We start from the raw sequence: 57,057 nt of genomic DNA, 5'->3' as shown, positions 1-57,057 counted from the left end.
GCGAGGTGCACCCGGGCGCCGGCCGTCCGGGCCTCGCCGATGATGTCGGCGTAACGCTCCGCCGCCTCGACGGTCGTGAACAGTTCGACGAGCGTGGACCCGTACGCCGCCGCCTCCCGCACCGCCTGCGGCCCCTCCGCGAGGAACAGCCGCTCCTTCCCCCGGAAGTTCCGCTTGGCCAGCCGCCGGGCGGCGGAGACGCGGGGGGATCGGGGGGAGATCAGCTCGGGGCTGACGGAGGGCATGACGGTCACCTTGGAGTTCTGGAATTCACGGATACAGCAGAACCCGCAGGCCGCCTGGGCCTGCGGGTCCCTTCAGTCACGTCGGCCTGGAGCCGAGGAGCGTCACGCCGCCTTGGGAGCGTTGACGTCGCTCGGCAGCGCCTTCTGCGCCACCTCGACCAGCGCCGCGAAGGCGCCCGCGTCGTTGACGGCCAGCTCGGCCAGGATCTTGCGGTCGACCTCGACGTTCGCGGCCTTCAGACCCTGGATGAAGCGGTTGTACGTGATGCCGTTGGCGCGGGCAGCGGCGTTGATGCGCTGGATCCACAGCTGGCGGAAGTCACCCTTGCGCTTCTTGCGGTCGTTGTAGTTGTAGACCAGCGAGTGGGTGACCTGCTCCTTGGCCTTGCGGTACAGGCGCGAACGCTGACCGCGGTAGCCGGAAGCCTGCTCGAGGATCGCCCGGCGCTTCTTGTGGGCGTTGACTGCCCGCTTGACGCGTGCCACTTGTTAACTCCTTGTAGCGGGGCCGTGGTTGGACTCACACGACCCGGTATCGATTGGGTCCCGGTCAGAGATCAGGCGCGAGAGAGAACCGCGCGCCCGATGTCACTTGCCGAGAAGCTTCTTGATCTTCTTGGCGTCGCCCGGGGCCATCTCGGCGTTGCCGGTGAGGCGACGCGTCAGACGGGACGACTTGTGCTCGAGCAGGTGGCGCTTGCCGGCGCGCTCACGGAGCACCTTGCCGGAGCCGGTGACCTTGAAGCGCTTGCTGGCACCGCTGTGCGACTTGTTCTTCGGCATAGCGCCGTTCTCTCCTCGTAGATGGCGTTCCGGTGCCCGGTCGTGAAACCGGGCACGGTGGAACGTCGCTCTTGTATCGGTTACGTCCTGGGGACTGGCGTCCCCCGGGATCACGCCTCGGCTGAAGCCTCGGCAGGGACCTCGGTCTCCACGGCGTTCTCGGAGTCCGCGGCGTTCTGCGACTTGCCGGGGTTGGCCTTCGCTTCTGCCTTGCGGGCTTCCTGCGCCTGGCGGGCCTCGGCCATCGCCTCGGTCTTCTTCTTGTGCGGACCGAGAACCATGATCATGTTCCGGCCGTCCTGCTTCGGGTTCGACTCGACGAAACCGAGGTCCTGGACGTCCTCCGCGAGACGCTGCAGCAGTCGGTAGCCCAGCTCGGGCCGGGACTGCTCGCGACCACGGAACATGATCGTGATCTTGACCTTGTCGCCCTGCTTGAGGAACCGGACGACGTGACCCTTCTTGGTGTCATAGTCGTGCGGGTCGATCTTCGGCCGGAGCTTCATCTCCTTGATGACCGTGTGCGCCTGGTTCTTGCGCGCCTCACGGGCCTTCATGGCCGACTCGTACTTGAACTTCCCGTAGTCCATGAGCTTGCACACGGGCGGACGGGCGTTCGCCGCGACCTCGACCAGGTCCAGGTCGTACTCCTGCGCAAGCTCCAGGGCCTTGGCCAGCGGGACGATGCCCACCTGCTCGCCACTGGGACCGACAAGTCGCACCTCGGGAACGCGAATCCGGTCGTTGATGCGGGGCTCGGCGCTGATGGATCCTCCTCGGTTAGCACCACGCGACCGTCTGGCGGACAGCCACGTACGTCTGTTTTCGTAAGACCTAACCGCGCCGAAGCACAAAAAATGCCCCGGACGATCACAGGCGGGGCTCCAAGCACTACCGGAGCACCGCCGCGATGACCGCGGGGCGCGATTTCGGGCGACTCCATCGTCCGTACGGAACGATGGTGGCCGCCTGACCGGGTGACCCGCCGTCCCGGAGGACAGTCAGGTGGGAGATCGGAGCCTCCACTTGTGGGCCGGTCCCTGATGATTCTCGGTGGTGCTCATGGGTGTCCGGCCGGTCGTCACACCAGGTTAGCAGCTACCCGGGGGTGGTGCTAATCCACGTACGCCGGGGCCTATCGTGTGGGACATGAGTGACACCCCCGCTGAATCCCCCGAGTCTCCCGACTTCGACGAGATGACCCGCGACATCGCCGAGGTCCCCGCCGTCGAGGTGATCGTGACGGTCGCCGTCAACCTGATGAGCGCCGCCGCGGTGAAGCTCGGGCTGACCGAGGAGGGTGACAAGTACAAGGACCTGGACGAGGCCCGCAAGCTGGTCACCGCCCTCGCCGGACTGCTGGACGCGAGCACGACCGAGATCAGCTCCTTCCACGCAGCCCCGCTGCGCGACGGCCTGAAGTCGCTCCAGCTGGCCTTCCGCGAGGCGTCGATCGTCCCGGACGAGCCGGGTCAGGGGCCGGGCGAGAAGTACACCGGCCCCGTCTACGGCTAGGTCACCCGCGGAGGTACAGGGGCTCGCCCGGTGGCGTCGCCTCGGTCGGCAGCAGTGCCAGGTCGAGGCCGCGCACCAGGCGGGCCCTCAGTGTTTCGTCGGCGGCGAGGCGCTCGGCCACCGCCCGCGCGGCCCGGGCCGGGGGCACGGCCGGATCCAGTACGAGGGCGAGGGTGCCGTCGGCCTGACCGGGGCCGAGGTGGGCGCGCACGACCGCGGGCTCGGCGGCGACGGCGGCGCGGACGGCCGCCACGACGGCCGGGTCGGTGAGCGGGTCCGTTGTCGTACGGCCCTCGGCGAGCGCGAGCAGCGCGCGCCCCGTCAGCTCGTACGGCACCGGTCCGGCCAGGTCCAGCACGATCGTGTCCGCCTTCTCGTGCGCCGCCGCCTGGAGGGCCTGGTGCAGGGGTACGGCGACGGGGCGGGCCGCCGGGTCCCAGCGGGCGAGGGCGTCGGTGGACGTGAAGGCGGGCAGGGCGGTGCGGGCGCCGGCCTTCAGGGTGGGTACGGCCATGTCGCTGGTCTTCTCGCGGCGCAGCCCGTTCTCGTCCTCCTCGACCTCGCCGAGCACGGCCACGACGGGGACGAGCAGCCGGGCGTCCTTGAGCGCCGCCAGGACGGGGCCCTCGGCGGTGCGGTCCTCGGCCCAGGCGGCGAGCGCGGCGCTCAGCCGGGGGTCGGCGGAGCCGTCGTCCTCGGAGAAGGGAGAGTCGGGGATGTTCTTGTTCGCCACGGTCACCGACCCTATCCGGGGGACGCCGCCGCGCTCGTGCGGCCCCGGGTACGTGGAAGGCGTCGGTCTCGGCGAGCGAGGAGGCTTCGGTGGAACCTGTGGCGCGGCCGGCCGTGGACCACGACGAGCCGCCGGCGGCGGCCATGGAGGCGGTGGAGGTCCCGGACGGCGCCGAGGTGGCGGTGGCCGTGCTGGACGCGGAGTCGGGTGCGAGCGCCTCGTACGGCGACGGCAGGTTCGACACGGCGAGCATCGTGAAGGTCGACATCCTGGCGGCGCTGCTGCTCCGGGCGCAGGACGAGGGGCGGCGGCTGACGGCGGTGGAGAAGTCGTACGCGACCGCGATGATCGAGCACAGCGACAACGCCTCCGCGTCGGCGCTGTGGCGGACGATCGGGCAGGCGGACGGGCTCGATGCCGCGAACGAGCGCTTCGGGCTCACGCGGACCGAGGGCGGCGACGGGACGCTCTGGGGGCTGACGCAGACCACGGCCGTCGATCAACTCAGGTTGTTGCGATAGGTGTTCGGAGAGGACTCGGAGCTGGACGAGGCTTCGCGGACGTATCTGCGAAGGCTCATGGGGCAGGTGGCGGAGGGGCAGCGGTGGGGGGTGTCGGCGGCGGCCGACGGCTCCGGGTGGGCGCTGAAGAACGGCTGGCTGCCGCGTACGGCGACCGGGCTGTGGGTCGTCAACAGCGTCGGGCGGGTGACGGTCGACGGCCGCGGCTACCTGGTGGCCGCGCTGTCGAAGGGCAACGCGACCTGGGCGGCGGGGATCTCGCTGGTCGAGGGCGCCGCGGTCGCGGCGGTCGCGGCGGTCGCGGCGGTCGCGGCGGTCGCGGCGGTCGCGGCGGCGTCGGTGTCCGCCACGGCATCGTCGCAGCCGCCGGGTCCAGGCATCCCGGGTCAGAAGTCGTAGCGTTCGCGGCGGCCGCGCAGCACCACGACCGCCGAGATCAGCAGGACGCCACCGGCGCCGCCCGTGAGCACGGCGGTCCAACTCGTCGCGTCGTCGTCCGACGCGGCGGCGTCCGGACCCGGGCCGAAGTACTTCTCGCCGTACGCCGCCGGCTTCAGGTCGCCGGGCTTGATGCGGGCGGCTTCCTTGATGGCGGCCGCGGGATCGATGAAGCCGTAGCCGCGGGAGTCGTCGCGGCCGTCGGCGGGGGCGTCGCGGGCCGTGTCCTCCAGGAGCTTCTTGATCTGGGCCGGGGTCAGGCCGGGGTGGGCGGCCTTGATGAGGGCCACCGCTCCGGAGACGAAGGCGGCCGCGGCGCTGGTGCCCCAGCCCTCGTAGTACTTGTGGTCGGGGTCGGCGATGACGACGTCGACGCCGGGGGCGCTGACCGTGGCGTACCAGCGGCGGGTGGAGAAGGAGGCGCGGGTGCCGAAGCGGTCGACGGCGGTCGCGGCGATCACGCCGGGGTAGGCGGCCGGGTAGGAGATGCGGTCGCCCTTCTCGCCGCCGTTGCCGGCCGAGGCGACGACGACGGCGCCCTTCCTCAGGGCGTACTGGACGGCCTCGTCCTCGCCGGCCTCGGGGTGGGCGGACTTGGAGTCGTCGCCGAGGGAGAGGTTGATGACGTCGGCGCCGTGGTCGGCGGCCCAGCGGATGCCTTCGGCGAGGGCGTTGCCACGGGTGCTGCGGGCCTTGGCGCGGGCGGGGTCGCCGTCCTCGAGGATGACGCGCACGGGGAGGATCTTGGCCTCCGGGGCGACGCCCATCACGCCGTCGCCGTTGCCGGCGCCGTGTCCGTGGCCGGCGATGATGCCGGCCATCGCGGTGCCGTGCCGGGCCCAGACTCGGTCACCGCGCTCGGCCCCGAAGCCGACCATGTCCTTGCCGTCGAGGACGTTGCCGGCGAGATCGGGGTGGTCGGCGTCGACGCCGGTGTCGAGGACGGCGACGGTGACGCCCTCACCCTTGGTGGTCTGCCACGCCTCCTGGGTGTGCATGGCGCTCAGGGCCCACTGCCGGGCGCGTATCGAGTCGGCGTGCGCGACGGTGGGCGGCAGGAGGGCGAGACAGGCGCCGAGGAGGACGGCGAGGGGGCCGGTCCGTCGGTGCATGAGGCTGCCGGTGTTCATGACGACTGCTCCGTGGACGGGCCGACGTTCTTGCGCAGGGCGCGTTCGACGCGGTCGGCGAGGCCCCGCGCCTCGTGGCCGAGGCCGGCCTGGGCGACGGCCGCGGTGGCGCCGGACCGCATGGCCTCCTCGGCGGGCTCGGGGTCGTCGACGGTGCGGTCGTCGGCCCAGCCGGAGACGGCGTAGACGACGACGGGGGCGTCGGTGAGGACGGAGACGGTCCAGGAGGCGCGCTGTCCGTCGCCGAATCCGGCGGCCAGGGTGGCCTTGGGGGCGTACGGGCGGGGCATGAGGTCGGTGCGGCGGTCGAGGCCCTCTTTGGTGAACCGGGAGTCGAACGAGCGCATGGCGGCCGCGTCGGCCTCGGTGAACAGCAGGCCGACGGTGGTGACGTAGCTCTGGGTGGCGTCGATGTAGGTGGCGCGCAGGAGGCGCTGGCAGCCGACAGGGGCGAGGGCCTTGCGCAGCAGCGGGTCGAAGGCGTCGGCACAGCCGGTGTCCGGGGCGACGGCGATCCGCGTCCAGGTCCGGTCGGCGCCACCGGGTCCGGCGCCCTTTCCGCTCACCGTGGGCGGGAACAGCTTGTCGACGGGGGCGCTGTGCCACAGGCCGCCGGCTGCGGCGAAGGTGTCCCGCGCGCCGCCGTCGCCCGGTTCCCCGACCAGCCAGCTGCCGGTCACGGCACCGCCGATGAGCCCGAGCCCGAGCACCACACAGGCGGCGGCGACCGCGATCCGGGGCCGGAACCGCACCCCGAGGGGGCGCGGTCGCACCTGCTCGTCGTATCCCTCGGGCTCCCCGAACCACACGACGGGCCGTCCGGCGCCCGGGGTCCCGCCCGGCGCCATGGGGGCGCTCCAGGAGAGGGAGGGGTCCGGGGTGAACGGCGCCGAGCCGTGACCGTTCGGGGACTGCTCCGTGGCGCGGGAGGGTCCGGTGGGCCGGGCGGCGGGGTCGCCGGGTGGGGAACTGGGACGGGTCGTCGGCTGCGCCGGCATGGCGGTGGCGCCCTGGGCGGGTCCGGTGCTCGGCCGGGGCGACGGCTCCTTGGGGACCGGGGGGACCGGACGGAGCCGGAAGGTGGTCTCGGCGGCGGTCTCGGCAGGGGCGCCCGTGCGGCGCGGCGTCGCGGGCCGCACGGCCGGGCGGGGCGGTATGCCGCCGGGCGCGGCCTGTCCGGCGCTCTCCTGCCGCAACGATCCGCCACCTTCCCTGCGCCCGGCGTCGTCGGCCGCCCGCCCGGCCGCGGGCGGCACGTCGGGGAAGCGGGCCGAGGCCCGGGGCGGGGGCGGGGCGGCGAGGGGCGGAGTGGGAGACGGGGACGACGAGGACGAGGACGAGGGGGCACCGGAGCCGCCGCCTGCGCCCGCGGACCCGGCGGCGTGGGCGCCGTCGGAGGCGGCGCCACTGCTCCTCGGTGACGGCACGGCACCCGAGCCGTCCGCGCCCGGGGAGCCGGCCCAGGCACGCGGATCACGGGGGCCGGCGGCGAGGCCGTTCGATTCCGGGGGCGCGGCCGCCCTGCCACGTACGGACGGACGACCGGCCGAGCCGGGCCTCACGCCGACACCACCACGCACCGCCCCCTCGGACACCGAGCCCGCCCCACCGTGCCCCGATCCCTCGGGCGCCGAGGCCGTACCAGTACCACCGAATACCAGCCCTCCGGGCGCCGGGCCCGTTCCCCCACGTACCGATCCTCCGGGCGCCGAGCCCGAGCCACCACGCACCGACCCTCCAGGCACCGACCCCGCACCACCACGCACCGATCCCCCGGGCACCGAGCCCGTACCGCCAGGCACCGATCCCTCCGGCATGGAGCCCGGCCGACTCCCGACACCGCCAGGCATCGAGCCCTCCGTTCGCGAGCCCTCGGCGGGCAGCCGCATGGCCTGGGTGCCCCGGGCGTCCGCCGCCTCACCGTGGGTGGCGGGCGGCCTCGGCGGCTCCGTCGGCACGGGTGGGGTCGTGGGGCTGGGCGGGACGGCGGGCGGTGGGGGCGTGGTCGGGCGTGGGGGAACGGGGGCGCGGCGCGCTTCCGTGCTCATGCACCCCCCGTTTCCTCATGTCCGGGCCCGTGCTCGTACGCGGGCCGTCGTTGCGTGGTCCGTCTGCCCGGCCCGGCGCGGACTCCTCCGCCCAGGCACGCATACCCGCACGGGTGGAGTGTCATCCCGGCGCGGCGAACCGGCCGAGGGCGTTCCACACATGCGTGCGCGTCACTCTACGGGTTGATCCCGGGCGAACGGGAACCAGTCCACGCCCCCGTGTGCATCTGCCCGGAACATCCCCCTACCCTGCGGTAATCCTGCATGGCAGGCTTCGTTCATGACTGCGCGCGCCGCCGACCGGGCCCGTTACGACCGGGCCACCGCCCATCTCGACGCCCCACTCGCGATCGTGGACCTGGACGCCTTCGACGCCAACGCGGACGACCTGGTCCGCCGCGCCGGCGGCAAGCCGATCCGCCTCGCCAGCAAGTCCGTCCGCTGCCGGGCCCTGCTGGAGCGGGTGCTCGCGAAGGACGGGTTCGCGGGCATCATGTCCTTCACCCTCGCCGAGTCCCTGTGGCTGGCGCGCTCCGGGTTCGACGACGTCCTGCTCGCCTATCCGTCCGCCGACCGTGCCGGGTTCGCCGAGCTCACCGGTGATCCGAAGCTCGCCTCCGCCGTGACCGTGATGATCGACGATCCGGCGCAGCTCCGGTTCATCGACGACGCCCGGGACGGGGGCCGCGAAGTGGTGCGCGTCTGCCTGGAGTTGGACACCTCGCTGAAACTGCTGGGCGGGCGCGTGCGCGTCGGCGCCCGGCGCTCGCCCCTGCACTCCCCCGCCCAGGTCGCCGACATGGCCCGTGTCGTCGCCCGGCGGCCGGGATTCGAGGTCGTGGGGATCATGGCGTACGAGGGACACATCGCCGGTGTCGGGGACGCCGTGCCGGGGCGGCCGCTGCGGTCGCGTGCCGTGCGGCTGATGCAGGCCACCGCGCGCCGCGAACTCGCGGAGCGGCGGGCCGAGGTGGTGCGGGCCGTGCGCGCGGTCGTGCCGGGGCTGGAGTTCGTCAACGGCGGCGGGACGGGCAGTGTGCAGCACACGGCCGCCGAGGACTGCGTCACCGAGATCGGGGCCGGGTCGGGGCTGTATGTGCCGCGGCTGTTCGACAACTACACGTCCTTCAGCGGGCGTCCGGCCGCGCTGTTCGCCCAGCCGGTCGTGCGGCGGCCGGGGGTCGGGGTGGTGACCGTGCTCGGCGGCGGGTATCCCGCCTCGGGTGCGGCCGGGCCGGACCGGCTGCCGGTGCCGTACCTGCCGGAGGGGTTGCGGTACGACCCCCAGGAGGGGCCCGGCGAGGTGCAGACGCCGCTGCTCGGTTCCCCCGCCGACGATCTGCTCATCGGCGACAAGGTGTGGTTCCGGCACGCCAAGGCGGGTGAGCTGTGCGAGCGGTTCGAGACGCTGCACCTCGTCGAGGGCGACTCGGTGACGGCGACCGTGCCGACGTACCGGGGCGAGGGCCACACGTTCCTGTAGCTCAGGCGACGGAAACCGGACGCCTTGGGCGAGGCGGTCCGTGTCGGCCGTCGGCGGCCCGTCCTCCCGCGTCGAAGACGTGGCGGACGATGAGACGGTGACCGGCGCTCCGGTGCCGACGCGGGACGGGCAGGCGAGGAACTGGACGTGACCGCCCGGTCCCTTCGCCGTCCTGACCCGCCGGCGCACGAAGCAGCCGGCGCGGCCCGCCACCGGGACCGGGCCGGACTCCGCGACCTGGTGGGACTCCATACCGCCGAAGGGCGGCCCTACAGAGGCGTGACGTACGCCCCTGAGATTCCGCCGTCGACCAGGAAGTCGGTGGCGTTCACGAAGGAGGAGTCGTCGCTGGCCAGGAAGGCGACGGCGGCGGCGATCTCTTCGGCCTCGGCGAACCGGCCGACCGGGATGTGGACCAGGCGACGGGCGGCGCGCTCGGGGTCCTTGGCGAACAGCTCCTGGAGGAGGGGGGTGTTGACCGGGCCGGGGCACAGGGCGTTGACCCGGATGCCGTCGCGGGCGAACTGCACGCCCAGTTCCCGGGACATGGCCAGGACTCCGCCCTTGGAGGCCGTGTACGAGATCTGCGAGGTCGCCGCGCCCATGCGGGCCACGAAGGACGCCGTGTTGATGATGGAGCCCTTGCCCTGCTGCCGCATGTAGGGGATGGCGGCCTTGCAGCACAGGTAGACGGAGGTGAGGTTGACCTCCTGGACGCGCTTCCACGCCTCCAGGCCGGTTTCCAGGATGGAGTCGTCGTCGGGCGGCGAGATGCCGGCGTTGTTGAAGGCGATGTCGACGCTGCCGTAGGTGTCGTACGCCGTCCTGAACAGCGTCTCGACCTGCTCGGGGTCGGTGACGTCGACCTTCACGAAGATCCCGCCGACCTCCTCGGCGGCCGCCTTGCCGCGCTGCTCGTCGACGTCGCCGCAGACGACGTGGGCGCCCTCGGAGGCGAGGCGGCGGGCGGTGGCGAGGCCGATGCCGCTGCCGGCTCCGGTGATGACAGCCGTGCGGCCCACCAGGCGACGGCAGATGATTCCCTCGGTGTTGTCGGTCATGAGCGGCTCAGGCCTCCGTGCTGATGAAGACGTTCTTGGTTTCGGTGAAGGCGGTCAGGGCGTCCGGGCCCAGCTCGCGGCCGATGCCGGACTGCTTGAAGCCGCCGAAGGGGGTCCAGTAGCGGACGCTTGAGTGGGAGTTGACGGACAGGTTGCCGGCCCGGACCGCCTGGGAGACGCGCAGGGCGCGGCCGACGTCACGGGTCCAGATGGAGCCGGAGAGGCCGTAGTCGGTTGCGTTGGCGAGGGCCACGGCCTCCGCCTCGTCCTCGAAGGGGAGGACGACGGCCACGGGTCCGAAGACCTCCTCGACGGCCACGCGCGCGTGCGGGTCGACGCCGGTGAGGACGGTGGGCGGGAACCAGAAGCCGGGGCCCTCGGGAGCCTTGCCTCGGATGGCGTCCGCGTCCGCGTCGACGTACGAACGCACCCGTTCCAGTTGGGCCTTGGAGATCAGCGGGCCCATCTGCGTCCGCTCGTCGGCCGGGTCGCCGACCAGGACCGACTCGATCGCGGGAGCGAGGAGGTCGAGGAAGCGGTCGTAGGCGGAGCGCTGGACGAGGATGCGGGTGCGGGCGCAGCAGTCCTGGCCGGAGTTGTCGAGGAAGGACATGGGGGCGGCTGCCGCGGCGGCTTCGAGGTCGGCGTCGGCGAAGACGATGTTGGGGCTCTTGCCGCCGAGTTCGAGGGTGACGCGCTTCAGGAGCGCCGAGCCCTTGGCCAGCACCTGCTTGCCCACGACCGTCGACCCGGTGAAGACGATCTTCGCGACGCCCGGGTGCTCGACGAGGGCGTTGCCCGCGACGGGCCCATGGCCGGGCAGCACCTGGAACAGGCCCTGCGGGAGTCCGGCCTCCAGGGCGAGTTCGGCGAGCCGCAGGGCGGTCAGGGGGGTCGTCTCGGCGGGCTTGAGGAGGACCGCGTTGCCCGCCGCGAGCGCCGGGGCGGTGCCCCAGGCCGCGATCGGCATCGGGAAGTTCCAGGGGGCGATGACGCCGACGACGCCGAGGGGTTCGAGGATCGTCACGTCCAGGCCGCCGGGCACGGGGATCTGCCGGCCGGTCAGCCGCTCCACTCCCCCGGCCGCGTAGTCGAGCAGATCGCGGACGTTGCCCGCCTCCCAGCGGGCGTTGCCGACGGTGTGACCGGCCTCCCGGACCTCCAACTCGGCCAGCTCATCGAGGTGTTCGTCCACCTTCACGGCGAAGCGGCGCAGCAGCCGGGCGCGTTCGCCGGGCGCGAGGGCGGCCCACCCGGACTGGGCCTTCGTGGCCCGTACGACGGCGGCGTCCACGTCGGCGGCGGTGGCGGCCGGGATGGTGGCGACGATCTCCTCGGTGGCGGGGTTCAGTACGTCCAGGACGTGCGGTACGTGCTCGGAAGACAACAAGGGCCTCACATGCGTTCGAAGGAGCGGCGCAGCTCCCAGTCGGTCACCGCGGCGTCGAAGGCGTCCAGCTCGACGCGCGCCATGTTGCGGTAGTGGGCGACGACCTCGTCGCCGAAGGCGGCCTTGGCGATCGGGCTGTTCTCCCACAGTTCGGCGGCCTCGCGCAGCGTCGTGGGGACGTGCGGGAAGCCGGCGGTGTAGGCGTTGCCGGGACAGGGCTCGGGCAGCTCCAGTTTCTGCTCGATGCCGTGCAGGCCGGCCGCGACCAGTCCGGCGACGGCGAGGTGCGGGTTGACGTCGCCGCCGGGGAGCCGGTTCTCGAAGCGCAGGGAGCGGCCGTGGCCGACGACGCGCAGGGCGCAGGTGCGGTTGTCGTGGCCCCAGGCGACGGCGGTCGGGGCGAAGGAGCCCGGCTGGAACCGCTTGTAGGAGTTGATGTTGGGGGCGTAGAGGAGGGAGAAGTCACGCAGCGCGGCCAGCTGCCCGGCGAGGAAGTGCCGCATGACCTGCGACATGCCGCCTTCGCCGTCCCCGGCCATGGCGTTGCCGCCGTCGGCGTCGGCGAGGGAGAGGTGGATGTGGCAGGAGTTGCCCTCGCGCTCGTTGTACTTGGCCATGAAGGTGATCGAGACGCCCTCCTGGGCGGCGATCTCCTTGGCGCCGGTCTTGTAGATGGCGTGCTGGTCGCAGGTGACCAGGGCCTCGTCGTACCTGAAGACGATCTCGTGCTGGCCGGGGTTGCACTCGCCCTTGGCGGACTCGACGATGAGGCCGGCGGCCGCCATCTCGTTGCGGATGCGGCGCAGCAGGGGCTCGATACGGCCGGTGCCGAGGACGGAGTAGTCGATGTTGTACTGGTTGGCGGGGGTGAGACCCCGGTAGTTGGCGTCCCAGGCCTGCTCGTAGGTGTCCTTGAAGACGATGAACTCCAGTTCCGTGCCGACGTTGGCCGAGTAACCGTGCTCGGCGAGGCGCTCCAGCTGGCGGCGCAGGATCTGGCGGGGCGCGGCGGCCACCGGTGAGCCGTCGTTCCAGGCGAGGTCGGCGACCAGCATGGCCGTACCGGCGTTCCAGGGGACGCGGCGGAGCGTGGTCAGGTCCGGGTGCATGGCGAAGTCGCCGTAGCCGCGGTCCCAGGAGGACATGGCGTAGCCGTCGACGGTGTTCATGTCGGTGTCGACGGCGAGGAGGTAGTTGCAGCCCTCGGTGCCGTGCCGGAGGACCTCGTCGAGGAAGAACCGGGCGGCGAACCGCTTGCCCTGGAGCCGCCCTTGCATATCGGGGAAGGCCAGGACGACAGTGTCGATCTCACCGCCGGCGACGAGGGCGTGCAGCTCCTCGACGCTCAGCGGGGGTGTGCGGTCTGCCACGGGAGAGCCTCCTTGGGCCACTTCGGTCAGCCGGGAGCCATAAGGTATTGCCCAGGACCATTGATTGGGAAGGGGGTCCGGCCACATGTCGCAGGCAGGCACGGAGCACGGGGCGCCCGGGGCCGACGACCGGCTGACGTCGGTGCTGCGGCCGGTGCGGGCGGGCAACGGTTTCGAGGAGGCGCTGGAGCAGATCCTCCAGGTCGTCCGGCTCGGCCTGGTGCCGGGTGGGGAGCGGTTGCCGGCGGAGCGCGAGCTGGCCGACCGGCTGGGGATCAGCCGGGTGACGCTGCGCGAGGTGCTGAAGGTGCTCCAGGACCAGGGTCTGGTGGAGTCGCGGCGCGGGCGCTACGGCGGCACGTTCGTGCTGCCGCGCCCCGAGACGCCGGGCGAGGAGGAGCTGCGCCGCCGCCTGAAGGACATCGACGTCGAGGACACGCTGCGCTTCCGCGAGGTGCTGGAGGTGGGCGCGGCCGGGCTGTGCGCGGCGCACGGGCTGGACGACGACCAGGCCGACCGGTTGCGCGAGGCCCTGGCACGCACGCACGACGCCCCGCTCGCCGAGTACCGCCGCCTGGACACGCTGCTGCACCTGACGCTCGCCGAGCTGTCCGGCTCCCCCACGCTCACCGCCCAGTACGCGGCCGTCCGCGCGACCGTCAACGACCTGCTCGACTGCATCCCGCTCCTGGTACGCAACCTGGAGCACTCCCAGCGGCAGCACACCGCCCTGGTGGAGGCCGTGATCGAGGGCAACGCCGAGTGCGCGCGGGAGATCATGCGTGAGCACTGCGGGGGCACGGCGGCGTTGCTGCGCGGTTTCCTCGGCTGAGGGTGCCAAAGCCCTGCGGGGGGCAGGATTTACGGGCGATTAACGCACGGGTATTGCCTTCCGGCGGCCCGCACCGCAAAGGTATGCATCCACTCCATTGAACCGGGGGCGCGGTCGACCCCACCGCGCCCGGACGGTTCCGTGTCCGCCGCCCCGTGGGGAGCCGTGCCCATGTCCCAGGAATCCACCAGCACACCCGCCGCCGGAGAGGCGGACGACTACCTGGAGCGCAGAGCGCTCCGCCGCGGCAGCGCCGGCTGGGTGCTGCTGACCGGCCTCGGTGTCGCCTACGTCGTCTCCGGCGACTACTCCGGCTGGAACTTCGGCCTGGCCGAGGGCGGCTTCGGGGGCCTGGCGATCGCCATGGTGCTCATGGGCGCGATGTACGCGTGCATGGTCTTCGCCCTCGCCGAGCTGTCCTCGATCCTGCCGACGGCGGGCGGCGGCTACGGCTTCGCCCGCCGGGCGCTCGGCCCCTGGGGCGGCTTCCTGACCGGTACGGCGATCCTCATCGAGTACGTCCTCGCGCCCGCCGCCATCGTCATCTTCATCGGCGACTACGTCGAGTCGCTGGGCCTGTTCGGCCTGGAGTCCGGCTGGCCGATGTACCTGGTCTGCTTCGCGGTCTTCCTCGGCATCCACCTGTGGGGCGTCGGCGAGGCGCTGCGCTTCAGCTTCGTCGTCACCGGCATCGCGGTGGCCGCCCTGGTCGTGTTCGCGCTGGCGGCGCTGCCCGACTTCTCCTTCGGCTCGCTGGACGACATCCCGGTCGACCCGTCGGCGGCCGGGTCGAGTTCCTGGCTGCCGTTCGGCCTGCTCGGCATCTGGGCGGCGTTCCCCTTCGGGATGTGGTTCTTCCTGGGCGTCGAGGGCGTGCCGCTGGCCGCCGAGGAGACCAAGGAGCCGGCCCGCACGCTGCCGAAGGCGATCCGCTGGTCGATGGGCATTCTGGTGGTGCTGGCGGTGGTCACGTTCGTCGCGGCGGCCGGGACGCGCGGTTCGGCCGCGATCCAGGAGGCGGGCAACCCGCTGGTGGAGGCACTCCAGCCGGACGGCGAGGCGACGACCCTGAGCCGGATCGTGAACTACGCGGGCCTCGCGGGTCTCGTGGCGTCGTTCTTCTCCCTGATCTACGCGGGCTCGCGCCAGTTGTTCGCCCTGTCCCGAGCGGGCTACCTGCCCCGCTTCCTGTCCCTCACCAGCCGCCGCAAGGCGCCGTACCTGGGCCTGCTCGTACCCGGCACGATCGGCTTCCTGCTGGCGGCGGCGTCGGGCGACGGTGCCCGCATGCTGAACATCGCGGTCTTCGGCGCGACCATCTCCTACGCGCTGATGTCCCTCTCCCACATCGTCCTGCGCCGCCGCGAGCCGGAGCTGCCGCGGCCGTACCGTACGCCCGGCGGGGTGCTGACCTCCTCCGTCGCCCTGGTGCTGGCCTGTGCGGCGCTGGTGGCGACGTTCCTGGTGGATGTGACGGCGGCGTTCATCGCGCTCGCGGTGTACGTCGTGGCCCTCGCCTACTTCGGCCTGTACAGCCGTAAGCGGCTGGTGGCGAAGGCGCCGGAGGAGGAGTTCGCGGCGCTGGCGGCGGCCGAGGCAGAGTTGGCACGGGACTGAGGTGTCGAGTGTGAGGGAGTTGCTGTGACCAGGCCGTTGATCGGGGTCAGCACCTATCTGGAGTCCGGTGCGCGCTGGGGCGTGTGGGAGCTGGACGCCGCGCTGCTGCCCGCCGGCTACCCCCGGCTGGTGCAGCGGGCCGGCGGCCTGGCCGCGATGCTTCCGCCGGACGACCCGGCGCACGCGGCGGCGGCCGTGGCCCGGCTGGACGGGCTGGTCATCGCGGGCGGCCCGGACGTCGAGCCGGTCCGCTACGGCGCGCGGCGCGAGCCGCGGACCGGGCCGCCGGCACGGGAGCGGGACGCGTGGGAGCTGGCCCTGATCGAGGCGGCGCTCGCGGCGCGGGTGCCGCTGCTCGGCATCTGCCGTGGCATGCAACTGCTGAACGTCGCCCTGGGCGGCACGCTCGTCCAGCACATCGACGGGCACGCGGAGCAGGTGGGCGTCTTCGGCGACCACACCGTCAAGCCGGTGCCGGGCAGTCTGTACGCCGGTGTGGTGCCGGAGGAGACGTCGGTGCCGACGTATCACCATCAGGCCGTGGACCGCCTCGGCGAGGGACTCGCCCCGTCGGCGTACGCGGCGGACGGGACGGTGGAGGCGGTGGAACTGCCGTCGTCCGCGGGCTGGGTGCTGGGGGTGCAGTGGCATCCGGAGATGGGGGAGGATCTGCGGGTGATGCGGGGGTTGGTGCGGGCCGCGGGTGGTTGAGGGCGGCGGTGGCGAGGCGGGGCGAGGCACTACCCCCGCGTCAGCGACAGCAGGTCCCTGGCCGGGCCCACCGGCCGGTGCCCCGTCGGCCACACCGCCCGCAGATCCCGCGCCAGCGACACGCCGGCCACCGGCACGCTCACCAGACGCCGCATCGACAGTTCCTCACCGACGGCGAGTTCGCTCAGCACCGCCGGCCCCGCTCCGCTCACCGCGGCCGCCTTCACCGCCGTCGTCGACGACAGCTCGATCAGCGGACGGGCCAGCCCGCCCAGCGCCGCGTCGAGGACCTGACGGGTCCCCGAGCCCTCCTCGCGCAGGATCAGCGGCGTGGCCGCCAGTTCCGGGGCCTCCAGCGGGCTGCGGCGACGGGACCAGGCGTGGCCCGGCGCCGTCACCACGATCAGGTTGTCGTGGGCGATGACGACCGAGTCCAGCCCCGTCGGGACCGTCAGCCCCTCCACGAACCCGAGGTCCGCCTCGTCCGCCAGCAGCCGCTCCGCCACCGCCGCGGAGTTCCCGGCGAGCAGCGACACCGCCGTGTCGGGGCGCTGGGCCCGCAGTGCGAGGAGCCAGCCCGGCAGCAGGTACTCCGCGATCGTCATGCTCGCCGCCACCCGCAGCCGCGAGTCACGCCGGTCCCGCAGGGCCTGCGCACCCGCGTCGAAGGCCTCCGCGGCCTCCACGATGCGCCGCGCCCAGTCCGTCACCAGCGCCCCGGCGTCCGTGAGCCGCGAACCCCGCGGTGACCGGTCCACCAGCGCCACCCCGAGCTGACGCTCCATCGACCGGATCCGGCTGCTCGCGGCCGGCTGGGTGATCCCCAGCTCACGCGCCGCCCCGCCGAGACTGCCGAGCCGCGCCACCGCGAGCAGCAGCTCCAGCGCGCCGAGATCCGGGACCCGATGCGCCAGCGCTCCCACCCGAAACTGCCCCTCCGCCGCCTCTGTCATAAGCCCAGTTTATGTGGCCATAGAGGCAAACTCCCTGGTGGGGCCGAGGACCCTCGGCCACGCTGCGGACATGGTCACCGCCGTCCGTCATCTCGGACCCCACTGGTACGCCTCCGTCATGGGCACCGCCGCCGTCGCCACCGCCGGATCCGTACTGCCGGTCCACGTCCCCGGCCTGCGCACCGTCTGCACGGCCGTCTGGGCGCTCTCCCTCGCCCTTCTCGTCGCCCTGCTCGGCGCCCGCGCCCTGCACTGGACCCACCACCGTGACCAGGCCCGCGCCCACCTCCTCGACCCGGCGACGGCGCCCTTCTACGGCTGCCTGTCCATGGCCCTGTCGGCGGTCGGCGGCGGTGCCGTGACCGTCGGCCGGGACTGGATCGGCACCGGGGCGGCGGTCGCGCTCGACGCCGTGCTGTTCGGCGCCGGTACGGTCGTCGGGCTGGCGGCCGCCGTCGCCGTCCCGTACCTCATGGCCGTACGCCATCGCACGGAACCGTCCCAGGCCACGCCCGTATGGCTGCTGCCGCTCGTCGCACCCATGGTGTCCGCCGCCCTCGGCCCGCTCCTGGTACCGCATCTGCCGCCCGGGCAGGCGCAGGAGACGCTGCTCCTGGCCTGCGTGGCGATGTTCGGCCTCAGCCTGCTCGCCACGCTGCTGATGCTGCCGCTGGTCTTCGCCCGCCTGGTCACCGGCGGGCCGCTGCCCCTCGCCCTCACCCCGACCCTGTTCCTGGTGCTGGGTCCGCTCGGGCAGTCCACCACCGCCGTCGGCGCGTTCGCGGACGCCGCTGCGGGCGTGGTGCCGGCCCCGTACAGCGAGGGCTTCGGCGTTCTCGCCGTCCTCTACGGCGTGCCCGTCATGGGCTTCGCGCTGCTGTGGTTCGGACTCGCCACCGCGCACGTCCTGCGCGCCCGCCGGCACGGCATGGGATTCGCGATGACGTGGTGGGCCTTCACCTTCCCGGTCGGCACCTGTGTCACCGGCGCCGCGGCACTGGCCCGGCACACCGGGCTGGTCGTCTACGACTGGCTCACGATCGGCCTGTACGGCGTCCTGGCCGGCGCCTGGGCCACCGCCGCGGCCTGCACCGCCCGCGGGCTCCTCAACGGCGCCCTGCTCGCAGCGCCCCACACACCACCATCCCCGGCCCCTCGCCCAACGACGGCCCGTACCACGTCAGGCGCCGCGCGCTGACCAGCACGCCGGACAGACCGGAAGACGCCTCCGGACCATCAACGGCCGCAAAACAGCACGGCTAGCCGAGGAGAACGACGACCCCCAGGCCCGCAACCAACAAACCCGCAGCTCACGGAGGGGACACCACACCCCCGCAGACTCCTCAACGGCGCCCCGCTCGCAGCGCCCCACACACCACCCCCGGCGCCTCGCCCAACGACGGGCCGTACCACGTCAGGTGCCGCCCGCTGACCAGCACGCAGGGCAAGCCGGGGAACGCCTCGGGGCCGTCGTCGGCCGTGAAGCGGTACGGCTCGTCGGGGAGGAGGACGACGTCCGGGGACGCGGCCCGCAGGGTGTCCAGGGGGATGCGCGGGTAGCGGTCCTCGTGTGTGGCGTACAGGTGGTCCACGCCGAGGCGGGTCAGGACGTCGCCCGCGAAGGTGTCGCGGCCCAGGACCATCCAGGGGCGCCGCCAGATCGGCACCACGGCGGTCGTACGGCGTTCCGGGGCCGGCAGTGACGTCCAGGTCCGCTCCGCCTCGTCCAGCCAGCGAGGGCGGGCCGTGACACCGCAGGCGTCCAGCACGCGCGTCAGCTCGCGGAAGGCCTGGGGGACGTTCCGCACCTCGGTCACCAGGACCTCGACGCCGGCCGCGCGGAGGGCCGCGAGGTCGGGCTCGCGGTTCTCCTCCTCGTTGGCGATCACCAGGTCGGGGGCGAGGGCGAGGATCTGCTCGACGTCGGGGTTCTTGGTGCCGCCGACACGGGTGACGTCGAGGCCGGGCGGGTGGCTGCACCAGTCGGTGGCGCCGATCAGGACGCCCGGCGCCGAGGCAGCGACGGTCTCCGTCAGGGACGGCACCAGGGAGACGACGCGCATCAGCGCCCCGGCCGGTCCCGGACCGCCTCGATGTGCTCCGCCACCGCGACGACGATCACCCGGGTGTCCGGCACGGTCGCGCGCCAGCGGTGGCGCACCCCGCCGGTGAGGTACAGGGTGTCACCGCGGCCCAGCCGGTACGCGCGGCCCTCCGCCTCGATCTCCACAGCGCCGTCGGCGACGTACATCAACTGGTCGTTGCGGTACTGGAATTCACGGCCCGCGTCATGGTCGCCGGTGAACTCCGAGGCATGCATCTGATGGTGACCGCGCACCAGGGAGCGGGTCCGTGGCTCCGGCGCCAGTTCGGTGGTGTCGGCGCGTACGACATCGACGCTGCACGCCGGGTCGGCGGCCGCGAGGAGTTCGACGGCGGTCGTACGCAAGGCGTCGGCGACCTTCTCGAGGGAGCTGCGGCTGGGGCGTGCCCGGTCGTTCTCGACCTGGCTCAGGAAGGGCACCGACAGGCCGCTGCGCTCGGCCACCACGGCGAGGGTGAGGTCCAGCGCGCGACGGCGGCGCCGCACGGCCGCGCCCACGCGGAGGGGCTGTTCTTTGTGGTCACCCATCGCTCCGGCTCCCTCCTGCGCTCGTCGGGCCACGGTCCTCGCGCCCGTCGCCGAGCGCGCACCTTCTGTTGAGTTCTCTGCACCCTACGCATGTTCGGCAAACCGTTTCATGCGCCCGTCACATCGACGGCACATCGGGGGGAGTACGACCCATCGGTTCGCGCCAGCGGATCGGCGCCCCGCGCCCCCCGAGTTCCCCGGAGCCGCCCCTGACTCCCGTTCAGCACCACAGAACCGTTGTTCTGTTCCCCGCGCCGGACGCCGCCCGTTCCCCCTCGTCGCCTCTCGGCCGGACGGCCTGGTCACAGGGGTCTTCGGGGGCTGTGTGCCGGGTCATGAAGGCGGGCTCGGCGGCGGGGAGTTGGTCCGGCCGCGCTCTGGGGGCGAGGTAGCGCTGCGTGGTTGGCCGGATCCTTTTCGTAGTATGCCGGGTGACTGTGCGGACACACCACGAGGGGTGGGCCCCGCCCGTACGTGAGGGGAGAACGTACGGCGTGACCCACCCCTCGGGCGGCGGTCCGGGCCCGTCAGGTCACCCGGCCGCCTGGTCCTTGTGCTCCGATCCGGCGACCGGGGCCCACTTGTCCAGCAGGCCCGGGTTCCGCTTGAGCCAGGCGCGCACGGCGTCCTGCTCCTTGCCCTTGCCGGCCTTGGTGATCTGCGACTCCAGGCCGGTGAGCTGCTTCTCGGTCATGGAGAAGTTCTTCAGCCACTCGCCGACCTCGGGGTGGTCCTCGGCGAAGCCCTTGCGGGCGAGGGTGTGCACCCCGTCGCCCTTGCCCCAGGCGCCCTTGGGGTCCTTGAGCTTCTTCAGGTCGTAGTCGCTGTACGCCCAGTGCGGTGACCAGAGCGTGACGACGACCGGCTCCTTCTTGGCGTACGCGCGCTCGAGCTCGGCCAGCATCGCGGGCGTCGAGCCGTCCACCACGTCGTACGTGCCCTCCAGGCCGTACTTCTTCAGCACCGTGTCCTTGAGCAGGCCCATCATTCCGGCGCTCGGCTCGATGCCGATGATCTTGCCCTTGAACTCGGCGGCGTTGCCCTTGAGGTCCTCCAGGGAGTCGACGCCCTTCACGTACGACGGGACGGAGAGTTCCAGGGAGGTGGGGCCGTACCAGGAGCCGAGGTCGTCGAGCTGCTTGCCGTACTTCTTCCAGTACTCGGCGTGGGTGGTGGGCAGCCAGGCGTCCGTCTGGAAGTCGATCTGGCCGGTGGCGACGCCGGTGTAGAGCGGGCCCGCGGAGTACTGGGTGGCGGTGACCTGAAAGCCGCGCCGCTCCAGCAGTTCCTTCCACAGGTACGTGGAGGCGATGCCCTCGTCCCACGGGATGTAGCCGAGCTTGATCTCCTTGCCCTTGCCGACGTTCGTGGCGGAGGCCTCGGCGGTGCCGGCGGAGGGGCCGAAGACGCCGAGGCCACCCGCGACGAGGGCCAGGACGGCCACGCCGGCGACCGCGACCACGGGGCGGGGGCGGTGGTTCCAGACCTTGACCCCGCCCGCGGCGCGGGCCTTGGCGGAGGCGCGGCGGCCGAGCGGGGAGATCTGGGCGCCGAGCGCGCCGGTGATGCGGTCCAGGTAGATGGCGAGGACGACGATGCCGACGCCCGCCTCGAAGCCGAAGCCGATGTCGAGCCGGCCGATGGCCTCGTTGACCGCGCCGCCGAGGCCGCCGGTGCCGACCATGCCGGCGATGACGACCATCGACAGGCTCAGCATGATGACCTGGTTGATGCCGGCCATGATCGTCGGCAGGGCGAGCGGCAACTGGACCCGCAGCAGGGTGTCGCGGGGCGTGGTGCCGAAGGCTTCGGCGGCCTCGACCAGCTCGGCGTCGACCTGGCGGATGCCGAGCTCGGTCATGCGCACGCCGGGGGCGAGCGCGAAGATCAGGGTGGCGATGACGCCGGCGGCGGTGCCCAGGCCGAAGAAGAGGATGGCCGGGATCAGCAGCACCATCGACGGCATCGTCTGGAGCAGGTCCAGGACGGGCCGCAGGGCCGCGCCGACCGTCTTCGAGCGGGCCGCCCAGATGCCCAGCGGGATCGAGACCACCAGCGCGATGGCGGTCGCGACGAGCACCAGAGCCAGCGTCGACATGGCCCGGTCCCACAGGTCGAGCGAGTCGACGAGCGCGAAGCCGCCGAAGGCGAGGACACCCGCGAGCAGGCCACGCAGCCACCAGGCGAGTACGGCGAGGATGCCGGCGAGGACCAGGGGGGCCGGGGCGGTCAGGACGGCGTTGACGACGTCGTACATGCCCTCCACGACCGCCTTGATCGCGTCGAACAGCCAGCCCATGTGGGTGACGAGCCAGTCCACGCCGGAGTCGACCCGGTCGCCGAGACGGAGCCTAGGCATGGGCGATCACCTTCCCGTCCGGGTGGTCGCAGGGCGTCGGGTCGGCCGTCTCGTCGCCGAGGAAGCCGATCAGCCGCTGCCGCGGCACGACCCCGATGACCCTGTTCGCCTCGTCGACCACCGAGACGCGGTGGGACAGCCGGGCGCTCATCGCGCACAGTTCCACGAACGTCGTCTCGCGCGTCGCGGTCTCGCAGGCGCAGAGCGGAGCGTCGCCGGTGACCGAGGTGTCCATGAGCGCGCCCGCGGTCAGCACGCGGGAGCGGTCGACGTCCTGGATGAAGGAGGCGACGTAGTCGTCGGCGGGGCGGATGAGGATGTCCTCCGCCGAACCGGTCTGGACGATACGGCCGTCACGCATGACGGCGACGCGGTCGCCCAGGCGCATGGCCTCGTTGAGGTCGTGGGTGATGAAGACGATGGTCTTCTTCAGGGTGCGCTGGAGTTCGAGCAGCTGGTCCTGCATGTCGCGGCGGATCAGCGGGTCGAGCGCGCTGAAGGACTCGTCCATGAGCAGCAGGTCGGCATCGGTGGCGAGGGCGCGGGCGAGGCCCACGCGCTGCTGCATGCCGCCGGACAGCTCGTCCGGCCAGGACTTCTCCCAGCCGCCCAGACCGCACAGCTCCAGGGCCGCGGCGGCGCGCTTGTCGCGCTCGGCGCGGGGCACGCCCTGGACGGCGAGGCCGTAGGCGGCGTTCTCCAGGACGCTGCGGTGCGGGAACAGCGCGAAGTGCTGGAAGACCATGCTGATCTTCTTGGCGCGGACCTCGCGCAGCTCGCGGTCGCTCAGCGCGGTCAGGTCCTGGCCGTCGAAGCGGACCTGGCCCGCGGTCGGCTCCAGCAGACCGTTGAGCATGCGCAACAAGGTGGACTTGCCGGAACCGGACAGGCCCATGACGACGAAGATCTGGCCCGGTTCCACCGTGAAGGAGGCGTCGATCACGGCGGCGGTGGTGCCGTCGGCGCGCAGCTCCTCCCGGTCGGCTCCTTGGCGGAGCCGTGCGACGGCCTCGTCCGGTCGTCTGCCGAACACCTTGTACAGGTGTGCGGCCTCAAGCCTGGATGACACGGGTACCTCTTGTCTCGACGGCAAAGGAAGGGAGTGACGGGCAGCGGCTGAATGCGCAACCGGCGTCACTCCGAGGACGCGCCTGCCCTGGTCTTGCGGCCACAAACGCACAAGTGGTCCAGGCCACAGGCAGGCCGCTGTCAGTGCCGTACGGCATGATGCGTGGCGTGACCGGACGACTGATGCTCCTCGACACCGCCTCGCTCTACTTCCGCGCCTACTTCGGCGTCCCGGACTCCGTGAAGGCCCCGGACGGCACGCCGGTGAACGCCGTGCGCGGGCTCCTCGACTTCATCGACCGCCTGGTCAAGGATCACCGCCCGGACCAGCTGGTGGCCTGCATGGACGCCGACTGGCGGCCCCAGTGGCGGGTCGAGCTGATCCCCTCCTACAAGGCCCACCGCGTCGCCGAGGAGCACGAGGTCGGGCCGGACGAGGAAGAGGTGCCGGACACGCTGTCGCCGCAGGTGCCGGTGATCGAGGCCGTGCTCGACGCGCTCGGCATCGCGCGCGTGGGGGTCGAGGGGTACGAGGCGGACGACGTGATCGGCACGTTCACCGCACGGGCGAAGGGCCCGGTCGACATCGTCACCGGCGACCGCGACCTGTACCAGCTGGTGGACGACGCGCGCGGGGTACGGGTGCTGTATCCGCTCAAGGGCGTGGGCACCCTCCAGCTCACCGACGAGGCATGGCTGCGCGAGAAGTACGGCGTCGACGGGCGCGGGTACGCGGATCTGGCGCTGCTGCGCGGCGACCCGAGCGACGGCCTGCCGGGCGTGCCCGGCATCGGCGAGAAGACGGCCGCGAAGCTGCTGGCCGAGTTCGGTGACCTGGCCGGGATCATGGCGGCGGTCGACGACCCCAAGGCGAAGCTGACGCCGGCGCAGCGCAAGCGGCTGGACGAGTCGCGGCCGTATCTCGCTGTGGCTCCGACGGTGGTGCGGGTCGCGGCCGACGTCCCGCTGCCGGACGTCGACATCGCCGTGCCGCGCGCACCGCGCGATTCGGCGGCGCTGGACGAGCTGGCGGTGCGCTGGGGGCTGGGCGGGTCGCTGCAGCGGCTGCTCGCGACACTGGGCGCCTGACTGAGCGCCTGACGATGCCGGGCACGAAGGGGTGCCCCGACCGAGTGCATGGGGCTCGTGGTGCGGGGAATTCGTCTCTGCGTGCGCGACATGCACCGTTTCATGAACGAGTCATTGCGGCATTCGCCGGGGGGAGATGCTAACTTAGGTAAACCTAAGCTTGGAACGAGGGAGGCCAGTGATGGCGCTACGCCCTGCCCGCAAGCCGCGGAAGCCCTACTCCGCGCAGGTCATCCGTACCGAACGGCTGACCCCGCACATGCAGCGTGTGGTGCTGGGCGGTGACGGACTCGTCGACTTCGCGGCGGACACCTGCACGGACCACTACGTGAAGATCCTGTTCCCCCCCGAGGGCGTGAGCTACCCCGAGCCGTTCGACCTGGAGCGCATCCGTGCGGAGCTGCCGCGCGAGCAGTGGCCGGTGACGCGGACGTACACGGTGCGGGCCTGGGACCCCGAGCATCGTGAGCTGACCCTCGACTTCGTGCTGCACGGTGACGAGGGCCTGGCCGGCCCGTGGGCGATGCGCGCCCAGCCGGGCGAGGTCGTGCGGTTCATCGGCCCGGGCGGCGCCTACGCCCCCGACCCGGACGCCGACTGGCATCTGCTCGTCGGCGACGAGAGCGCGCTGCCCGCGATCGCCCGCTCCCTCGAGTCACTGCCGGCGGGCGCCAGGGTGCACGCGTTCGTGGAGGTGGCCGGGCCCGAGGAGGAGCAGAAGATCGACTCCGATGTGGAGGTCGTCTGGCTGCACCGCGGCTCGCGTCCCGTCGGCGAGGCCCTCGTCGAGGCCGTACGCTCGCTGGACTTCCCCGAGGGCCGGATGCACGCCTTCGTGCACGGCGAGGCGCACTTCGTGAAGCAGCTGCGCCATCTGCTGCGGGTCGAGCACGGCGTGCCCCGGGAGGACCTGTCGATCTCCGGCTACTGGCGGCGCGGCCACAACGAGGACGGCTGGCAGGCTTCCAAGGGGGAGTGGAACGCGCGGATCGAGGCCGAGGAGGCCGCGGGAGCCGCACCGGCCGCGTAGCCCTGCCGGCCGGGCGGGGCGGGTCGTATGGCCGTCCGAAGGGTCGGCACCGGTGAAGGCGCTTCCCCTTCGCCGGTGGGCAGCCGACGTACTTTTCCAGCCTGTCCCGGGTCATGCGCGTCCTGACGACCAACTCCCCGGCGTGCGGCATGTCGTGGCCGCCGGGGTCGAAGGCCCGCCTCGGCAACGCACTGCTTTCCCAGCCGCCGCGAACGCGCAGCGTCGGTGTGAGACCGCGCGTGCGGCGGCAACCGAGTCCGCCCCACGCGCCCGGGTGCACGCCCTTTCCGACGGCCGGAAACCATCGCATGGTGCGGAGTAGGGCTATCAGGGAGGGCTGACGGCATGAGAGGTGTCGTACCCGGTCCGTGGGGGGTGGTGTGCGGATGCCCGCGACGGTCGGCGGTGCGCTGTGCCGGGACGGCGCCTTCCACCAGCTCCATCCGCTTGAACAGTTGACGAAACCCATAGGGGCACTGGAAGGTGGAGTTGATCCACGACCGCGTCGCCGACGCCGTGGTCGTGGCGGTGGTGACCACCGGTGGTGACCACCGGTTGTCTGCGCCGTCCGGCGGTCGCCTCGAAGGCCACGGCCGACGGCACCACCCAGCACGCGTTTGACGAAGCCCCGCTCCACCGGTTCCGTCAGCAGGCCCCCCGTGCACGAGTCAGCCACGCCGCGGTCGGGGCGTATGGAGCACAGCGCGAAGTTCTTGGACTCGGTCGGCTCTGTTACTCGGGGGTGGTGCTTCGTATCCTCTGACGATCAACCCCAGGCCAGGCAGCGACGACGACGCGACCTCCTGGGCCAATAAGCATGCTGAGGCAGAAACTGGGAGAGAGTCATGCCCCAGAACGTCACCATACAATTACCCATTCCGCCCCGGCTGAACCCCGGGTTGGCAGCCGCCAGGGAACGAAATCTGGAATGGATGCGCCAGCAGAAACTGGTGTTGGGACACAGGGCAGCCCGTCGCTACGTATTCTCGGCAGTGGCGGACTTGGCCGCGTACAGCTATCCGGATGTCGAAGGTGACGATCTCGACCTGGCCTTCGACACCATGGGCTGGTTCTTCCTCTTCGACGATCTGTTTGATGTCCCCGAGGGGCGCAGAGCCGAAGAAGCCGTCGACGTGTGCCAGCAGCTCATCGCACTCATCACCCACCCTTCGCCGCACCGAGCCGACCACGATGCGCCTCTGGTGGGCGCCTTCGCGGACATCTGGCGTCGAGCCAGGACGGGCATGTCGGAGGAATGGCAGCTACGGGCCGCCCACAACTGGGTGGACTACCTGACGGGAAACCTCACCGAGGAAATCGACCGTCACACATGGGTCCCCCAGGACTTCACCACCCGGATGAGGATCGGGCACCGCACCCTGGGGCTGATTCCCTCGCTCGACCTGGCCGAAAGAGTGGGCCACTTCGAGATCCCGCAGATCATCTGGCACAGCAGCCATCTGGAATCGATGCGACGAGCGGCTGTCGATGCCGTCAAACTCATCAACGAGGTGATGTCCCTGGAGAACGACGACGCACGGGGAGACCCCAACCTGGTGCACTGCCTCATGAGGCAGCGCGACTGCTCCCGGCAGGAAGCCATCCAGCTGGCCGTCACCCTCGTCCAGACAGCGGTCAGCCAGCTCTTTGAGCAGGTGAGACGGTTGCCCCTGTTCTGCTCCCGGCTCGGGCTCACGAGCACGGAGTCCGAGAAGGTGCAACGCTATGCGGACGCCATGTTCACGTGGATACGCGGCAGCTACGACTGGAGCCGCAACAACGGCCGTTATTCCCCACGCACCGCCAGCGCCCTGAGCCCGAATGTGACCGGCCAACTCCACCCCACAAACCTCACACCGGTGTCTCCGTAGCGTCCATCGCCGCTGCTTAAGCTTGGTCCTGATGAGACGCCGTAGTCCGCCCCCGCCCTCTCCCCTGCCGCAGCGCGCCGGGGTGGACCCGGTGCGCGTGCGGTTGCCGGCGAAGGAGGCGTGGCAGACCGTGCGGGACCATCTCGTGGCGCGGCTCGCGCCCGGGGCCGGGGTGATCGACGAGATGCTCGACGCGGGACTGATCGTGGACGCCGCCGGGCGCCCGGTGACACGGGACAGGGCGTACGTGCCGGGGATGTACGTGTGGTTCCACCGGGAGCTGCCCGACGAGGAGCCGGTGCCGTTCGCGGTCGACGTCGTCCACCGGGACGAGCACGTGGTGGTGGCCGACAAGCCGCACTTCCTGGCCACCACGCCCCGCGGCAGCCATGTCGCCGAGACGGTCCTGGCACGGCTGCGGCGCGAGCTGGGCATCCCGACGCTGAGCGCGGCGCACCGGCTGGACCGGCTGACGGCCGGGCTGGTGCTGTTCACCGTGCGGCCCGAGGAGCGCGGCGCCTACCAGTCGCTGTTCCGCGACCGGCGGGTGGCGAAGGAGTACGAGGCGGTGGCCCCGTACGACTCCGCCCTGGACCTGCCGCGTACCGTGCGCAGCCGCATCGTCAAGGAGCGCGGGGTACTGGCGGCCCGCGAGGTCGAGGGCGAGCCCAACGCCGTCAGCCGGATCGAGTTGCTGGAGCACCGGGACGGGCGTGCCCGGTACCGGTTGACACCGCGTACCGGGCAGACACACCAGCTGAGGGTGCACATGAACGCCTTGGGAGTGCCGATCCTCGGCGATCCCCTCTATCCGGTGGTGACCGGCCCCGTGGCGGCCGGTGACTTCCGGCGTCCGCTCCAACTGCTGGCGCGGACGCTGGAGTTCACCGACCCGATCTCGGGACGCGAGCACCGGTTCGTCAGCCCGCGGGTGCTGGGGGCCTGGCCGTCGTACGACGACTGGGCGGCCGGGTAGCCCCGGGTGCCCGGCCGGCTCAGTCGCCGCGCCACCAGCACAGCAGGCGCCGGAACACCCCGGGCCGACGGGCCGGTTCGGGCGTCGGCGTCTCAGCGGCGGGCGGAGCGGCGGGCGCCGGCGCCGCCGTCCGCAGCTCCGGCGTGCTGACCTGCCAACTGCTGGGAGGCTGCGAGGCCAGCGGGTGCGCGGGCCGCGCCATGACGTCCTGCTTGGGCTTGGGCGCGAACTTCACCGGCAGTTCCACCAGGTGCCGGTTCGAGATGGATGCCCGCCAGCGCAGCTCGTCCTCCTCGCAGGCGAGTTGGACGTCGGGCAGGCGGGTCAGCAGCGCGTCGACACCGACCTCGGCGATGGCACGGCCGATGTCCTGCCCCGGGCACTCGTGGGGGCCGCCGCCGAAGGCGAGGTGGGAGCGGTTGCCCTGCATGTTGGCCTCTAGGTCGGGCCGGACGCGCGGGTCGACGTTGCCCGGCGCGATGCCGAGGATGAGGGCGTCGCCCTTGCGAATGCGCTGGCCGCCCAGCTCGGTGTCCTGCTTGGCGACGTAAGGAAGGACGGTGCTGAACGGCGGCTCGTCCCACAGGGACTGCTCGACCGCCTCGGGCACTGTCATCTGGCCACCGTTGAGCTGGGCGCGGAACCTCGGGTCGGTGAGCACCACCCGCAGCACGTTGGCGATCAGGTTGGCGGTGGCCTCGTACGCGGCGACCAGGATGATGCGCAGGTGCTGGCCGACCTCGTCGTCGGTGAGCCGCGCCGGGTGGTTGATCAGGTGGCTGGTGAAGTCGTCCTTGGGTGCGGCCCGGCGGCGGGCGGTGAGCCGCATCAGGACGTCCATGAGGTACGCGTTGCTGGTGATGGCGGTCTCGGTGCCCTTGGGCATGTCGCGAGCGGCCTGCACGATCTGGTCATTGTACTCCTCGGGCATCCCGAGGATCTCGCACATCACCACCATCGGCAGATGCTCGGCGAACTGGCTGACCAGCTCGGCCCTGCCCTCCTCGCAGAACTTGTTGACGAGGTGCTGCGTCGCGCGGTTGATGTAGCGGCGGATGCCGCGGTGGTCGATGGTCGCCATGGCGCCGGTGACCGCGCCGCGCAGCCGCAGGTGCTCGTCGCCCTCGGCGTGACTGCAGATGGGCTGCCAGGCGAAGTGCGGCATGAGCGGGTGATCGGGCTTGACCGTGCCGTCCTGCAGGGCGGACCACAACCGGGTGTCACGGCAGAACTGGGAGGGGCTGCGCACCATGTGCAGGTTCTCGGCGTGGCCGAGCACCATCCAGATCGGCACGTCGTCGTGCAGCAGCACGGGAGCCACGGCGCCGTGCTCGGCGCGGAGCTTCTCGTACAGGGCTCCCAGGTCCTCCGCCTCGGGGCCGTACAGCCGGCGCAGTCCACCGGGGCCGATGCCGTGCGCGGGGCAGCCGGGGGGCGGGGTGGCCGTGGGCTCGTCCGCACCGGTCGAAAAGAGAGATTCAGGCGTCACGATGGTCGCTCCGAAGCTGAGGTGATTCCGGTGTACAGGAGGTGATGGGGTCCCCCGGTTCGGACGGTTCAGCGAAGCCGCGAACGCGGGGGAGGTCATGCGCGGGAGGTGAGCAGGCCGTACGGCTCGGCGGCGGGGTGGGGCGGCCGTACGGCTCGACCGGTGCGTGGCTCACGCGTGGGCCTTCGCCGTCGCCAGCGCATGCAGGAAGTGCATCAGGGTCATCAGGACGTCACGGCTGGAGGCCCGGCGGCGCGCGTCACACTCGATGATGGGGATCTCCTCGGGCAGGTCGAGTGCCGTCCGGAGTTCGGAGACGGGGTACCGGGGCGCGTCCGGGAAGGTGTTGACGGCCACCACGAAGGGCACCCCGCACTCCTCCAGTCGCCCGATGACGTCGAAGCTGACCTCGAGGCGGCGGGTGTCGACCAGCACGACCGCGCCCAGCGCACCCTCGAACAACCCGTTCCACAGGAACCAGAAGCGCTCCTGGCCAGGGGTGCCGAAGAGGTAGAGCACGAGCTGTTCGGTGATGCTGATGCGGCCGAAGTCCATCGCGACGGTGGTGGCCGTCTTGGAGTCCGAGCCGAAGTTGTCGTCGACGCCGATACCGGCCTGCGTCATGGTCTCTTCGGTGGTCAGCGGTTTGATCTCGCTGACCGAGCCGACCATGGTCGTCTTGCCGACGCCGAAGCCGCCCACGATCACGATCTTGACCGCGGCCTCGGCCGTGTGCGGCAACTGGTCCTCGGTCCGCGGACCGGGGATGATGTCAGAGCCTTTGAAGTCCATGCATCACCGCTTCGAGAATTGAACGGTCGGCGACGGCCTGGCGCACGATCGGGGCGCGCGCCGTCACCAGTCCGGCCGCCAGCATGTCGGTGAGCACGACCGTCATCATGCTGAACGGCAGGTTGAGATAGGCCGAGAGCTCGACCACGGACAGTGGGGTCGTACACAGCCGGAGCAGCGCCGATTGTTCCGGCGTGGCGGAAGGCGGGGGGTCGGCGCGCGCCACGATTAACGTGACGAGGTCGATGTCCGCGTCGCGCTCGCCACCGTCCGGGTCGGCCACCACGAAGAGGCGTTCCGGGTTCTTCTGCTTCCCGGACTGCGCGGGCGGTGGAAACGGTTGTTCCTTGGGGAGTCGCCGCTGGCGTTGCGGAGGAGTCATACGGTCTGCCCGTTGCGCCGGGGCGGACTGGTGAGGTGGGCGCCGATACGGGCGACGAGGTCCGTCATGCGGTTGCTCATCCGGCCCGGTTCGGCGAACGTGTCGGAGAGCACCGCGAGATAGGCGTTGGCGCCGGCGGCCATCAGGTAGAAGTAGCCGCCGTTGATCTCGATCAGGACCATCTTCATCTTGCCGTCGCTCCTCGGGATCTCCTGGGCGACGGCGCTCGCCAGGCTCTGCAGGCCGGCGCAGGCCGCGGCGACGCGGTCGGCGGTGTCGGGGTCACCGCCGTAACGGGCGATGCGCAGTCCGTCGGCGGAGAGCACCACGATCATCTGGATGCCCGGTACGCCGTCGTGGAGCTCCTTGAGCATCCAGTCGAAGTTCGCGCGCTGCTGAATCACTTGAGGTCCCCCTCCTCGTCGGCCTCGGGGCGGGCCGGTTGGGTTCGCGGTTTGAGTGTGAGCGGGTCCGGCTGGTCCTTGAGTCCGTTCCAGAACGCCTCGACCCAGGCTCCGGGGGCGGGCTCGTCCGCCGCCGGCTCGGGCTCGGGCGGGGGCTTGCGCGTCGACCAGATGGTCGGCCGGCCCTCACGTTCGGCCTGCTCGATGGCCGCCTGCTCGGCGATCCGCTTGCTGAGCGGGGTCTTGACCCGGCTGCGGCGCTGGGGCAGCCCGTTGGCGGTCCATTCGGTGACGACGGGGACGTCGTCCTCCAGGGAGACCGCGGCGGGGAGCTTCGGACTGGTGGGACGTCGCTTCTTGGGGGTGCGCTTGGGACCTTCGATCACGTCGGGGTCGTCGGCCTTGGGCGCCGACCCGGCGCCGATGCCGTGGGCGAGTCCGGGCGCGGGGTCGGTGGTCATCATGTCGCGCGGCACCACGAGGACGGCGCGGACGCCGCCGTACGCGGACGAGCGCAGCGAGACCTGCATGTTGTAGGCCGTGCAGAGGCGGCCGACGACGGCCAGGCCCAGCCGCGGGGACTCCCCGAGATCCTGGAGGTCGGTGCCCTGCTTGGCGCGCTCCAGCATGCCCTCGACCCTGGCGCGGGCCTCCTCGCTGAGGCTGACGCCGGCGTCCTCGATCTCGATCGCGACACCGGTCTGCACCTCGGTGGCGGTGACGTGCACCTTGGTCTGCGGCGGCGAGTAGCGCGTGGCGTTGTCGAGGAGTTCGGCCGCGGCGTGGATGACCGGCTCGACGGAGATGCCGGCGATGTTGACCTTGGCGATGGAGTCCAGGCTGATCCGGCGGTACTCCAGGATCCGGGACATGGCGCCACGCAGCACGCTGTACAGCGGGACGGGTTCGGGCCACTGGCGGCCGGGCCGGCCGCCGCCGAGCACGGAGATGGAGTCGGCGAGGCGGCCGATCAGCATGGTGCCGTGGTCGATGCGCAGGAGGTCGTCGAAGACCTCGGGGTTGCGGCCGTGGTCCTCCTCCATCTCCCTGAGTTCCACGGCCTGTTGGTGGACGATCGACTGGACGCGGCGGGCGATGTTGACGAAGGAGCGCTGGGCGGAGTCGCGGAGGGCTTCCTCGTGATCGACGAGGTCGACCATCGACCTGACGAAGTCGAGCTGCACCCGAGAGAGCCGGGCATAGGACGGGTCGATCTCGGCGAGGTCGCGCATCACCTCATAGGGTGAAGCGCCACAGCGCAGTTGGTGGATCGCGGCGGGTGTGATCTCCGTGGCGAGGCGGACCATCTCCTCGTCGTGGGCGGCGACCCGCCGTTCCAGATACGCGGTGTGACGGGCGTGCTCGGCCCGCGCGTCCCGCAGGGCGCGGCCGCGGCGCACCGCTTCGGCCGCGGAAGCCAGCACCAGCAGCAAGGCCACGGCACCGCACACGCCGACGGCCGTCCGGGCCGGTTCCGCCACCACGGCGACGGCGGCTCCGGTCACCGCGGCCATCACTATGGCCGGCAGCAAAAGCACGCGCGCATACGGGAGTTCACGGCGTCGGGGCGGGGATTGAACGCTCACCATGTGGGCCCTCTGAAATGAATCGGGTGGGTGTAGGGAGAGCTTGCAGGGGGGTAGGTCATGGGTAGGTCGGACTCTTCTGCATGTTTGGGAACAAGCGCACGAATACGCCTCAACTCGGTGCGCTGCGGGCGAGCTTAGTCCGACCGGATCATCGCCATGTCATATTCAGCAAGCACCTGAAATGACGTGTGCGGCAGGAGTACCCTCAGGTCTTTTATACGCTCGGCTCCTGTTCGAACACGTTCCGTCATGGCGTACGGGTGCGCGAAAAGTACTCACCGTGACGAGTGAGAGACCACGTTCCGACGAGCACCCGGCAGGGATTCGGCCCTCGTTGACGGGCGCGCGGCCCGCGGCCGTGGCGGCGAGCGGCTGGCGAGCGACTGGCGAAAGGCGCCCTTCGGCCGGGTGGTGACGAGGTGCGGGCCGGACAGCCGACCGCGCCGGCAGACGGTCACTCGTGACTTCGGGCCCGGAAAACAGCAAAGGCAAGGAGGTCATCCGCTCCTTGCCACTCTCAACTTATAGCGCACTGGGGGGCTTGCGGCAAGGCCCCCGTCGTACCGCAGAATCTCCGGCCTGGGCCGGAATCCACGGAAAACGGGGGTCGCGCAGTGCGCGTGTTGCTGGTGACGTACGGGTCGCGCGGGGACGCGGAACCGATGGCGGGGCTCGCGGTGGCGTTGCGGGCACTCGGCGCCGAAGCGCGGGCATGCGCACCGCCGGACTTCGCGGAGCTGTTCGCGGGTGTCGACGTACCGATGGCGCCGATCGGCTCGTCGGTGCGCGAGATGGTGAAGGGCAACGTGACCGGGACGGCGCCGCAGCCACCGGAGAGCCTGCCCCAGCGCGCGGCCCGGGTGTTCGCCGCGACGTACGACTCGGCCCTGGCCGTTGCCGAGGGGTGTGACGTGGTGGTGGCGACCGGCCTCATGCCGGCCGCGGCCGGCGCGCGGTCGGTGGCCGAGAAGCTGGGCGTCCCGTACGTGTTCGTGGCCTGCTTCCCGACCTACCTGCCGTCGCCGCGCCACCCGCCGCTCGCGTGGCCGGGCCGGCCGACGCCGCCGGACGTGACCGACAACCGGGTGCTGTGGGATCTGAACGCCGAGGACATGAACGCGCTGTTCGGCGAGGCGATCAACACCCGGCGGGCCTCGCTCGGCCTGCCGCCGGTGGACCGGGTACGCGACCACGTCCTCACCGACCGGCCGTGGCTGGCCTCGGATGCGACCCTGAGCCCGTGGCCGGAGCCGGCGGACCTCGCCGTGGTGCAGACCGGCGTGTGGATCCGGCCGGACGAGCGGCCGCTCCCGGCCGATCTGGAGGCGTTCCTGGACGCCGGCGCACCCCCGGTGTACGTGGGTTTCGGCAGCATGCCCATGCGGGACGCGGAGGGCGTCGCCCGGGCGGCCGTGGAGGCGGTCCGCGCGCGGGGACGCCGTGTGCTCGTCGGACGCGGCTGGGCCGACCTGGCCCTGACCGACGACCAGGACGACTGCTTCGTCGTCGGGGAGGTCAACCAGCAGGCACTGTTCCGCCGGGTGGCCGCCGTCGTGCACCACGGCGGCGCGGGCACCACGACGACCGCTGCCCTGGCCGGCGCACCCCAGGTGATCGTCCCTCAGCTCGCGGACCAGCCGTACTGGGCCGGCCGCGTGGCCGACCTGGGTATCGGCGCCGCACACGACGGCCCGACCCCTTCCTTCGAGTCCCTGTCGGCCGCGCTCGAGGTGGCCCTGGCCCCCGAGACCCGCACCCGGGCGACCGCCGTCGCCGCCACGATCCGCACCGACGGGGCGGTGGTGGCCGCGAAGCTCCTCCTCGACGCGATCAGCCGGGACGGGCAGCCCGTGTCCACGTGACCCACGCGGTACCGCCGAGCCACGGCTCATGACACCCGAACACGAGAACCCACACACCCCGACGACCTGAACCGGCATCCCCCCGGGTGGGGCACCGCCGCAGGTCCCCGGGGCCCATGCCGGACGGAGCGTGGCCGACCTGCCACCAGATTCGTCCTGTCGTCACGCCGGTCCGGACGCCTTGCCGCGCGCAAGGCCGTCAGTGACCCGAGATCGGAGCCAATCGCCGTGAAATCCCTCACCACCAGCACGTTCGACCTTCCCGACCGTCTCTCCGCCAAGGCCGACCCGGCGCTGATCGCCGCTGACGAACGGCACTTCGCGGCCCTCGCGGAGTGCCTCGCACAGTCCATCACCGAGGTGTCCGACCGCCTCGACGCCGAGCGCAGGGCGCCGGGCGGCCTGGGCCGGCAGGCCATGGACCGGGACGCGGAGGTCCACCGGCTCACCGCCCGTCTGCGCACACTGCGCCGCTTCGGCCTCGACCTGTGTCTCGGCCGCATCGTCGGCGCCGACGATCCCGAGCCCGTGTACATCGGACGCCTCGGCCTCACGGACAGCACGGGCCGCCGGCTGCTGATCGACTGGCGCTCCCCCGCCGCCGAGCCGTTCTTCGGAGCCACGCACGCCAACCCCATGGGCCTGACGAGCCGCCGCAGGTACCGCTGGACGAACGGCCGGATCAGCGACTACTGGGACGAGGTGTTCACCCCGGACGGCTTCGCCGGGCACGCCGCGCTCGACGACCAGTCCGCCTTCATCGCCAGTCTCGGCAGCACCAGGTCGGAACGGATGCGGGACGTGCTCGGCACCATCCAGGCCGACCAGGACGCCATCATCCGCGCGGGATCCCAGGGCGCCCTCGTCGTCGACGGCGGTCCGGGCACGGGGAAGACCGTCGTCGCCCTGCACCGCTCCGCCTACCTCCTCCACGCCGACCCCCGCCTCGGCCACCGCCGGGGCGGCGTGCTGTTCGTCGGCCCGCATCGGCCTTACCTGGCGTACGTCGCCGATGTCCTGCCCAGCCTCGGCGAGGAGGGCGTGCGGACCTGCGTCCTGCGGGACCTCGTCGAGGAGGGGGCCGCGGCCGGGGTCGAGGCCGACCCGGAAGTGGCCCGCCTGAAGTCGTCGGCGGCTCTGGTGAAGGGCATCGAGACGGCCGTCAGGTTCTATGAGGAGCCACCCACCAAGGGGATGACGGTCACGACCCACTGGTCCGACCTCTGGCTGAGCCCCGAGGACTGGGCGGTGGCGTTCCAGGCGGCGGAACCCGGTACTCCGCACAACGAGGCACGCGACCAGGTCTGGGAGGAGCTGCTCACGATCCTGGTGGACAAGCACGACGACGCGGCCTCGGCGCACGACGGCGACGTCTCGACCGACCTGGTACGCAGGTCCCTGGCGCAGAACAGGGCCCTGCGCACGGCCTTCAACCGCGCGTGGCCGCTGCTCGAAGCGGCCGACCTCGTGGCAGACCTGTGGTCGGTACCCGCCTATCTGCGGCTGTGCGCTTCCTGGCTCGGCCCCGAGGAGGTACGGAAGCTGCAGCGTGCGGACCCGCGGGCCTGGACGGTGTCCGACCTGCCGCTCCTGGACGCGGCACGGCAGCGGCTCGGCGACCCGGAGGCGGCCCGGCGCAGGCGCCGGCACGAGGCCGTCCTCGCCGCCCAGCGCGAGCGCATGACGCAGGTGGTCGACAACCTGATCGAGGCCGCGGCCGTCTCCGGCGCCGACGGTGACGACCGTGAAGGCCTGGTCACGATGTTGCGCGGCGCGGACGCCCAGGCCAGCCTGGTCGACGAGTCCGAACTGCCCCCGGCCGACCCGGACCAGCTGGCCGGCCCGTTCGCCCACATCGTCGTGGACGAGGCGCAGGAACTGACCGACGCGGAGTGGCAGATGCTGCTGCTGCGCTGCCCGTCCCGGAGCTTCACCATCGTCGGTGACCGTGCCCAGGCCAGGCACGGCTTCACGGAGTCATGGCGGGAACGCCTGGAGCGAGTCGGGCTCGACCGGATCAGCCTCGCCTCCCTGACCATCAACTACCGCACGCCGGAAGAGATCATGGCGGAAGCCGAGCCCATCATCCGCGCCGCGCTCCCGGACGCGAACGTGCCCACGTCCATCCGCAGCGGAGGCGTCCCCGTCGTACGCGGCCCGGTCTCGGACCTCGACCCGATCCTCGACGCGTGGCTCGCCGCGAACGCCGACGGGGTCGCCTGCGTCATCGGCGACCCCACGTTCCGCCCGACGGACCGCGTCCGATCACTGCCCCCGGAGCTCTCCAAGGGCCTGGAGTTCGACCTGGTCGTCCTCGTGCGTCCGGAGGCGTTCAGCGAGGGAATCGAGGGAGCGGTGGACCGCTATGTCGCGATGACCCGAGCGACTCGGCACCTGGTCATCCTCGGGTGAGTGCCTGCCCCAGGGCGGCGGGACCGCATCGATACGCGGCCCCGCCGCCCGGGCGCGACCAGCCACGACGGGACCCGGCACCCGCCCACGCGCGATCACCCCACCGACGAGTACGCGACAACGCCCCGCAGCAACCCGTCAACGGCCTTCCGCGCGTTCTTCGCCACAGTCGAGCCCTCCACAGGAGAAGCCGCCGAGATCTGCCCCAGCACATCGATCACCTGCTTGCACCACCGCACGAAGTCACCGGCAGGCATCTCCGCCTCCCGCAGCACCTCGTCGAGCCCCTTGCCGCTGGCCCACATGTACGCGGCCCAGGCGAAGCCCAGGTCGGGCTCGCGCTGGCCGACGCCCTCGGTCTGCGTGATCCGGAACTCCTCCTCCAGGGCATCGAGCCGCCCCCAGATCCGGACCATCTCACCGAGCGCGGCCTTGGCCTTGCCCGACGGCAGCTTCGGCGCCATCGCGTCGTCCCCGACCCGCGCCTCGTACACCAACGCCGAGACACAGGCGGCCAGTTCAGCGGGACCGAGGCCCTCCCACACCCGCTCCCGCAGGCACTCGCTGGCCAGCAGGTCCAGCTCGCCGTAGAGCCGGGCGAGCCGCTTGCCGTGCTCGGTCACCTCGTCGCCGCGCAGATAGTCCAGCTCGGTCAGCAGCGCGACGATCCGGTCGAAGGTGCGTGCGATGGTGTTCGTGCGGCCTTCGATACGGCGCTCCAGCTGCGAGGTGTCCCGCAGCAGCCGGTGATAGCGCTCCGCCCAACGGGCGTGGTCCTCACGGTCGCTGCACCCGTGGCAGGGGTGGGCGCGGAGCGCCTTGCGCAGCCGGTCGATCTCCCGGTCGTCCGCCGCCTGGGAACGCTTCTTGCGCTGCCGCTCGGGCGGAATGTGCCCGGCCTTGGTGCGCAGCGCGGAGGCGAGGTCCCGGCGGGACTGCGGGGAGCGCGGATTGAAGGACTTCGGGATCCGCATCCGCTCCAACGCCTCGACGGGCACCGGGAAGTCCATGGACGCCAGCCGCTTGACCTGCCGTTCGGCGGTCAGGACCAGCGGGCGCGGGCCGTCGTGGTGCTCGAAGCCGCGGTGGCCGTTGGACCGGCCGGCCGGCAGCCCCGGGTCCAGCACCAGAGCGAGACCGGCGTACTTGCCCGTCGGCACATGGATGACGTCCCCCGGCTTGAGCCGCTCCAGCGCGACGGCGGCCTCCGCGCGCCGCTGCGCCGCGCCCTGCCGGGCCAACTCGTTCTCGCGGTCCTTGAGTTCGCGACGCAGTCGCGCGTACTCCTCGAAGTCCCCGAGATGGCAGGTCATGGACTCCTTGTAGCCCGCCAGCCCCTCCTCGTTGCGCTGCACCTGCCGGGAGATCCCGACGACCGACTTGTCGGCCTGGAACTGCGCGAAGGAGGTCTCCAGCAGCTCGCGCGAGCGGTGCCGGCCGAACTGCTCGACGAGGTTGACCGCCATGTTGTACGACGGCTTGAAGCTGGAGCGCAGCGGGTACGTACGCGTGCCCGCCAGTCCCGCCAGGTGCTCGGGGCTCATGCCGCGCTGCCACAGCACGACGGCGTGCCCCTCGACGTCGATGCCACGCCGCCCCGCACGACCGGTCAGCTGCGTGTACTCACCCGGCGTGATGTCGGCGTGCTGTTCGCCGTTCCACTTGACGAGCTTCTCCAACACCACCGACCGGGCAGGCATGTTGATGCCCAGCGCCAGCGTCTCCGTGGCGAACACGGCCTTCACCAGGCCGCGGACGAACAGCTCCTCGACGACCTCCTTGAACGTCGGCAGCATGCCCGCGTGGTGGGCGGCTATACCGCGCTCCAGGCCCTCCAGCCACTCGTAGTAGCCGAGGACGTGCAGGTCCTCCGTCGGGATGGAGGCGGTGCGCTCCTCGACGAGCGCGCGCACCTCGTCCCGCGCCTCCTCGTCGTTCAGCCTGAGTCCGGCGTACAGGCACTGCTGTACGGCGGCCTCGCACGCGGCCCGGCTGAAGATGAAGGTGATCGCCGGCAGCAGCCCCTCGGCGTCGAGGCGTTCGATGACCTCGGGCCGCCCCGGTGTCCACACCCGGGACCGCTGTCTGCGCTCCCGCTCGCGGTCGGCCTCCCGCATCGCTCGCCCACGCCTGCGGTCCTGGTACGACGGCCGGGTCGCCTCCATCCGCGCCAGCCGCGTGAGGTCGGGGTTGACGGCCTTCTTGTGGCCCTCGCCCTCCTCGAACAGGTCGTACATCCGGCGCCCGGCGAGCACGTGCTGGAACAGCGGAACGGGCCGGTGCTCGGAGACGATCACCTCGGTGTCACCGCGGACGGTGTCGAGCCAGTCACCGAACTCCTCGGCGTTCGACACGGTCGCCGACAGGGAGACGAGGGTGACCGACTCGGGAAGGTGAATGATCACTTCCTCCCATACGGCGCCGCGGAACCGGTCGGAGAGGTAGTGCACCTCGTCCATGACCACGTACCCGAGCCCGAGGAGGGTCTGCGAGCCCGCGTACAGCATGTTCCGCAGTACCTCGGTGGTCATCACGACCACGGCGGCGTCGGGGTTGACGCTGTTGTCACCGGTGAGCAGACCGACCATGCCGTTGCCGTAACGGCGGCACAGGTCGGCGTACTTCTGGTTCGACAGCGCCTTGATGGGCGTGGTGTAGAAGCACTTCTTGCCCTGCATCAGGGCGAGGTGGACGGCGAACTCGCCCACGATCGTCTTGCCGGAGCCGGTGGGTGCGGCCACCAGCACGCCCTTGCCCGTCTCGAGTGCCTGGCAGGCCTCGATCTGGAAGGGGTCGAGGCCGAAGTCGTACATCTCGCGGAAGGAGGCGAGTGCGGTGGCCTGCTCGGCAGCGCGCCTACGTGCTGCCGCATACCGCTCGGCCGGAGAGAGGTCCTCTGTCATCGTGCTTTCGAGCGTACCGGGCGCCACTGACAACAGGACGATCATTATCCGGATCGACCCTCCGCGAACCCGGGGCCACCGCAGCTCACGGCGCTCACGGCGCTCACGGCGGCGGCACGGAAGCGGCCGGGTGCGCCCCGTAGGCGCCCCGGCCGCACTGTCGCTGCGAAGGTCTCCCGGTCAGGTCACGTCGTCATAGCCGTTGACCCGCTCCGTGCTCGCCTGCTCGGGCAGCGCCCTGGCGGCGGAGACGGGCTCGATCTCGCCGATGTCGTCGGGGGTGAGATCCAGGTCGGACGCCTCGTCGTCGGCGGGCCCTTCCGCATCGCGGCGGGCGCGGCGCCTGTCGTTGAGGAGTGCGATGCCCGTCGCACCGAAGTAGAGGATCCAGATGGGGCCCGCGAGCGCCAGCATGGAGATCGGGTCGGTGCTGGGCGTGGCGATCGCCGCGAAAAGCGTGATGCCCATGATCATGGCCCGCCACCAGCCGGCCATCTTCTTGCCGGAGAGCACGCCGCTGAAGTTGAGCATGACCAGCAGCAGGGGCAGCTCGAAGGAGAGGCCGAAGACGACGATCATCCGCATGATCAGCTGCAGGAGATCGTCGAGGGGGAGCTGGTTGTCGCTGCCGATGATCGCGAACTCGAGCATGACCGAGGCCATCTTGGGCAGCGACCAGTAGGCGAAGTAGGCACCCATGACGAACAGCGGGAAGCCGGCGCCGACGAACGCGTAGGCGTACTTCCGCTCGTGCCGGTGCAGGCCCGGAGCGATGAACGCCCAGAGCTGGTACAACCAGACCGGGGCGGCCAGCACCACACCGGACGACAGCGACACCGTCAGGGCGAGGGTGAACGGGCTCAGCAGACCGTTCTGCACGATGCGTGCGCACTTGGCTTCACTGGTGTTCTTCGCCAGCTCCGCGAAGCTGTGGTCGCATCCCACCGCTTGGAGGATGGGATTGGTGAAGAACTCGATGATGTCTTTGTAGAAGAAGGCTGCGACGATCGTCGTGACCAGGACCGCCAGCAGGCTCTTGACGAGCCGGTTGCGGAGTTCACGCAAGTGCTCCGCGAGGGGCATCCGCCCCTCGGGATCCTTCTCCTGCTTGCGGGCAGACTTCAGCAACCCACGTTCCCATCTCGTGCATCGGGCCGGAGGTCACCGGCCCTGCGTCAGCGCTTGGTCGTGTCCGTCGGCTCGTTGACCGGGCGCGAGCTGGTCACGTCGCCGGGGGCGGCCTGGATGATGCGCTGAGCCTGGGGCTGCTCGTCGTTGTCGTTCGGCGGGTCGGCCGGCGCGGGGGACTTGCCGTCGTCCTTCATCGCCTTGGCCTCGCTCTTCAGGATGCGGGCGGACTTGCCGAGCGAGCGCGCCATGTCCGGAAGCTTCTTCGCGCCGAACAGCAGGATGATGACGACGAGGATGAGAATGATCTCGGGGGCTCCGAGCTTTCCGAACATAAGTCTTTACCTTCTCACCGAGGCAACTGGGGTGGGGCGCCGTCCGACCGGTCGGACATCTGTCCGAACAATCGCGATGACAGCGATCGTAACGCTCAGGGGTGAACGTCAGGCAATCCCCGTGCGTACTCCCTGTCCGCGGACCGGGCCTCGTTCTCCGAGCCGCGACCAGCAGCGTACCTGCCCCTCATGGCAAGGTGACAGGGCGAAGTGGCCCAAAACGCACGCGACGCCGGACTCACACCCAATCCTTGGCGGCGCTAGAGCGAATCCACGGCGCGGGCCGCACTCAGGCTCGCCCGCTCCAGGTCCTCGGCCGCCCTGCTGATCCGTCGCGCCGACTCGGTCACCTGCCTGCCCAGGCGCTGCGCCTCCAGGAAGACCCGCACGGCGAGCACACCGAGAACGACAAGACCCAGAAAACCCACCGCTACCGCGAACATCGGCCAGAACATGGCGCCGAGCCTAGACCGTCCTACAGCGTGGAGTGCAGCCGCAGGGTACGGACCCCGCCGCCGGTCAGCAGCTCGACGATCCGCTCCCCCGCCGGCTTGCGGACGGCGGCTCCGCACTCGGGGCAGGTGAAGGAGTAGAAGGTCGTACGGCTGCTCGCGCCGATGGCGAGGCGCAGGGCGCTCGCGGCGAGTTCGAAGCGGCCCCGGCAGTCCGGGCAGCCCGCCTTGAACACCACGGGAGCCACGCTTCTCATCCCGGCGAACGCGGACTCCACCGTCATCTCCCGCACCCCGGACGTCGCCGACTCGCTCAAAGCCCCTGCTCCCGCCTGTCGCCTGTCGCCTGCCTGCCCCGACTTCCCGTCGAACTGCCTGTCCTACTGTCCGTCGTGCACCGGATGCGCCTCGTGAGCGCCCTGCACCTCGATCCCGTCGTACGCCGCCAGCGCCTCGCGGGCCGCCCGCCGGGCGCTGTCGGCCAGCTCGGGCGGCGAGACGATATGGCCGTCACGCCCGAGCCGCAGCGCCAGGCGCCGCAGCGACGCCGGGTCGGGGGTGCGCAGAGCGATCCGCAGTCCGCCGTCCGCCAGCTCGTCCGCGCTGTCGTGCGGGTAGTACTCGGCGACCCAGCGCCCGCCCGGGCCGACCTCGACGACGACCTCGGGGTCCTCCGCGGCGGGCTGGACCAGCCCCTCCGACAGGTCCCGCAGCTCGACCTCGGGCGGCGCGGACGGCTCGTCCAGGATCCTGATCTCGGCGACCCGGTCGAGCCGGAAGGTGCGGCGTGCCTCGGAGCGGCGGCACCAGGCCTCGACATAGGTGTGGCCGACGCTGACCAGACGGATGGGGTCGATCTCGCGCTCGGTGACCTCGTCCCGGGCCGGCGAGTAGTAGCGGATCCACAGCCGGCGCCGCTCGGAGATCGCACGGTCGACGTCCGCGAAGACGCCGCCCTCGGACTCGAAGGTCACCGACAGCCGGGCGCTGGCGCCGGCCGCCTCCCCGGCCGCCGCCTCCACCTTGGCGGTCGCCCGCAGCAGCGCCTGCCGGTCGCTCTCACGCAGTCCGGGCAGCGTGGCCACGGCCCGGGCGGCCACCAGCAGCGCGGTCGCCTCGTCGGCGGCGAGCCGCAGGGGCTCGGCTGCCTCCGCCCCGAGGGCGGCGGGGTTGTGCCACCAGATGCGCTCGCCGTCGGTGTCGATGTCGAGCAGGTCGCCGCCGCGGAAGCTGGTGCCGCACATGGGCAGCACGTCGAGGTCCGAGACCAACTCGTCCTCGGAGATGCCGAAGGCGCGCGCCACGTCCTCGACGCGGGCACCGGGGCGCTCCCTCAGATACGTCACCAGGGAGAGCATCCGCCGGGTCTGGTCGATGGCGTTGACGGGCCTGACCGGTTTGCCTGCCACTGTCTCGCTCGCTCCCCCTCAGCCCTTGGCCACGGCACGCAGCCGGTCCACCACGTCGGCCCGCAGCTCCGCCGGCTCCAGGACCACCACGTCCGGCCCGAACTCGACCAGCCAGGCATCCAGCCCGTGGCCGTACGGAATCTCCAACTCGTCCCAGCCGTCCCCGAGTTCCCGCACCGACGTGGCCTTCGCCCGAAGGGGGTAGCCGGCGTCCGTGCGCAGCCGGATCAGCGCGGAGCGGTCGGCGGTCTCCCCCGCCCAGCTCGCCACGGTCTCCCGTACGGTGACGACGTCGGGGACCTCGGCGGTGAAGCGGCCACTGCGGCTGCGCACCTTGCCGGTGATCCGGGACAGCCGGAAGACGCGCTCCGCGCCACGGTCCCGGTCCCAGCCCGCCAGGTACCAGTGGCCGCGCCAGCACTCCAGCGCCCACGGCTCGACATGCCGGGTCTCCGGGCGGGCGGCGGTGGCCTTGCGGTACTCGAAGACGACCGGGCGGCGGTCGCGGCAGGCCAGCATCAGCGGCTCGAACGCGGCCTCGTGCACCGGGATACGGGGCTCCAGGGCGCCGTGCGCCCCGTACGGGTCGACATCCTCGGGCAGCCCCGCCGCGCGCAGCTTCTGCAGGGCGCCGCTGGCCGCGCCCGCGAGCCGGGCCTGCTGCCACACCTTGGCTGCCAGGCCCAGGGCGGCCGCCTCCTCGGCGTCGAGCGTGATGGGCGGGAGGCGGTTGCTGTCGCGGCGGGCGAGGTAGCCGACGTCACCGTCGAGGTTCTCGACGGTCTCGATGACCAGGCCGAGCTCGCGCAGGTCGTCCTTGTCCCGCTCGAACATCCGGTTGAAGGAGTCGTCCGAGCCGGCTTCCAGGTAGGCCTCGATGGACTCACGAAGCTCGCGCTTGCTCAGCGGCCGCCGCGTCCCGAGCAGACACAGCGCCAGATTCATGAGCCGCTCGGCCTTGGCAATGGCCATCGACGCCCTTCGCCTTCCCTATGGTGCTTACGACCGATGACCGTACCGCTCCGCGGTGGCGTGGCAAAAGCCGAGGGCCCATGCCGGACAGGCATGGGCCCCAGGTAGTCGGGTCCGGTCGTCCGCCGATCAGTCGTTCGCGGTCGGAGGCGACACTCAGACGCGACGGTCAGACACCGAGCAGGTCGACCACGAAGATCAGCGTCTCGCCCGGCTTGATCGCCGGGGTCGGGCTCTGGTTGCCGTAGGCGAGGTGGGCCGGGATGGTCAGCTGGCGGCGGCCGCCGACCTTCATGCCCTGCACACCCTGGTCCCAGCCCTTGATGACACGGCCGGCGCCCAGCGGGAAGCGGAACGGCGTACCGCGGTTCCAGCTGGCGTCGAACTCCTCACCCGTGCTGAAGGCGACACCCACGTAGTGGACGGTGACGGTCTGGCCCGCCTGCGCAACCGGGCCATCGCCCTCCCAGATGTCCTTGATCTCCAGGTCCGCCGGGGGCTCGCCGCCCGGGAAGTCGATCTCGGGCTTGTCGATGCTCACTGCAGTGACTCCTATTGGTACGTGTGTCATGCGCGATGACTGATGGGCAACCTGCCCAGTCTTACATCACGGCCAGGATGTCGACGGCGAAGACCAGCGTGGAGTTCTTCGGGACACCCTGCTGCTCCTGGTCACCGAAGGCCTGGTCGGGCGGCAGGACGAGCAGCACCCGGCTGCCGGCCTTCTTGCCCACGAGACCGTCCTTCAGACCCTTGATCGACAACTGGTCCAGGGGGAACGTCGCCGTCTTGCCCGCGTCGTACGTGCTGTCGAACTTCTTGCCGCCCTCCCACAGCAGGGCGACATAGTTCACGACCACACTGTCCGTGTCCTTCACGACGGGGCCGTCGCCCTCCAGCACGTAGTTGGAGACGAGCTTCTTCGGCGGGTCGCTGTCCTTCGGCATCGTCACTTCCGGAGCCTTGCCGTCGGTGTTCGTGCCGACCTTCGGCAGGTCGATGGCGTCCTGCGCGACCTCCGTGCCCTTCGCCGACGCGGGGATGGTCGTGCCCTTCACGATGTCCACGACGAACACCAGCGTGGCGTTGGCCTTGATGTCACCCTGACCCTGCGCCCCGTACCCCAGGTCCGGGGGGATCACCAGCTCCAGGCGACTGCCGACCTTCTGCCCCTCCAGGCCCTTCTCCCAGCCCTGGATGACGCCGCCCGCGCCCAGGGTGAGCGAGAACGGCTGACCGCGGTCGAAGCTGTTGTCGAACGGCTTGGACTCGTCGTACTCCTGACCGAGGTAGTTCACCTCGGCGGCATCGCCCTTCTTGAGCTTCGCGCCGTCCCCCTCCTTGATGACCTCGACCTTCAGCTCCTTCGGCGGATCACCCTCCCCCTTGGCCAGAGTCGGCTTCTGCCCGAACTCGGCACCCTTGGTGATCGCGGGCACTCCGTTCTTGACGGAGCTGGAGTCGGAGCCCTTGTCGTCGTCGTTGCCGCAGGCCGCCACGGAGAGCAGCAGCAGCGGCACGACGAGAAGGCCGGCAATTCGGCGCACGTGTTCCTCAGATCTCAGACGGCACTGTGGTCGCCCGCCACTCTAGGGCGTGCGACGGGCCCCGTACGAGAACGTACGGGGCCCGTGGCCCGTTTTCCTCAATGCCGGGATCACATTCCCGCGATCAGCTTCTCCACCCGGTCGTCCACCGAACGGAACGGGTCCTTGCACAACACCGTGCGCTGTGCCTGGTCGTTCAGCTTGAGATGGACCCAGTCGACCGTGAAGTCCCGGCGCTGCTCCTGGGCCCTGCGGATGAAGTCGCCGCGCAGCCGGGCCCGAGTGGTCTGCGGCGGAACCGACTTGCCCTCGAAGATCTTCAAATCGTTGCAGATGCGCGCGGCTTGCCCCTTCTTCTCCAGCAGGTAGTACAGGCCGCGACGGCGGTGGATGTCGTGGTAGGCGAGGTCTATCTGCGCGACCCGCGGATGCGACATGGTCATGTTGTGCTTGGCCCGGTACCGCTCGATGAGCTTGTACTTCATCACCCAGTCGATCTCGGTGCCGATGCGGTCGAGGTCCTCGGACTCGATCGCGTCCAGTGTGCGGCCCCACAGCTCCAGGACCTGCTCGACGATGCCGGTGCGAATGCCGCGGCGCTCGCAGAAGTCCACGGCCTTCTCGTAGTACTCGCGCTGCACCTCCAGCGCCGACGCCTCCCGGCCGCTGGCCAGGCGCACCTTGCGGCGGCCCGTGATGTCGTGGCTGACCTCGCGGATCGCCCGGATCGGGTTCTCCAGGGTCAGGTCCCGCATCACCGTGCCCGCCTCGATCATGCGCAGCACCAGGTCGGTGGCGCCGACCTTGAGCAGCATGGTCGTCTCGGACATGTTCGAGTCGCCCACGATCACATGCAGGCGGCGGTAGCGCTCGGCGTCCGCGTGCGGCTCGTCGCGGGTGTTGATGATCGGCCGGGAACGCGTCGTCGCCGAGGAGACGCCCTCCCAGATGTGCTCCGCCCGCTGGCTGACGCAGTACACGGCGCCCCGCGGGGTCTGCAGGACCTTGCCCGCGCCGCACAGCAACTGGCGCGTGACAAGGAACGGGATGAGGATGTCCGCGAGCCGGGAGAACTCCCCGTGCCGGGCCACGAGATAGTTCTCGTGACACCCGTAGGAGTTGCCCGCCGAGTCGGTGTTGTTCTTGAAGAGGTAGACGTCGCCCGCGATTCCCTCCTCGTGCAGGCGTCGTTCCGCGTCTACCAGGAGTCCTTCCAGAATGCGTTCGCCGGCCTTGTCGTGGGTGACCAGTTCGGTCACGTTGTCACATTCGGGTGTCGCGTATTCCGGATGTGAGCCCACGTCGAGATAGAGGCGGGCGCCGTTTCGCAGAAAGACATTGCTGCTGCGGCCCCATGACACGACACGGCGGAAGAGGTACCGCGCCACCTCGTCAGGCGACAGGCGGCGCTGTCCCCTGAACGTGCACGTGACGCCGTACTCGTTCTCCAGCCCGAAAATGCGGCGGTCCATGACTGAACATTACGCCCGATCCCCTGAGCTGAAACGGGGTTCGACAGCACGGTTTGGATCATTTTCCGATGAAGCCGCAACAACCGCACCCCTGGCGGGAGCTGCGAGGACCCGTCCGGTGCCCAGCAGGACCAGCAGCGACACGGCCCCCGCGACCCCCGGCACGGCGAACCCCCACAGGGCCCCGCCCGCCTCCACGACCGGCCCCGCCAGGCCCGTTCCGACCGACGCGCCCACGGTGAACGTCGTCACCAGCCACGAGAACGCCTCGGTGACCGTCCCGCGCGGCGCGTGCCGGTCGACCAGCACGAACGCACAGGCGATGCACGGCGCGAGGAACACGCCGGCGACCACGCTCAGCAACGTCATGGCCACCGCGCCCGGCATCAGCATCAGCGGCAGGTAACACACCGCCAGAAGCGCCACCAGCACCCGCAGTCGCCGCGCCGGCTCCCCGCCCCACTGCCGCGCCCCGTACACCGTGCCCCCGATCAGCGCGCCCAGCCCCAGGCCCGCCATCAGCCAGCCGTACACCGCGTCACCGCCGTTGTCGTCCGCGTACGACACGGCCGCGACCGCGATCGAGCCCAGAGCCATCCCGATGAACAGGAAGGACGCGAGCAGCGCCAGCAGCCCGGCCGAACGCAGTGCCCCCAGCCAGTGCGCCTCACGCGGCGCCGAGCGCCACGCGCGCGAGGGCGGCGACACGACCACCGAGAGAGCGCCCAGCACCCCGATGACGTTCAGGACGAGCAGCGCCGCCTGCGCCGACCACAGCGACGCGCACAGGGTCAGCAACAACGGTCCGACGGTGAACATGACTTCCTGCGCCACGGCGTCCATCGCGTACGCCGCGTGCACCTGCCCCTCCTTGTGCAGGACCGACGACCACAGCGCCCGCAGGCCGCCCTCCAGAGGCGGCGTGAACAGTCCGGCGGCCGCCACAGCGGCGTAGGCGAGCGGCAGCGGACCGATGCCCACGAAGGCGAACCCGGCCATCGCGAGGGCCGAGGCGACCGCGGCGGGCAGCTGCACCCGCGGCTGGCCGTACAGGTCGACCAGCCGCCCCAGCAGCGGCTGCCCCACGGCGTTGGCGACACCGTAGACCGCCGCCAGAGCGCCGGCGAGGCTGTACGAGCCGCCCTCCTCCCGGACGAACAGCACGATCGCGATAGCGGCCACCGCGTTCGGCAGCCGCCCTATGAGCGTGCCGACGAGCAGCCGGGCGGCGTGCCTCGCCCTGAGGATCTCCACATATGCGCCGGTCATGAGCCGCGCCGCCCTCCCCGCAGGTTTTACGTATAACGTCTCCCGTCATACGTACCATGTGCGCTGTTCAGCAGTCCAGACCGGGAGTGGGCCGGAAGGCGGCCGAAACACCCGGAGTCGAACGACCACACATGAGGAGCAGGCGAACGGTGGCACACGGCAGCACCCGCCCCACCAGCCGGGACGTCGCCCAGGCCGCGGGGGTCTCCCAGGCCGCGGTCTCCCTGGTGCTCGGCGACAAGTGGCGCGGACGGGTCTCCGAGGCCACGGCCGAACGCGTCCGCGAGGCGGCCCGCCGACTGGACTACCGGCCCAACCTCGCCGCCCGCAACCTCCGCCTCGGCCGCACCCGCACCGTCCTCCTCGTCGTGCCCGCCCTGACGACCGAGTTCTTCGCCGGCGTCTACACCGGCGCCGCCCGCATCGCCGCCCAGCACGGCTTCGGAGTCGTCCTCTACCCCTCCCCCGAAGGCATCGGCCCCGCCCGCGACCCCTTCGCCTCCGCCCAGGCCGCCCTGGACGGCGTCATCGCCTCCTCCATGGCCGCCGACGCCCTCACCGCCATCCGCGGCGACCAGCTGCCCCTGGTGATGCTGGACAGCGACCCCGAGGGCAGCCTGGGCGCGGCCACAGTGAACCTGGACATCACGGACGGTGTCCGCCAGGTCGCCGAGTACCTGCTGGCACTGGGCCACCGCCGCTTCCTGCACCTGGCGGCGGACGTGGCGTCCTGGACCTTCGACGTACGCGCCCGGGAACTCGACACCCGCCTCGGCACGGTGCCCGGCACGTCACTGCTCACGGTCCGCGCCCCGATCTCCATCGAGGGCGCCCTCACCGCGGCCGCCACCGCACTGTCCGCCGAGGGCCCCCGCCCCACCGCGATCATCTGCGACGACGACAAACTCGCCGCCGGCGCCTACAAGGCCGTACGCCGCCTCGGACTGCGCATCCCCGACGACATCTCCGTCACCGGACTGGACGACCTCGCCCTCGCCACCGCCATCGACCCCGAGCTGACCACCGTACGGCTCGACGCCGAACTCTTCGGGGAACGCGGCATGCAGGCCCTGCTGGCGGTCCTGGAAGGCCGCACACCAAAGGAGGGAGACATCCCGGTCCAGCTCGTCGTACGCGGCTCCACAGCGCCGCCCAGCACGCCCTGAACACCCCTGCGCGAACGCCCTGTGCCCCGGCCGAGAGAGTCGGACCGGGGCACAGCACGGGCGAAAAGAAGCGGTACTACTCCGCGGAACCGTCCGAATCCTCGGAACCCTCCGCACCGTCGGCGCTCTCGGCCTCGGTCGACGCCCCGTCCACCGCCAGCAGCCGATCGAGCTGGCGGCCGACGATGCGCTTGAACTTCCGCGACTGCGGACGCGTACGGTCCAGAACCGCGACCTCCAGGCGCTCGGCGGGGATCTCCCGCTGCGTGCCGTTGGTGTCACGGGACAGGGCCTGGACGGCGAGCTTGAGCGCCTCGGCCAAGCTCATGCCGTCCTGATGACGCTGGTCAAGGAAGCTGCTGATCTGCTCGGCATTGCCGCCGACCGCGACCGAGCCGTGCTCGTCCACGATCGAACCGTCATGCGGCAGCCGATAGATCTGGTCACCCTCCGGCGTCTCCCCGACCTCGGCCACGACCAACTCCACCTCGTACGGCTTCTCTGCCGCGGAGGAGAAGATCGTGCCCAGCGTCTGGGCGTAGACGTTGGCCAGACCACGGGCGGTCACGTCATCACGGTCATAGGTGTAACCACGCAGATCGGCATACCGCACACCGCCGATCCGCAGGTTCTCGTACTCGTTGTACTTACCGGCGGCCGCGAAGCCGATCCGGTCGTAGATCTCGCTGAACTTGTGCAGCGCACGGGACGGGTTCTCGCCGACGAAGACGATGCCGTCGGCGTACTGCAGCACGACCAGGCTGCGGCCACGGGCGATGCCCTTGCGGGCGTACTCCGCCCGGTCGGCCATGGCCTGCTGGGGTGAGACATAGAACGGCGTCGACACCGGTTATCCGTCCCTTTCTGTCGAAGTCACAGGATCACCTTGATAAGACCGGACCGCCGCCTACAGCAGCGCGGCCCGCGGGCCGTCGGGCTGCTCCAGACGCCGCGCCAGGATCGAACGGGCGATCTCGGAGGACTCGTCCTCGCCGAGCCGACGGAAACCGTCCTCGGTGATCACGGTGACGATCGGGTAGATCCGGCGGGCGACATCGGGACCACCGGTCGCCGAGTCGTCGTCAGCCGCGTCATACAGGGCCTGCACCACGAGCGTCGTGGCCTCGGCCTCGGTCAGGTCATCACGGAAAAGCTTCTTCATGGCACCGCGCGCGAAGATCGAACCGGAGCCGGTGGCGGCGTAACCCTGCTCCTCGGAACGCCCGCCGGTGACGTCGTAGGAGAAGATCCGCCCCTTCTCCCGGTCGACGTCGTACCCGGCGAACAGCGGCACCACGGCCAGTCCCTGCATGGCCATGCCCAGATTGGACCGGATCATGGTCGACAGCCGGTTCGCCTTGCCCTCCAGCGACAGCTGCGCGCCCTCGACCTTCTCGAAGTGCTCCAGCTCCAGCTGGAAGAGTTTCACCATCTCGACGGCGAGACCGGCGGTACCGGCGATACCGACGGCCGAGTACTCGTCCGCCGGGAAGACCTTCTCGATGTCGCGCTGGGCGATGACGTTACCCATCGTGGCCCGCCGGTCACCGGCCAGCACGACGCCCCCCGGGAACGTCGCGGCCACGATGGTCGTGCCGTGCGGCGCCTCGATCACACCCTGCGTGGGCGGCAGTTGACGGTTCCCCGGCAGCAGCTCCGGCTGGTGATCGGAGAGAAAGTCCATGAACGAGGACGACCCAGGCGTCAGGAAGGCAGCTGGTAGACGCCCGGTGCTACGAGTGTTGGCTTCCACGCGATTCCTTCCAAGTAAGCGGCGGCCCGGCGGACGGCGTCGGGATCGTCTCCCAACTTGCCGATGGCCGAATTGCAGTTGAAGCACAGTACGCCACGGACCTTACCCGTCTTGTGGCAGTGATCCACATGCACGGCGAAGCCTTCAGGCAGATCACGCAGAGCCCCGTCTGCGAGGCGACCATTTCGTCACGCTGAGCTTCGGTGAGGCCGTAGTGGCGCTTCAGGTGCCGCGCACGCCCTTCGATTGCCCGGCAGGCGCTGGCAGTACTTGTGCCCATCTGGTGTGGCCACGCTTGGGCGAGGCTTCCTGCCCCGGGCATCCTGGCGCTGCCTGTAGTACGCCGCCGAGCATTCCCGGCAGTACGCCTGGAGACCGTCCCTCATGGCCTTGTTGCTCGCGAAGACTGCTCGCGGCTTGTACTGCTTGCACCGCGAGCAGCGCTTCACGCTTTCACTGCCGGACAATCCCAACTCCCCCATCGATGCAACCTTCGAATCGATGGGGAAATTACTCTCCACCCTTCTGAACGAAGGAGCGCACGAAGTCCTCGGCGTTCTCTTCGAGCACATCATCGATTTCGTCGAGGACAGAGTCCACGTCGTCCGACAGCTTCTCCTGGCGCTCCTTGAGGTCCTCCGAAGCCTGCGCCTCCGCAGTCTGCTCCTCGACCTCCTCGGTGGAACGCGTGGCCTTCTGCTGTCCGCCGCCGGTGTCCTTGGTTGCCATATCCCTCACCCCGCTCAGTTCGCCCGACATGGTCGACAGGTCGGCTTTCCTGCCGATCGGTGATGATCAGACCCTACAAGCCGGGTCTGACATCGGCCCCGCAGTTTCTCCAACGTACGGGGGCCATCTCGATGATTCCCGGACGCCGGGTTTTCCACCCTGCCGGGCCGATGTCCGGCCGGCCCGGCCCGAGTACCCCTCAGCCGCCTGACAGGACCCTGACCAGGTCTTCCGCGGTGCGGCAGCGGTCCAGGAGCTCCTTGACGTGATTTCGCGTTCCGCGAAGCGGTTCGAGGGTTGGAACGCGCTGGAGGGAGTCCCGGCCGGGCAGGTCGAAGATGACCGAGTCCCAGGAGGCCGCGGCCACGTCGTCCGCGTACTGCTCCAGGCAGCGTCCGCGGAAGTACGCGCGTGTGTCCTCCGGCGGCCTCGCCTGGGCCCGCTCGACCTCTCCCTCGTCCAGGAGGCGCTTCATGCGGCCGCGGGCCGCCAGACGGTTGTACAGGCCCTTCTCGGGGCGTACGTCGGCGTACTGGAGGTCGACCAGGTGGAGCCTCGCGGCGTCCCAGTCGAGGTTGTCGCGGCGCCGGTAGCCCTCCATGAGCTCTCGCTTGGCGACCCAGTCCAGCTCGCCGGCCAGGCTCATCGGATCGCGTTCGAGGCGGTTGAGGGTGTCCTCCCAGCGGGACAGGACGTCCTTGGTCTGCTCGTCCGCGTCCGCGCCGAAGCGCTCCTCCACGTACTTGCGCGACAGCTCGTAGTACTCCATCTGGAGCTGGACCGCGGTGAGTGTGCGGCCGCTGCGCAGCGTGATCAGGCGCTTGAGGGAGGGGTCGTGCGAGACCTGGTGCAGTGTGCGAACCGGCTGGTCGACCGCCAGGTCGACCGCGATGAAGCTGTCCTCGATCATCGACAGGACCAGGGCCGTGGTGCCCAGCTTGAGGTAGGTCGAGATCTCCGACAGGTTCGCGTCGCCGATGATCACGTGGAGGCGGCGGTACTTCTCGGCGTCGGCGTGGGGCTCGTCGCGGGTGTTGATGATCGGGCGCTTGAGGGTCGTCTCCAGGCCGACCTCGACCTCGAAGTAGTCGGCGCGCTGGCTGAGCTGGAAGCCGTGCTCGTGGCCGTCCTGGCCGATGCCGACGCGGCCGGCGCCGGCGAAGACCTGGCGGGAGACGAAGAAGGGCGTCAGGTGGCGCACGATGTCGGAGAAGGGGGTTTCCCGCTTCATCAGGTAGTTCTCGTGCGTGCCGTAGGAGGCGCCCTTGTTGTCGGTGTTGTTCTTGTACAGGTGGATGGGCTGGGCGCCGGGGAGCTGGGCCGCGCGTTCGGCGGCTTCGGCCATGATCCGTTCGCCCGCCTTGTCCCAGAGGACGGCGTCGCGGGGGTTGGTGACCTCGGGGGCGCTGTATTCGGGGTGCGCGTGGTCGACGTAGAGCCGCGCTCCGTTGGTGAGGATCACGTTGGCGAGGCCGATGTCCTCGTCGGTGAGCTGGCTGGCGTCGGCGGCCTCGCGGGCGAGGTCGAAGCCTCGCGCGTCGCGCAGCGGGTTCTCCTCCTCGAAGTCCCAGCGGGCCCGGCGAGCCCGGTGCATCGCCGCCGCGTAGGCGTTGACGATCTGGGATGAGGTGAGCATGGCATTGGCGTTGGGGTGGCCGGGGACGGAGATCCCGTACTCCGTCTCGATGCCCATTACTCGCCGTACGGTCATGCGGCCCTCCTTGCCCGGCGGCACCCTCGGTCATGGGCGCCGCACAAGTACCGCTGGCGCTCGGTTGCGTGTGCGGTGCCCGTCCCCGCACTGCGCGACTCGGCGGTACGAAAGAGCCTAGAACGCCTTTGCGCTGGTGGGGAGATCATTTGCGTCATTGCCTCGCCTGAAAAACAGTGGGCTGCGGGTACCCGTTGAGGGCACCCGCAGCCGCCCTGCCTTTTACAGGTACTGACCGGTGTTGGCCACCGTGTCGATGGAGCGTCCGGTGTCTGCGCCCTGCTTTCCGGTGATGAGGGTGCGGATGTAGACGATCCGCTCGCCCTTCTTTCCGGAGATCCGGGCCCAGTCGTCCGGGTTGGTGGTGTTGGGCAGGTCCTCGTTCTCCTTGAACTCGTCCACGCAGGCCTGGAGGAGGTGGGCGACGCGGAGGCCCTTCTGGTTGTGCTCCAGGAAGTCCTTGATCGCCATCTTCTTGGCGCGGCCCACGATGTTCTCGATCATGGCGCCGGAGTTGAAGTCCTTGAAGTAGAGGACTTCCTTGTCGCCGTTGGCGTAGGTGACTTCCAGGAAGCGGTTTTCCTCGGATTCCGCGTACATCTGCTCGACGGCGGTCTGGATCATCTTCTGGACCGTCATCGACTTGTCGCCGCCGTGCTCGCCGAGGTCCTCGGAGTGCAGCGGGAGGCGCTCGGTGAGGTACTTGCCGAAGATGTCCTTGGCGGCCTCGGCGTCCGGGCGCTCGATCTTGATCTTCACGTCCAGGCGGCCGGGGCGCAGGATGGCGGGGTCGATCATGTCCTCGCGGTTGGAGGCGCCGATCACGACCACGTTCTGCAGGCCCTCCACGCCGTCGATCTCGGCGAGCAGCTGGGGGACGATGGTGTTCTCCACGTCCGAGCTGACGCCGGAGCCTCGGGTGCGGAAGAGGGACTCCATCTCGTCGAAGAAGACGATGACGGGTGTGCCCTCGCTGGCCTTCTCGCGTGCGCGCTGGAAGACGAGGCGGATCTGCCGCTCGGTCTCACCGACGTACTTGTTCAGGAGCTCGGGGCCCTTGATGTTGAGGAAGAAGCTCTTGCCCTGGGCCTGGCCGGTGACCTCGGCGACCTTCTTGGCCAGCGAGTTGGCGACGGCCTTGGCGATGAGTGTCTTGCCGCATCCGGGGGGCCCGTACAGAAGGACGCCCTTGGGCGGCCGCAGTTCGTGCTCCTTGAACAGGTCGGGGTAGAGGTACGGGAGCTCGACGGCGTCGCGGATCATCTCGATCTGGTTTCCCAGGCCGCCGATCGATTCGTAGCCGATGTCCGGTACTTCTTCGAGGACGAGTTCCTCGACCTCGCTCTTGGGGACGACCTCGTAGACGTAGCCGGAGCGGGGTTCGAGCAGGAGGGCGTCGCCGGGGCGGATGGTGACGTCCAGCAGCGGCTCGGCGAGCCGTACCACCCGTTCCTCGTCGGTGTGCCCGAGCACCAGGGCGCGCTCGCCGTCCTCGAGGATCTCCTTGAGGGTGACGATGTCCCCGACGCGCTCGAACTCCATGGCCTCGACCACGTTGAGCGCTTCGTTGAGCATTACTTCCTGGCCGCGCCTGAGGTCGTCGAGTTCGACGCTCGGGCTGACGTTCACGCGGAGTTTGCGGCCTCCGGTGAAGATGTCGGCGGTGCCGTCCTCGTTCGCCGTCAGGAAGACACCGAAGCCGGCCGGCGGCTGTGCGAGCCGGTCGACCTCTTCCTTGAGGGCCACGATCTGGTCTCGGGCCTCACGGAGCGTGTTGGCGAGTCGCTCGTTCTGTGCGGACACGCCGGCCAGGTTGGTCTGCAGCTCGACGATCCGCTCTTCGAGAATCCTCGTGTGCCGCGGAGAGTCGGCGAGCTTGCGTCGCAGGACGGCGATCTCCTGCTCAAGGTAGGCGATCTGCCCGGCCGGGTCGTCGGACCCTCGTCCCGGGCGGATGCCGCGGTTCATGTCGTCGTGGGCTGCCACGGTCCTCACCTCCTCCAAGGGGAGCTGGACGCTTCCAGACCCTACCTGGGTGGGTGTCGATTGAAACCCCTAGATCACAAAGACTGTCGGGGTGTGTCCGATCTTCACCCTTGCGCTCTCCCTCACGCCAGGGGAATACCCACCGCACATGATTGGAACCCAGGCGGAGGTAGGGTCGAAGCGTTCAACACCCGTCAGAGCTGGCCGGATTCCCGTACGGCTCGGCGCAGGAAACGGCAGGAGAGATGAGCGTGGAACAGGCGGCCGGGGTCGGGGGTGAGGCGCTGGAGGTCTGGATCGACCAGGATCTCTGTACTGGTGACGGCATCTGCGCCCAGTACGCGCCCGAGGTGTTCGAGCTGGACATCGACGGTCTGGCCTATGTGAAGGGCGCCGGGGACGAGCTGTTGCAGGCCGAGGGGGCGACAACGCCCGTACCGCTGCCGCTTCTCACGGATGTGGTGGACTCGGCGAAGGAGTGTCCGGGCGAGTGCATCCATGTACGTCGCGTTTCGGACAAGGTCGAGGTGTACGGTCCGGACGCCGAGTGACCTTGCACATACAGGGTGTTACGACTGTCTGATTTCTCACAGATGCCGGTGGCATGGGTCAGACGCTCTGGGCACCGGCGGGTGTCGAGCGGACGAACGCGCCGTTCTTCCACTGCCACTTCGCGCTGTCCTTGACGTCCGGGCAGCAACGCGGCACGTCGTTGGAGGAGTAGCTGAGCAGATCGGCGAGGACGGCGCCGTCACGGACCGCGATGTCACTGACGGTGATGCTGTCCTTCGGGTCGACGAGGGTCGCGACGACGCGGGGCGCGGCCGACTCCGTGCCTCGGGTGAGGACGTACACGCCGTCGGGCGGAGTGCCCATGGGTGCGTCGCAGTGGACGACCGCGACGGTCTCGGGGTGGCTGTCGCCGTCCAGGTCGCCCGCGGCCTTCTTCACCACGACCGCCTTCACCGGGCCGCATTCGAGCGGGAAGTCGACGCCCGTGGGATCGGGGGGTGCGGTGGCCGCGGGGGTGTTCTTCGTGTCGGTGGCGGGGGTCTGGGCCGCCGTCGCCGGTCTGGGCTGCAGGATCGAGGAGAGGGCCACGACACCGGCGACCGCTGTGGCGGTGGCGAGCCAGTGGATCGGGCGGGTGTGAGTGTGTGCCAGTTCCGGGACGGCGGGTTGCTGCACTAGGAGTGTCTCCTGTGAGGGCTGTGCCGGTGGGGTGGCCAGCATGGTGCCACACGTCACAGGGCGGGGGAACCGCGGGGTGGGGAGTTCCGGTGTCGAACATCCGTGGTCAGGGCGGGGGACGGTCGTATGAGTACGCATGTCGTACCGCGCTCGGGCCTGTCTGGCTTGTCTGTCGTGGAGGAGAGCGGCGAGGCCGCGGACGCGCGAGGGCGGGCGCCGAGGCTGCGAGGGCGGGCGTAGCAGGCCGGC

52 protein-coding genes and 2 pseudogenes (1 of these 54 only partly in view) are annotated in these 57,057 nt (G+C 70.7%); 16 read left to right on the top strand and 38 right to left on the bottom strand.

Going from position 1 to position 57,057, the window contains the following annotated elements:
• From ABZ078_RS22120 to infC, 4 genes are all read right to left on the bottom strand, one after another.
• A protein-coding gene (locus ABZ078_RS22120) for an RNA methyltransferase (protein ID WP_356577617.1) crosses the window boundary here: on the bottom strand, positions 1–245 show its beginning. The gene continues 604 nt to the left of window position 1, outside the view; the window shows 245 of its 849 coding nt (coding positions 1–245); it begins with the start codon at positions 243–245; its stop codon lies off the left edge, out of view.
• Positions 246–347: 102 nt separating this feature from the next.
• On the bottom strand, positions 348–731 hold the full coding sequence (rplT, locus tag ABZ078_RS22115; RefSeq protein WP_004002577.1) for a 50S ribosomal protein L20: 384 nt from the start codon (positions 729–731) through the stop codon (positions 348–350).
• 102 nt (positions 732–833) lie between these two features.
• The gene (rpmI, locus tag ABZ078_RS22110) at positions 834–1,028 is read right to left on the bottom strand and encodes a 50S ribosomal protein L35 (RefSeq protein ID WP_007829094.1); all 195 of its coding nucleotides are present in this window, start codon (positions 1,026–1,028) and stop codon (positions 834–836) included.
• 110 nt (positions 1,029–1,138) lie between these two features.
• Positions 1,139–1,795: a translation initiation factor IF-3 gene (gene infC, locus ABZ078_RS22105; RefSeq protein ID WP_356577687.1), complete on the bottom strand. Its 657-nt coding sequence runs from the start codon at positions 1,793–1,795 to the stop codon at positions 1,139–1,141.
• Between the two features lie 382 nt (positions 1,796–2,177).
• Here infC and ABZ078_RS22100 point away from each other — a divergent pair, with 382 nt between their 5' ends.
• Positions 2,178–2,543 carry a DUF1844 domain-containing protein gene (locus ABZ078_RS22100; RefSeq protein ID WP_356577614.1) on the top strand — a complete coding sequence of 122 codons (366 nt, stop codon included), beginning with the start codon at positions 2,178–2,180 and terminating at the stop codon, positions 2,541–2,543.
• 1 nt (position 2,544) lies between these two features.
• Here the strand turns inward: ABZ078_RS22100 and ABZ078_RS22095 are convergent, their stop codons facing one another.
• On the bottom strand, positions 2,545–3,276 hold the full coding sequence (locus ABZ078_RS22095; protein ID WP_356577612.1) for an SseB family protein: 732 nt from the start codon (positions 3,274–3,276) through the stop codon (positions 2,545–2,547).
• A gap of 143 nt (positions 3,277–3,419) precedes the next feature.
• Between ABZ078_RS22095 and ABZ078_RS22090 the strand changes: the two are divergent.
• Positions 3,420–4,196 (top strand): annotated as a pseudogene (locus tag ABZ078_RS22090) (serine hydrolase).
• Here ABZ078_RS22090 and mycP read toward each other — a convergent pair.
• Both mycP and ABZ078_RS22080 read right to left on the bottom strand, forming a co-directional pair.
• Positions 4,184–5,365: a type VII secretion-associated serine protease mycosin gene (gene mycP / locus ABZ078_RS22085; RefSeq protein WP_356577611.1), complete on the bottom strand. Its 1,182-nt coding sequence runs from the start codon at positions 5,363–5,365 to the stop codon at positions 4,184–4,186. The pseudogene ABZ078_RS22090 and the gene mycP sit on opposite strands and share 13 nt — an antisense overlap.
• Entirely contained in the window at positions 5,362–6,927 is a 1,566-nt protein-coding gene (locus ABZ078_RS22080; RefSeq protein WP_356577609.1) for a hypothetical protein, read from the bottom strand. Before ABZ078_RS22080 ends, mycP begins: the two co-directional genes overlap by 4 nt.
• A gap of 766 nt (positions 6,928–7,693) precedes the next feature.
• Between ABZ078_RS22080 and ABZ078_RS22075 the strand changes: the two genes are divergently transcribed.
• On the top strand, positions 7,694–8,896 hold the full coding sequence (locus ABZ078_RS22075; RefSeq protein WP_356577607.1) for an amino acid deaminase/aldolase: 1,203 nt from the start codon (positions 7,694–7,696) through the stop codon (positions 8,894–8,896).
• 269 nt (positions 8,897–9,165) lie between these two features.
• Here the strand turns inward: ABZ078_RS22075 and ABZ078_RS22070 are convergent, their stop codons facing one another.
• From ABZ078_RS22070 to ABZ078_RS22060, 3 genes are read right to left on the bottom strand one after another with little or no spacing between them, the layout of a single operon-like run.
• Positions 9,166–9,957, bottom strand: coding sequence for a 3-oxoacyl-ACP reductase (locus ABZ078_RS22070; protein WP_356577605.1), 792 nt, complete (start codon positions 9,955–9,957; stop codon positions 9,166–9,168).
• Positions 9,958–9,964: 7 nt separating this feature from the next.
• Positions 9,965–11,344, bottom strand: coding sequence for an aldehyde dehydrogenase family protein (locus tag ABZ078_RS22065; protein WP_356577603.1), 1,380 nt, complete (start codon positions 11,342–11,344; stop codon positions 9,965–9,967).
• Between the two features lie 8 nt (positions 11,345–11,352).
• Positions 11,353–12,717 (bottom strand): glutamine synthetase family protein, encoded by a 1,365-nt coding sequence (locus tag ABZ078_RS22060; RefSeq protein ID WP_356577602.1) that lies wholly within the window; start codon positions 12,715–12,717, stop codon positions 11,353–11,355.
• Positions 12,718–12,802: 85 nt separating this feature from the next.
• Here ABZ078_RS22060 and ABZ078_RS22055 point away from each other — a divergent pair, with 85 nt between their 5' ends.
• From ABZ078_RS22055 to ABZ078_RS22045, 3 genes are all read left to right on the top strand, one after another.
• Positions 12,803–13,549: an FCD domain-containing protein gene (locus tag ABZ078_RS22055; RefSeq protein WP_356577600.1), complete on the top strand. Its 747-nt coding sequence runs from the start codon at positions 12,803–12,805 to the stop codon at positions 13,547–13,549.
• A 171-nt stretch (positions 13,550–13,720) separates the two neighbouring features.
• Positions 13,721–15,166 (top strand): ethanolamine permease, encoded by a 1,446-nt coding sequence (gene eat, locus ABZ078_RS22050; RefSeq protein WP_356577599.1) that lies wholly within the window; start codon positions 13,721–13,723, stop codon positions 15,164–15,166.
• A gap of 36 nt (positions 15,167–15,202) precedes the next feature.
• Entirely contained in the window at positions 15,203–15,877 is a 675-nt protein-coding gene (locus tag ABZ078_RS22045; RefSeq protein WP_356577685.1) for a gamma-glutamyl-gamma-aminobutyrate hydrolase family protein, read from the top strand.
• 29 nt (positions 15,878–15,906) lie between these two features.
• On the opposite strand, the gene ABZ078_RS22040 is transcribed toward ABZ078_RS22045, so the two are convergent.
• Positions 15,907–16,830: a LysR family transcriptional regulator gene (locus ABZ078_RS22040; RefSeq protein ID WP_356577597.1), complete on the bottom strand. Its 924-nt coding sequence runs from the start codon at positions 16,828–16,830 to the stop codon at positions 15,907–15,909.
• Positions 16,831–16,900: 70 nt separating this feature from the next.
• Here ABZ078_RS22040 and ABZ078_RS22035 point away from each other — a divergent pair, with 70 nt between their 5' ends.
• Positions 16,901–18,028 (top strand): TDT family transporter, encoded by a 1,128-nt coding sequence (locus ABZ078_RS22035; RefSeq protein ID WP_356577595.1) that lies wholly within the window; start codon positions 16,901–16,903, stop codon positions 18,026–18,028.
• A gap of 145 nt (positions 18,029–18,173) precedes the next feature.
• Here ABZ078_RS22035 and ABZ078_RS22030 read toward each other — a convergent pair whose 3' ends face one another.
• From ABZ078_RS22030 to ABZ078_RS22015, 4 genes are all read right to left on the bottom strand, one after another.
• Positions 18,174–18,893 (bottom strand): helical backbone metal receptor, encoded by a 720-nt coding sequence (locus tag ABZ078_RS22030; RefSeq protein ID WP_356577593.1) that lies wholly within the window; start codon positions 18,891–18,893, stop codon positions 18,174–18,176.
• Positions 18,893–19,462: an XRE family transcriptional regulator gene (locus ABZ078_RS22025; RefSeq protein ID WP_356577591.1), complete on the bottom strand. Its 570-nt coding sequence runs from the start codon at positions 19,460–19,462 to the stop codon at positions 18,893–18,895. Before ABZ078_RS22025 ends, ABZ078_RS22030 begins: the two co-directional genes overlap by 1 nt.
• A 532-nt stretch (positions 19,463–19,994) precedes the next feature.
• A complete protein-coding gene (locus ABZ078_RS22020) occupies positions 19,995–21,821 on the bottom strand; it encodes an ABC transporter permease/substrate binding protein (RefSeq protein WP_356577589.1) in 1,827 nt (608 codons plus the stop codon).
• Positions 21,814–22,890 carry a glycine betaine/L-proline ABC transporter ATP-binding protein gene (locus ABZ078_RS22015; protein WP_356577587.1) on the bottom strand — a complete coding sequence of 359 codons (1,077 nt, stop codon included), beginning with the start codon at positions 22,888–22,890 and terminating at the stop codon, positions 21,814–21,816. The genes ABZ078_RS22020 and ABZ078_RS22015 overlap by 8 nt, the downstream gene beginning before the upstream one ends.
• Positions 22,891–23,048: 158 nt before the next feature.
• On the opposite strand from ABZ078_RS22015, the gene ABZ078_RS22010 reads away from it, so the two are divergent.
• The 5 genes from ABZ078_RS22010 (at position 23,049) to ABZ078_RS21990 (ending at position 27,855) form a co-directional block, all read left to right on the top strand.
• On the top strand, positions 23,049–23,978 hold the full coding sequence (locus ABZ078_RS22010; RefSeq protein ID WP_356577683.1) for a 5'-3' exonuclease: 930 nt from the start codon (positions 23,049–23,051) through the stop codon (positions 23,976–23,978).
• A 181-nt stretch (positions 23,979–24,159) separates the two neighbouring features.
• Positions 24,160–25,008, top strand: a complete 849-nt coding sequence (locus tag ABZ078_RS22005; RefSeq protein WP_356577586.1) for a siderophore-interacting protein — start codon at positions 24,160–24,162, stop codon at positions 25,006–25,008.
• A 541-nt stretch (positions 25,009–25,549) separates the two neighbouring features.
• Positions 25,550–25,771: a DUF6192 family protein gene (locus tag ABZ078_RS22000; protein ID WP_356577584.1), complete on the top strand. Its 222-nt coding sequence runs from the start codon at positions 25,550–25,552 to the stop codon at positions 25,769–25,771.
• 82 nt (positions 25,772–25,853) lie between these two features.
• Positions 25,854–26,879, top strand: a complete 1,026-nt coding sequence (locus ABZ078_RS21995; RefSeq protein ID WP_356577583.1) for a pentalenene synthase — start codon at positions 25,854–25,856, stop codon at positions 26,877–26,879.
• A gap of 31 nt (positions 26,880–26,910) precedes the next feature.
• Entirely contained in the window at positions 26,911–27,855 is a 945-nt protein-coding gene (locus ABZ078_RS21990) for an RluA family pseudouridine synthase (protein ID WP_356577582.1), read from the top strand.
• A 19-nt stretch (positions 27,856–27,874) separates the two neighbouring features.
• Here the strand turns inward: ABZ078_RS21990 and ABZ078_RS21985 are convergent, their stop codons facing one another.
• The 5 genes from ABZ078_RS21985 to ABZ078_RS21965 form a co-directional block, all read right to left on the bottom strand.
• Positions 27,875–29,344: a cytochrome P450 gene (locus tag ABZ078_RS21985; RefSeq protein WP_356577580.1), complete on the bottom strand. Its 1,470-nt coding sequence runs from the start codon at positions 29,342–29,344 to the stop codon at positions 27,875–27,877.
• A 171-nt stretch (positions 29,345–29,515) separates the two neighbouring features.
• Positions 29,516–30,136 (bottom strand): ATP/GTP-binding protein, encoded by a 621-nt coding sequence (locus tag ABZ078_RS21980; protein ID WP_356577579.1) that lies wholly within the window; start codon positions 30,134–30,136, stop codon positions 29,516–29,518.
• Positions 30,117–30,518, bottom strand: a complete 402-nt coding sequence (locus tag ABZ078_RS21975; RefSeq protein ID WP_356577577.1) for a DUF742 domain-containing protein — start codon at positions 30,516–30,518, stop codon at positions 30,117–30,119. Before ABZ078_RS21975 ends, ABZ078_RS21980 begins: the two co-directional genes overlap by 20 nt.
• Positions 30,515–30,922 carry a roadblock/LC7 domain-containing protein gene (locus ABZ078_RS21970; protein WP_356577575.1) on the bottom strand — a complete coding sequence of 136 codons (408 nt, stop codon included), beginning with the start codon at positions 30,920–30,922 and terminating at the stop codon, positions 30,515–30,517. Before ABZ078_RS21970 ends, ABZ078_RS21975 begins: the two co-directional genes overlap by 4 nt.
• The gene (locus ABZ078_RS21965; protein WP_356577573.1) at positions 30,919–32,511 is read right to left on the bottom strand and encodes an ATP-binding protein; all 1,593 of its coding nucleotides are present in this window, start codon (positions 32,509–32,511) and stop codon (positions 30,919–30,921) included. Before ABZ078_RS21965 ends, ABZ078_RS21970 begins: the two co-directional genes overlap by 4 nt.
• A 614-nt stretch (positions 32,512–33,125) precedes the next feature.
• Here ABZ078_RS21965 and ABZ078_RS21960 point away from each other — a divergent pair.
• Positions 33,126–34,373, top strand: coding sequence for a glycosyltransferase (locus tag ABZ078_RS21960; protein ID WP_356577571.1), 1,248 nt, complete (start codon positions 33,126–33,128; stop codon positions 34,371–34,373).
• 228 nt (positions 34,374–34,601) lie between these two features.
• The gene (helR, locus tag ABZ078_RS21955) at positions 34,602–36,785 is read left to right on the top strand and encodes an RNA polymerase recycling motor ATPase HelR (RefSeq protein ID WP_356577570.1); all 2,184 of its coding nucleotides are present in this window, start codon (positions 34,602–34,604) and stop codon (positions 36,783–36,785) included.
• A 95-nt stretch (positions 36,786–36,880) separates the two neighbouring features.
• Here helR and ABZ078_RS21950 read toward each other — a convergent pair whose 3' ends face one another.
• The 11 genes from ABZ078_RS21950 to ABZ078_RS21900 form a co-directional block, all read right to left on the bottom strand.
• A complete protein-coding gene (locus ABZ078_RS21950) occupies positions 36,881–39,733 on the bottom strand; it encodes a DEAD/DEAH box helicase (protein ID WP_356577568.1) in 2,853 nt (950 codons plus the stop codon).
• Positions 39,734–39,868: 135 nt separating this feature from the next.
• Positions 39,869–40,816, bottom strand: coding sequence for a twin-arginine translocase subunit TatC (gene tatC, locus ABZ078_RS21945; protein WP_356577566.1), 948 nt, complete (start codon positions 40,814–40,816; stop codon positions 39,869–39,871).
• 47 nt (positions 40,817–40,863) lie between these two features.
• Complete coding sequence (gene tatA, locus ABZ078_RS21940) at positions 40,864–41,151, bottom strand: Sec-independent protein translocase subunit TatA (protein WP_356577564.1); 288 nt, start codon at positions 41,149–41,151, stop codon at positions 40,864–40,866.
• A 260-nt stretch (positions 41,152–41,411) separates the two neighbouring features.
• On the bottom strand, positions 41,412–41,606 hold the full coding sequence (locus ABZ078_RS21935; protein ID WP_356577562.1) for a hypothetical protein: 195 nt from the start codon (positions 41,604–41,606) through the stop codon (positions 41,412–41,414).
• Positions 41,607–41,626: 20 nt separating this feature from the next.
• Positions 41,627–41,920 carry a hypothetical protein gene (locus ABZ078_RS21930; protein WP_356577561.1) on the bottom strand — a complete coding sequence of 98 codons (294 nt, stop codon included), beginning with the start codon at positions 41,918–41,920 and terminating at the stop codon, positions 41,627–41,629.
• Positions 41,921–41,983: 63 nt separating this feature from the next.
• Positions 41,984–43,012, bottom strand: a complete 1,029-nt coding sequence (locus ABZ078_RS21925; RefSeq protein ID WP_356577559.1) for a WYL domain-containing protein — start codon at positions 43,010–43,012, stop codon at positions 41,984–41,986.
• 18 nt (positions 43,013–43,030) lie between these two features.
• The gene (locus ABZ078_RS21920; protein ID WP_356577557.1) at positions 43,031–43,984 is read right to left on the bottom strand and encodes a WYL domain-containing protein; all 954 of its coding nucleotides are present in this window, start codon (positions 43,982–43,984) and stop codon (positions 43,031–43,033) included.
• A 169-nt stretch (positions 43,985–44,153) separates the two neighbouring features.
• Positions 44,154–44,525, bottom strand: a complete 372-nt coding sequence (locus ABZ078_RS21915) for an FKBP-type peptidyl-prolyl cis-trans isomerase (protein ID WP_004002537.1) — start codon at positions 44,523–44,525, stop codon at positions 44,154–44,156.
• A gap of 61 nt (positions 44,526–44,586) precedes the next feature.
• The gene (locus ABZ078_RS21910; RefSeq protein WP_356577555.1) at positions 44,587–45,531 is read right to left on the bottom strand and encodes an FKBP-type peptidyl-prolyl cis-trans isomerase; all 945 of its coding nucleotides are present in this window, start codon (positions 45,529–45,531) and stop codon (positions 44,587–44,589) included.
• A 110-nt stretch (positions 45,532–45,641) separates the two neighbouring features.
• Positions 45,642–47,003: a Pup--protein ligase gene (pafA, locus tag ABZ078_RS21905; protein ID WP_356577553.1), complete on the bottom strand. Its 1,362-nt coding sequence runs from the start codon at positions 47,001–47,003 to the stop codon at positions 45,642–45,644.
• 9 nt (positions 47,004–47,012) lie between these two features.
• Positions 47,013–48,272, bottom strand: coding sequence for an MFS transporter (locus ABZ078_RS21900; protein ID WP_356577552.1), 1,260 nt, complete (start codon positions 48,270–48,272; stop codon positions 47,013–47,015).
• Positions 48,273–48,421: 149 nt separating this feature from the next.
• Here ABZ078_RS21900 and ABZ078_RS21895 point away from each other — a divergent pair, with 149 nt between their 5' ends.
• Positions 48,422–49,438 (top strand): LacI family DNA-binding transcriptional regulator, encoded by a 1,017-nt coding sequence (locus tag ABZ078_RS21895; protein WP_356577550.1) that lies wholly within the window; start codon positions 48,422–48,424, stop codon positions 49,436–49,438.
• A 76-nt stretch (positions 49,439–49,514) separates the two neighbouring features.
• Here ABZ078_RS21895 and prcA read toward each other — a convergent pair whose 3' ends face one another.
• From prcA to arc, 6 genes and pseudogenes are all read right to left on the bottom strand, one after another.
• On the bottom strand, positions 49,515–50,285 hold the full coding sequence (gene prcA / locus ABZ078_RS21890; protein WP_356577549.1) for a proteasome subunit alpha: 771 nt from the start codon (positions 50,283–50,285) through the stop codon (positions 49,515–49,517).
• 60 nt (positions 50,286–50,345) lie between these two features.
• The gene (gene prcB, locus ABZ078_RS21885; protein WP_356577547.1) at positions 50,346–51,191 is read right to left on the bottom strand and encodes a proteasome subunit beta; all 846 of its coding nucleotides are present in this window, start codon (positions 51,189–51,191) and stop codon (positions 50,346–50,348) included.
• A pseudogene (locus tag ABZ078_RS21880) lies at positions 51,143–51,673 on the bottom strand (endonuclease VII domain-containing protein). The gene prcB and the pseudogene ABZ078_RS21880 overlap by 49 nt, the downstream one beginning before the upstream one ends.
• Before the next feature lie 28 nt (positions 51,674–51,701).
• A complete protein-coding gene (locus tag ABZ078_RS21875; protein WP_356577545.1) occupies positions 51,702–51,920 on the bottom strand; it encodes a ubiquitin-like protein Pup in 219 nt (72 codons plus the stop codon).
• A 199-nt stretch (positions 51,921–52,119) separates the two neighbouring features.
• Positions 52,120–53,631, bottom strand: coding sequence for a depupylase/deamidase Dop (dop, locus tag ABZ078_RS21870; RefSeq protein WP_356577543.1), 1,512 nt, complete (start codon positions 53,629–53,631; stop codon positions 52,120–52,122).
• A gap of 222 nt (positions 53,632–53,853) precedes the next feature.
• Positions 53,854–55,617 (bottom strand): proteasome ATPase, encoded by a 1,764-nt coding sequence (gene arc, locus ABZ078_RS21865; protein ID WP_356577542.1) that lies wholly within the window; start codon positions 55,615–55,617, stop codon positions 53,854–53,856.
• Positions 55,618–55,862: 245 nt separating this feature from the next.
• Here arc and ABZ078_RS21860 point away from each other — a divergent pair, with 245 nt between their 5' ends.
• Positions 55,863–56,168 carry a ferredoxin gene (locus ABZ078_RS21860; RefSeq protein ID WP_356577540.1) on the top strand — a complete coding sequence of 102 codons (306 nt, stop codon included), beginning with the start codon at positions 55,863–55,865 and terminating at the stop codon, positions 56,166–56,168.
• A gap of 58 nt (positions 56,169–56,226) precedes the next feature.
• Here the strand turns inward: ABZ078_RS21860 and ABZ078_RS21855 are convergent, their stop codons facing one another.
• Complete coding sequence (locus tag ABZ078_RS21855) at positions 56,227–56,805, bottom strand: hypothetical protein (RefSeq protein WP_356577538.1); 579 nt, start codon at positions 56,803–56,805, stop codon at positions 56,227–56,229.
• Positions 56,806–57,057: the final 252 nt, after the last annotated feature.

It is taken from the genome of Streptomyces sp. NPDC006385 (assembly GCF_040612485.1).
Classification (GTDB): Bacteria; Actinomycetota; Actinomycetes; order Streptomycetales; family Streptomycetaceae; genus Streptomyces.
This window is presented reverse-complemented; position numbering and strand designations above follow the sequence as displayed.

Excerpts from the sequence above, each read along its gene's own strand:
- rpmI (WP_007829094.1), bottom strand. The coding sequence starts at position 1,028 with ATGCCGAAGAACAAGTCGCACAGCGGTGCCAGCAAGCGCTTCAAGGTC.
- ABZ078_RS22100 (WP_356577614.1), top strand. The coding sequence starts at position 2,178 with ATGAGTGACACCCCCGCTGAATCCCCCGAGTCTCCCGACTTCGACGAG.
- mycP (WP_356577611.1), bottom strand. The coding sequence starts at position 5,365 with ATGAACACCGGCAGCCTCATGCACCGACGGACCGGCCCCCTCGCCGTC.
- ABZ078_RS22075 (WP_356577607.1), top strand. The coding sequence starts at position 7,694 with ATGACTGCGCGCGCCGCCGACCGGGCCCGTTACGACCGGGCCACCGCC.
- ABZ078_RS22070 (WP_356577605.1), bottom strand. The coding sequence starts at position 9,957 with ATGACCGACAACACCGAGGGAATCATCTGCCGTCGCCTGGTGGGCCGC.
- ABZ078_RS22055 (WP_356577600.1), top strand. The coding sequence starts at position 12,803 with ATGTCGCAGGCAGGCACGGAGCACGGGGCGCCCGGGGCCGACGACCGG.
- eat (WP_356577599.1), top strand. The coding sequence starts at position 13,721 with ATGTCCCAGGAATCCACCAGCACACCCGCCGCCGGAGAGGCGGACGAC.
- ABZ078_RS22040 (WP_356577597.1), bottom strand. The coding sequence starts at position 16,830 with ATGACAGAGGCGGCGGAGGGGCAGTTTCGGGTGGGAGCGCTGGCGCAT.
- ABZ078_RS22035 (WP_356577595.1), top strand. The coding sequence starts at position 16,901 with ATGGTCACCGCCGTCCGTCATCTCGGACCCCACTGGTACGCCTCCGTC.
- ABZ078_RS22030 (WP_356577593.1), bottom strand. The coding sequence starts at position 18,893 with ATGCGCGTCGTCTCCCTGGTGCCGTCCCTGACGGAGACCGTCGCTGCC.
- ABZ078_RS22025 (WP_356577591.1), bottom strand. The coding sequence starts at position 19,462 with ATGGGTGACCACAAAGAACAGCCCCTCCGCGTGGGCGCGGCCGTGCGG.
- ABZ078_RS22020 (WP_356577589.1), bottom strand. The coding sequence starts at position 21,821 with ATGCCTAGGCTCCGTCTCGGCGACCGGGTCGACTCCGGCGTGGACTGG.
- ABZ078_RS22010 (WP_356577683.1), top strand. The coding sequence starts at position 23,049 with ATGCGTGGCGTGACCGGACGACTGATGCTCCTCGACACCGCCTCGCTC.
- ABZ078_RS22005 (WP_356577586.1), top strand. The coding sequence starts at position 24,160 with ATGGCGCTACGCCCTGCCCGCAAGCCGCGGAAGCCCTACTCCGCGCAG.
- ABZ078_RS21995 (WP_356577583.1), top strand. The coding sequence starts at position 25,854 with ATGCCCCAGAACGTCACCATACAATTACCCATTCCGCCCCGGCTGAAC.
- ABZ078_RS21990 (WP_356577582.1), top strand. The coding sequence starts at position 26,911 with ATGAGACGCCGTAGTCCGCCCCCGCCCTCTCCCCTGCCGCAGCGCGCC.
- ABZ078_RS21980 (WP_356577579.1), bottom strand. The coding sequence starts at position 30,136 with ATGGACTTCAAAGGCTCTGACATCATCCCCGGTCCGCGGACCGAGGAC.
- ABZ078_RS21975 (WP_356577577.1), bottom strand. The coding sequence starts at position 30,518 with ATGACTCCTCCGCAACGCCAGCGGCGACTCCCCAAGGAACAACCGTTT.
- ABZ078_RS21965 (WP_356577573.1), bottom strand. The coding sequence starts at position 32,511 with ATGGTGAGCGTTCAATCCCCGCCCCGACGCCGTGAACTCCCGTATGCG.
- ABZ078_RS21950 (WP_356577568.1), bottom strand. The coding sequence starts at position 39,733 with ATGATCGTCCTGTTGTCAGTGGCGCCCGGTACGCTCGAAAGCACGATG.
- tatA (WP_356577564.1), bottom strand. The coding sequence starts at position 41,151 with ATGTTCGGAAAGCTCGGAGCCCCCGAGATCATTCTCATCCTCGTCGTC.
- ABZ078_RS21935 (WP_356577562.1), bottom strand. The coding sequence starts at position 41,606 with ATGTTCTGGCCGATGTTCGCGGTAGCGGTGGGTTTTCTGGGTCTTGTC.
- ABZ078_RS21920 (WP_356577557.1), bottom strand. The coding sequence starts at position 43,984 with ATGGCCATTGCCAAGGCCGAGCGGCTCATGAATCTGGCGCTGTGTCTG.
- pafA (WP_356577553.1), bottom strand. The coding sequence starts at position 47,003 with ATGGACCGCCGCATTTTCGGGCTGGAGAACGAGTACGGCGTCACGTGC.
- ABZ078_RS21900 (WP_356577552.1), bottom strand. The coding sequence starts at position 48,272 with ATGACCGGCGCATATGTGGAGATCCTCAGGGCGAGGCACGCCGCCCGG.
- ABZ078_RS21875 (WP_356577545.1), bottom strand. The coding sequence starts at position 51,920 with ATGGCAACCAAGGACACCGGCGGCGGACAGCAGAAGGCCACGCGTTCC.
- dop (WP_356577543.1), bottom strand. The coding sequence starts at position 53,631 with ATGACCGTACGGCGAGTAATGGGCATCGAGACGGAGTACGGGATCTCC.
- ABZ078_RS21860 (WP_356577540.1), top strand. The coding sequence starts at position 55,863 with ATGAGCGTGGAACAGGCGGCCGGGGTCGGGGGTGAGGCGCTGGAGGTC.